Here is a 57,671-nt window from a genome sequence, read left to right as displayed (position 1 = left end):
GGCTCGCCGAGCTTCATGAAGTCGTCTTTGGACTGCCAGTTCGGCTGCGCAATGATCCCGACGCGAAAGCCCTGAGACTCCAGCAGCCGGCCAATGATTGCCATGCCAAACGACGGGTGATCGACGTAGGCATCTCCCGTAACAATGATGATGTCGCACGAATCCCAGCCAAGCTGATCCATCTCCTCCCTGCTCATTGGCAGGAATGGCGCTGGCCCGAAACATTCGGCCCAATATTTTGGATAGTCAAATAACGGCTTGGCTGCTTGCATGTCGACGACCGGTGTTGAGATGAAAAATCGCGGGCGCGGAATATAGCACAAAATTTGACCAATTCCGACGGCAATGGTCGGTTGTTAATCTCAGCCCCCTCTTCTGTGCTTCAAGCAGAAAAGGCTACGGCGGCTTTCGACCCGCCAGACACTGGCAATGATGCCAAACGCCAGTCAGGCGCCCATGGATGGGTGCTGCCGACAGCTCCACCGCCACCTGCGCAATCATGCAAACCGGCACGATGCCAAATAAAACAAGCCCTTGCGCGAAAGCCGGAGGGCATTTTTCAAGGATGAAAAACATGGCAGGAAAACCACCTCGTAATGGCCCCCACTTGAATGTGGATGTCCATATCAGACCGAATCGACGAACGGACATCGACGCACCGCATCCTGACGCTGCGGGCCGCAAAGTCTTCGATCCATGGATCGCTGTCGACCCTGCGAAGCCGCCGGCCAGACTGCCGGGCGATACAGACCTTGACGCAATACTACCGGCCCCTGCCGTCATGATTCATCTGACGCCGTCTCCCATTGCAGCGCCTTCCGTCATCCATCAGCCGCTGAAGAACTACTGGCTCAAAGCCGTGAAAGGGTTACCGGCTGCCAACAGCGAAGGTTTCAGGGTTTACAACAAACGCCGGTATGTCGACGTGCCCGATGGCGGTACCGTTCTTGTCGCAGTGGATCCGGACACCGGACTGTATCGGGCGCGACTTTCGAGCGAATTGCTTCCCTCCGGTCCGGTATTGCTGCGCGACACCGACAGCGACCTCTGGCATCCGCTCAATGACGTTGACTCAAGCAGGCTCCCACTGACGCAGGCAAGGCTGAACGCTTTTCGCTCGGATCTGGATTTCAGCGGTGTCGAGCCTGGCAGTGACGGCCTGTTTCGCCACGACGGCAAGCTCTATGTGGTCATCGACAGCCACGCGTATCAGGTCATGCAGGACCTTGACGCGTCCACGCCGACTCAAAAGGTGTGGCGCATTGTTAACCCCAAGGATCCCGTTGCCTCCGATAGCGCGAACATCTACCGCGCCAGTCGCAGTGGCGAAACCCGGGCGATCATTCGGAGCGAGGAGAACACCTGGGTTTCCATCCTCACGGGTTTGAGGGGCGGCATGCGCCGCAATGAGGGCCTGCAAGCCAACCTGGCGCTTCTGATGCAACGTTACCAACCTTTCGCGGATGCTCACCGGGCTCTGACCGAATCATCTGAACATTACGACACACTTTGGGGCCAGGTCCGCGACTTGCCGGATGGCGCGGCCAAAACGGCGGGCCTGATCGCGCTTGAGGTACACCTGCTCAAGCACATCAAAAAACAGACGGACTTTATTCAGTCGCTCGTTGATAACAAGGATTGGCTCCCCCTCGTCAAAGCAAGCGGGGTGTTCAAGGAAGAGCTGCATACCTTCCGGATAGAACGCGTGGAATATCTCAACAGACTGATGGCCGTCATGGATCTCAGGGTCCGGCCTTCGGTGACAGATTTGAGTGCCGGAAACTGCAAGAAAACCATCAAACATCTGAACAAGAAACTGAAGTTTCTCGAAGAGCGCCAGGCGGTGATGGAGCAGATCAGAAAAGCCTCACCCGGAGCAGCCCCTCGACTCGCCGAACTACGCCTCCAGGTGCACGATACCGAGCGCATCAACTTCAACAAACTGACCCTTTACGTTCACCTGTTTGCGGACACTCCCGACCATGCGCCAAACACGACCATGCCCTCGCTCTCGGCCATCGATCTGATCACCGGAGATTTGCAAAACGCTCCGCAACGAGAGCATCCAATGGCACTGCTGTTGGCCCTTGATCAAATCAAGGGAGATAAAACCCGCTTTGAAACACTGCTGGCCGCGGAGCATCCCAACGCCGAATACATCAGGGAGATCGTTACCCTGATCGATCCCATCGAGAAAAAAATCGAAAACAAGTTGACCGAAATTCTTGACGCGTCCGAGCGAGCTCACGATCTGCCGAGCCTCGACCAAGACATTGATTTCGACTTTATCCCGCCGCAACCTATCAACGAGGCGTCAGCCCCTCCCGCGCGCGCCAGGAAAATATTCCGCACCCGTCAGCACGGCACTTACAGAGTGTTGGTCGGGGAAACGGAAACCGCACTGGACGGCACCATCACCATCAAGGTTCCCGACCTGCTGCGACCTGATTCGCCTCCCAGGCGCTACAAAAAAATAGAAGACGAATGGCTGCCCGTGCTTCCTCCGCTTATCCGAACGCCACGGCCACAACTCATTGGCGAGGCGAACCGGTTACTGGCCAGGGTCGAAGATCACGCGACCAACGCGAGAACACAAGAAGCCCAAAACACTAACCCGACAAAGATCGTCGAAGATCTGGGCAAGGAAACCGATCTGCTCAATCAACAGGCAAGGCAACTGGAAAACCACGATACAGATGTTGAAGATCGAGTGATCATCAACCTGGCCGGACAGTTGCGGGCCGCCGCCGTTTCGTTGACAGAACTAGGCCAGAAAACGCTGGTGCGGATGTACAAGAACAAAGACGTGCTGGACATCATGCGCCTGAACTATCTGCTGGATCGTAACGAGCTCAAGGCAAGCAAGATCGTTGATCGCAAACAATCGGGAAAAGGCCAGAAAAGGTCGTTTCTGGATGTTTATTCGATCAGCGACAGCGCCGATAACACGCCGTTGTGGCACGCGCATTTTCACTACGACGCCGAGAAGAGCCTGCCTCTGAGCTTCAAGGTCGATGGCGCTCATCTCAAGACGCTTGAACAAAGCAGACGAGGTATCGAGTCTCAGCGCCGAGATGAACGGGCCGGTTTGCCGCACGTCGGCATCTGGCGGCAAAGGTTCGATGGCAGAACAGCGAGCAAAATATTCGCCCTGGCAGACAGTCACGCCGCAGCCTCCGAGTAAATGCGCAAAGCCCGAACAGCAGGCTTTGATGTAGCCCCAGTACAAACAGGCAATGACGCCGAACGCTTATCAGCACGCCCTCGCGGGCGCGGATAAACACCCCATCAAGGAAGAAAGAATGTCACCAAAACCACCCGTCAGAGGCAACGCCACTGTCGATATACACCATCGCCCAGGCCCATCGCCGCAAGAAAATACGCCGCGCATCAACACTGGCGCGCCCCCCCTGCACCTGGGTGACAATCCGACGGTATCGGGCAGAAACACCGGCGGTGTCGATCTCGATGCAATCAGGCCGGCACCACAGATCACGGTTCACGAAACAACTGAAACAATGACGCTCGGTGCCACCCCCACACCCGCTGTGGAGTCGCTGGAGCATTACCGGATCAGCGCGCCGCCCACGTTGGCGGCCGCCGATGCCGAGGGTTTCAGGACATACAGGGGGCGCCGATACGTCGACGAGCCAGGGGGCGCCATCGTGCCGGTCAAGCAAGATCCGGACACGGGACTGTACCGGGCCGCCCTGGCGAAAGAGTCGAAACCAACAGGTCCGGTGATGCTGCGTGACACCGCCAGCGGCCTGTGGCACCCGCTGGAAGACTTCGAGCCCATTACCTTTGCGTTATCTTCCACACGCCTGGAGGCTTTCCGCACCGGGCTGGACTTGAGTGACGCAACACCCGATAGCAATGGCCTGCATCAGTTCGACGGCAAACTCTACGTGGTGATCGAGAATCACACGTACCAGGTACTGCACGATCCAGACGCATCAACCCCGCTGGCCACCGTAATGCGTATCGTGCGAGGCGAAGATCCTGTGTCCAGCGACAACGGCAATCTGTATGTCGCGACACGCCCGGGAAGGTCGGAGCCCATCGTTTTCGATGCCATACAAGGCTGGGTCGGGATTACGGTAGCCGGTGCCGGCGGGATGGTGCGCAGTGACGCCAACCCCACAGCATCCCTGAGCCTGCCGGAAAGACTCTCGCTGATGCTCACTCGACTGCGCAGCCCAGAGTCCCGTGCCCGAAAACTGTTCCCGGATCACACCGAGGATCAGATCAGAGACTTTATCCGCTCACTGGGCAGTGATGTCCGCGACGTCTTGACCCGTCGCGAAACCGACTACAAGACACTCAAGGCCGAACTGAAGATCTGGATCAGAAACACGTCCACCGCTTCGCCCCAGGCAACAGCAAAAGGCTGGGCGCAACAGGTCGCCAATGACATCAAGCGCTGCTGGCGCCAGCAGACAGGGGATACATTTCGACTTGAGCCGGGCGATGGAACGCTACCGGCATTAACAGCGGATTTCAGCCATATCCGGCGCCTGGATCTGGACGCCGTCACCTGGTCAGACACCGCCGATACATTCCTCAGTGGATTCTCCGGCCTGGAGCGTCTGACAGTGACCCACTCTTCGCTCGATACACTGCCCGCCGCCGTTACTCATATGCCCCACCTGAGCACACTGGATCTGAGTTCGAACCGTATTGTGCTCAATGCACAAACCGCGGCAAAACTGAGCGCACTCGGCCAACTCAAGAACCTTGATCTGTCGGACAACCCGTTGGGCAAGCCACCTGACTTCACCGGCATGAGCGAACTCAAGACCCTGAACCTGAGCAATACACAATTGGATCAGTGGCCTATCGGCTTGCAGCACCAGACCGGACTCGAACACGTCGACCTGCGCAGGAACCGGCTGACAGAAGTCCCATCGGCCATCCTTTCCCCCTCCCCTGATCAGTTCGAAGCGATCGCCCGGATCAACAGCGTCACGCTGTTTGAGGGCAACCCATTCCCTGCCGGCTACTGGAAAACGCTTGAATTGTATTGGCAACGTGTCACAGCCGATCATCCAGGGCTGGGCACCAACAGCCTGCCCGGTGCGTTCAGGCTTGACGGTGATATCCCGGAGGTCGCCAACGTACAGCGGCTGTACCCGGACAAGTCGGCACAAGAGGCCAGAGAGTTTTTTATCGGATTGGACCCTGAGACAGAAGCCAAACTGGGTCGACGCCTTCAGGAACTGGATGTACTGGAAAGCCAGCTCGATGCCTATGTCGCCGACAGTCAACCCGAGCCGTCCGCCGTCGACACGCCGGCCAAAATACAGGCGCAACGTGTCGCCCAAACCCTCAAGAACTGCTGGCTTCAGGACTCGGACGAAATACTCAAGCTGCCTTCCATCAACGCGCCACTCCCGGCCCTGAGCGTGGACTTCAGTCATGTAAAGCAACTCAGTCTCAGCGCTGTTATCTGGTCGGGCGATGCCGATACATTTCTGTCCGGTTTTCCCAATCTGGAGCGTTTGTCCATTACCCGATCCAGGATTGAAACGTTACCCGGGCAAATTGGCGCGATGGACAAATTGAACAATCTGAACCTGAGCAACAACTACCTTGCACTGGACGAGCAAAGCGCTGCAACGCTCAGCGCCATGAGTCATCTGGAGATCATCAATCTTTCTGACAACCCAACGCTCACGCTAACCCCTGACTTCAGCAAGATGTCCAAGCTGAAATACCTGATGCTGAATAACACGGGAATCAATCAATGGCCGACTGGATTGCAGGACAAGACCGGGCTGCTCATTTTTGATCTGCACAATAATCGCTTGAATGAAGTACCGCAGGCATTTATCAATCCTGCGCCTGAACAGTTGCTGACGATCGCCCGGATCAATAGAGCCGCGTCACTCGGTGGCAACCATTTCCCTGCCGATTACTGGAGAAAATTCGACGACTACTGGCGTCGAGTGAACGAGGAACACCCCGATCTGCTGACCTCTTACCATGGAGTGATATTTGATACCGACAACTCCCCGGCGCAGCGGTATCGGCGATTATTTCCAGGCAAGGACATCAAGAAGTGCAGGGAATACCTCTGGAGCTTTGAGAGTGAAACCGCGGCAGCAACGAAACTCCAAAGTCTTGAACGGGAACACCGCGTACTGAAAAGTCAGCTCGACGATTGGGTTTTTTCTGGAGGCGGCAACCGCGGGGGCTACATTCGGGCGAATCAGTTAGCGGTCAACGCGCGAACCCGTCCTGACCGTGTCGTGGCAAGTGAGCGGATTCTGAGTTGCTGGAGGGGGGAAACACCGCAAAAACATGCCAATGACGGTACACCCATCGGCCTGGAACTGAATCTCGGCGGCCTGCGCCTGCCGAGCCTGCCAGACATCGACGCGGACTTCAGTCACGTCGGCTCGCTCAAACTGAGCAACATGAATCTGAGCACCTCGCCAGAAGGTTTTCTGACCCATTTTCGCCATGTACGCTGGCTGGATCTTTCGCACAACCAATTGCGTGAATTGCCTCCAGCAGTTGGAGAAATGAATGGGCTGACTCGCCTGTTTCTGCAGAACAACCGGATTATCCTGACCGCCGACACTGCCCGCGTTCTGTCGCAGCGCACAACATTGCGAGCCTTGTGGCTACACGAAAATCCGCAACTCGGTATCACCCCGGACTTCACCCTGATAACCGACATGCGCGAGATTGATCTGGCAAACACAGGCATCAACACCTTCCCTGCCGGGCTCGCCGATCAGCCACTGCTGGGCATTGTGAATCTGAACAACAACCGGATCGAGGAAATCCCCGATGCGGTCATAACCCCGCCGGCTGAACGACTCGCCAACAGTGCGCGGGTCAATAACGTGACCAGCATCACTAACAATCCATTGTCAGCGGCCACCCGCACGCGGCTGGAACAATACAACAACCGTCTTATCGAAGCCCAGATACCGATGACTAGCCAGCGCGATCTGGTCGCTACGGCGCGCGGCCATGTCCGGGCAGTCATCCGGATTGCGGCAAATGATCCAATGACGCGCTGGACAATAGGGCTATCGGAAGATCAGGTATCAGCCAGAAGAGTCCAATGGCAAACACTGCGTGATGAACAACGCTCGGATGGTCTGTTCAATACGCTTGCACGCTTGCTCGAGGTTCCCGACGGCCACAATGAGCTTCAGCGCCGGGTCTGGAAGCTGATCGACAGCATTACCGAAAACAATCCGGCGTCCGAACGCCTGCGCAAGGAGGTATTTGATCGGGCCGGCGAAGCGGCCTGCTGTGATCGGGCAGCCTTCACGTTCGCTAATCTGGAAACCCGGGCAATGGCGCACGATGCGCGTGCCCAGGCTCAAGACGAAGCACGGGGCCCGCAATTGTCTGCGCTTTCCAAAGCGTTGTTCCGCTTGCATGAAGTCGACAAAATCGCATCGGCGGACATTGCGCAGCGTGAGGCAAGAATCATCGAAGCGAGGGGGCCTCAGAGGGGCGCGGCCGCTCCAGCGCCACACGTGTCAGAGGAAGTCGAAATCAGACTCGCCTATCGATACTTCCTGAAAGACCGGCTGCAACTGCCGGGACAACCCGAACAAATGGGATTTGCCCGGCTGGCCAATGTGTCAAAAGCGCAATTGAATGCCGCTTACAAAAAAGTCATCGCTATGGATAACTCCCCTGAAGAATTCAAGGCGTTGGTGTCGAGGGAGTTCTGGCAGGAATTCATCACTCATAAGTACCGGGCACAATTCGAAGCGCACCGCCAGACGTTCCAGGATCGACAAGCCACCCTCGACGACGCGCACGTAGCCAACACCCTTGGGTTTAACGATTACGACGCACAATCCAGGGCGCTGCAAAAATCACTGGCGACCGAGGAAGAGGCACTGATCGAGTCGTTGTCCCGACAGGAACTGAGCGAGCATCCAGCCACCAACACTGACGAGGAGGCAGACGGCACAACTGAATAACACGCAAAAAGAGGAGCGCTGGCCGAATGATTTCGGCCAGCCATCACTCGTCGTCGTCGAAGTTGTAACTGCCCGGCGCGAGGTTTTCGAAACGCGTGTATTTACCGATGAACGCCAGGCGGATAAAGCCGATAGGGCCGTTCCGCTGCTTGCCGATGATGATTTCGGCGATGCCCTTGTGCTCGGTTTCCGGGTGATACACCTCGTCCCGGTACACAAACATGATCACGTCGGCGTCCTGCTCGATCGCTCCGGATTCGCGCAAGTCGGAGTTTACCGGGCGCTTGTTGGGGCGTTGTTCCAGGGAACGGTTGAGCTGCGACAGAGCCACTACCGGGCAGTTGAATTCCTTGGCGAGGGCTTTCAGGGATCGCGAGATTTCGGAAATCTCGTTGGTCCGGTTGTCACCGCTGGAGCCGGGGATCTGCATCAGTTGCAAGTAGTCGATCATGATCAGGCCGACATCGCCGTGCTCACGCACCAGACGTCGAGTACGCGCGCGCATTTCCGACGGGCTGATACCGGCGGTGTCATCGATGAACAGCTTGCGATCGTTGAGCAGGTTCACCGCTGAAGTCAGGCGTGGCCAATCATCGTCTTCCAGTTGGCCGGAACGCACCTTGGTCTGGTCGATACGGCCGAGCGAGGACAGCATACGCATGATCAGCGATTCGCCTGGCATCTCGAGGGAATACACCAGCACGGCCTTCTCACTGCGCAACACGGCGTTTTCCACCAGGTTCATCGCAAAGGTGGTTTTACCCATCGACGGACGACCGGCGACGATGATCAGGTCGGACGGTTGCAGACCGCTGGTTTTCTCGTCGAGGTCGGTATAACCAGTGGACAGGCCGGTGATGGCGTTGTCGGTGTTGAACAACGTATCGATGCGGTCGATGGCTTTGGTCAGCAAATCGTTTACGCCGACCGGGCCACCGGTTTTAGGCCGGGCCTCGGCGATCTGGAAGATCTGGCGTTCGGCTTCGTCGAGAATCTCGGCGGCCGTACGGCCTTCCGGGTTGAAGGCGCTGTCGGCAATTTCAGTGCTGATGCCGATTAACTGGCGCAAGGTCGCTCGCTCTCGAACGATCTGCGCATAGGCTTTGATGTTGGCGACGGACGGTGTGTTTTTCGCCAGTTCGCCGAGATAACCGAGGCCACCGACTTGCGACGTCTGACCTTCCTTGTCCAATTGCTCGGCAAGGGTCACGACATCGATCGGCATGTTCTGATCGGCCAGTTTGGCGATCGCACGGAAAATCAAACGGTGGTCATGTCGATAGAAATCGCCATCGGAGACTTGATCGAGCACGCGTTCCCAGGCGTTGTTGTCCAGCATCAGACCACCGAGTACAGCCTGTTCGGCTTCGATGGAATGCGGCGGCACCTTCAGGGCGGCGGTTTGCAGATCGTATTGCTCAGGAGCGGAGATTTCGTTCATGGCCACTTGGAGTCAGGGTTGAAAACGGGAGTACCAGAAAGACAAAGGGCACGACCTGTAAACAGGATCGTGCCCGATGTTAACCGTCTGACGGGCAAGCCGCCAGCCGATCAGGTGTTACTTAAGCTGCGACCACGACAACGCGTACGGTGGCTTCAACTTCGGCGTGCAGGTGCACGGCTACGTCGAATTCGCCTACGTTGCGGATGGTGCCGTTCGGCAGACGAACTTCGCTTTTCGCAACTTCAACGCCGGAGGCGGTCAGTGCGTCAGCGATGTCGTGAGTACCAATCGAACCGAACAGCTTGCCTTCGTCGCCAGCGGTGGCAGTGATGGTCACTTCCAGCTCGGCCAGTTGGGCAGCACGGCTTTCAGCCGATGCTTTACGGTCTGCGGCAGCTTTTTCCAGCTCGGCACGACGCTCTTCGAACGCAGCCAGGTTGGCAGCAGTCGCAGCGGTCGCTTTGCCGAAAGGCAGCAGGTAGTTACGGCCGTAACCGGCCTTAACGTTTACTTTGTCGCCCAGGTTGCCCAGGTTGGCGATTTTTTCCAGAAGGATCAGTTGCATGTGGAAATCCTCTTAACTTTTAACCTTCACCGTTCGCGCTGTCGGTGTCTTTCGACACGTGACGACCGCGAAAATCAATCAGGCTGTCGACAATGGCCAGAACCACGAGCAACGGATAGATCAGCTGCATGAACAGCAACAGCGTGACGTACAACCCCACCAGCCAGAAACCGGCCAGTCGCTTCTGCCCGACCAGCCCGTGAATCAGGGCAAGTCCGGCGAACACCAGCGGTACACTGCACAACGGCGTCAACATGGCCATCTGTGCACCGAGATTCGGGCCCAGAAGCATCAACGCCAGCAGTAACATCGCCGGCCCCAGCGGGATTCGGATGGCGCGAAACTCGCGACCAAAACCACCCGGGTTGTACAACAACGCCTGCCAATGACGCCCGACAATCAGGCTCAGCACGCTGACGATCTGCAACAAAGCCGCAATCAGCCCGGTCAGGACCGGTGCAATCAGGGACGCGAAACGCGCTTGCTCATCGACCGACAATTGCTTGTAGGTCTCACCGAGAAGCGCTGGCATGACCTTTATAAGGGCCTGCGCGAGCATCTCGATCTGGGCTGCAAACGCCGCCCCGAGCACCACTGAAAACACCACTCCAATGGCTACGCTGACCAGCAGCGTGCGAACCCAGGACTCACTTGCGCGCAAAACCAACGCAAGCCCCGAAGACCCCAGCAGCACTAAAAGTGCGCGTGGATCATCGGCATACAACCACCAGACCAATGCCGGCAGCAGCCCCAGGGACAGAACGCCGAGGGCGTCCGTCAATCCGCGCCGCAGAAGCACAAGGCTCCCGGCGGCAGCACCCAACCAATACAACAACGGCAATGTTGCACATCCGGCCACCACGAGAGTGGCCTGCATACGGCCTCGCATGATGAACTCAGCTAAGGCACGCATGCATTCAATCCTTTGCTACTTGTCGACTGCCCGGTCTCAGCGGCCGTGGCTGTCGGTGTAGGCCAGCAGGGCCAGGAAGCGGGCGCGCTTGATAGCGGTAGCCAGCTGACGCTGATAACGAGCTTTGGTACCGGTGATGCGGCTTGGAACGATTTTGCCGGTCTCGGATACGTAGGCTTTCAGAGTGTTGAGATCTTTGTAATCGATCTCTTTCACGTCTTCAGCGGTGAAGCGGCAGAATTTACGACGACGGAAGAAACGTGCCATTTGATAGGCTCCTTAAAAGGTCCGTGGATTACTCGTCAGCGTTATCGCTGTTGTCGCTGTCATCACTATCAGCGCTATCAGCGCCTTCGTGCTCAGGACGGTCGCGACGCTCACGGCGCTCACTGCGGTTTTCTTCAGCCTTGAGCATCTCGGATTGGCCGGTAACGGCTTCTTCGCGACGGATGACCAGGTTACGGATCACTGCATCGTTGTAGCGGAAGTTGTCTTCCAGCTCGGCCAGGGCCTTGCCAGTGCACTCAACGTTCAGCATCACGTAGTGAGCCTTGTGAACATTGTTGATTGCGTAGGCCAGTTGACGACGGCCCCAATCTTCCAGACGGTGGATTTTGCCGCCGTCTTCTTCGATCAGCTTGGTGTAACGCTCAACCATGCCGCCGACTTGCTCGCTTTGATCCGGGTGGACCAAAAAGATGATTTCGTAATGACGCATGAATGCTCCTTACGGGTTGTAGCCTGCCGCTCAAAAACGGTCAGACAAGGAGTGAATGACACTTATGGACTTGCCGGTGCGGGGCACATGCGTGCCTGCCGTGACAGCAAGGGGCGCAATTGTAGAGAAGGGACTGAAGAGGTGCAAGGCAATTGGTGATTATTTGAACAATCACCAATCCTGCCTTCACCACAAACCAATGTGGGAGCGGGCTTGCTCGCGAATGCGATACATCAGGCAACATTGTTGTCGACTGACACTGCGCCTTCGCGAGCAAGCCCGCTCCCACAATTGATTGCATACAACTTTATTTCTTGGCGGAGGCCTTGGCTTTGACGCCACGCTGGCGCTGCGCTTCGAACAGGCATACCCCCGTCGCCACGGACACGTTGAGACTGCTGACGCTACCGGCCATCGGCAGATTCACCAGATAGTCGCAATGTTCGCGAGTCAGGCGACGCATGCCTTTGCCTTCGGCGCCCATGATCAGGATGGTCGGGCCGGTCAGGTCCTGGTCATAAATGCTGACCTCGGCCTCGCCCGCCGTACCGACAACCCACAAACCGCGCTGCTGCAGCTTTTCCAGCGTGCGCGCAAGGTTGGTCACTGCCACCAGCGGAATTACTTCCGCCGCACCGCAGGCCACTTTACGCACGACGGGCGTCAGGGTCGCCGACTTGTCTTTGGGCACGATCACGGCGAGCGCACCAGCAGCATCCGCCGAACGCAGACAGGCACCGAGGTTATGCGGATCGGTCACGCCGTCGAGCACCAGCAACAGCGGCGCGCCTTCGGTGCGATCAAGCAACTCGTCGAGCATCGCCTCGCCCCAGACCTGGCTAGGACTCACGTCCGCGACCACGCCCTGATGCACGCCTTCAACCCAAGCGTCCATTTCACGTCGCTCTGCCTGACCGACCTGGACACGATTTTCATTGGCCAGTTCGATCAGGGTCTGCACACGCGGATCGTTACGGCTTTCGGCCAGCCAGATCTGCTTGACGCGCTTGGGGTGGTGACGCAACAACGCTTCTACCGCGTGAACGCCGTAGATTTTTTCCAACTGACTCATGACTTCGCCTTCGGTTTACGTGCTCCGCCACTTTTGGCTGGAGCAGAACCCGCCTTCGGCGGGCCTTTACGGTGCTTGCTCGGTTTGGCTGGCTTGCCGCCGGTCGCCTTTTCAGGCGCCGACCGCCCGGTCTTTCCCCCGGACGCCGCTTTACCACCGTTTTTGGCGTCGGAAAGCAGCGCTTTCTTCATTTCACGGCTTTTACGCAGCTCGGCATTTTTCGCCACGGCATCGCTTGGGCGATAGGCTTCGACAGCTTTTTCCTTGGCCGGACGGCGACTGGCGGTTTTTGCCGGCGCCTTTTCTTCCGAAGCCTTGGCGGCTGGAGCAGCCGTTTCGTGACCGCGTTTTTTGCGACCAATCGGTGCGCTGATGGTTTTTTCCGCCATCTCGAAGTCGATCTTGCGCTCGTCAAGATCGACGCGCATCACGCGCACTTCAACGGTGTCGCCGAGACGGAAGCTACGACCGGTGCGCTCGCCCGCCAGGCGGTGATGCACAGGATCGAAGTGGTAGTAATCACCCGGCAGCGCGGTGACATGCACCAGGCCTTCGACGTAGATATCGGTCAGTTCGACGAACAGGCCAAAACCGGTCACGGCGGTGATCACACCCGGGAACGATTCGCCCACGCGGTCTTTCATGAACTCGCACTTGAGCCAGTTCACTACGTCGCGGGTCGCTTCGTCGGCACGGCGCTCGCTCATCGAGCATTGCTCGCCGAGTTGCTCCAGTGCCGCTTCGTCGTACGGATAGATGCGCGCTTTCGGAATGGTCATCGCGCCGGCACGACGAACGTGCGGGGTGTCCTGTTTCGAATGGATCACGCTGCGGATCGCGCGGTGCGTAAGCAGATCCGGGTAACGACGGATCGGCGAAGTGAAGTGGGTATAGGCTTCGTAATTCAGGCCGAAGTGGCCCTGATTGTCAGCGCTGTACACCGCTTGGCTCAGCGAGCGCAGCATCACGGTCTGGATCAGATGGAAATCCGGACGGTCCTTGATGCTCGCCAGCAAGGCCTGATAGTCCTTCGGCGACGGGCCGTCCTTGCCTTTGTGCAGGGACAGGCCAAGTTCACCGAGGAAGGCGCGCAGTTTTTCCAGACGCTCCGGCGGCGGACCATCGTGGACACGATACAGCGCCGGGATTTCGTGTTTCTTCAGGAATTCGGCAGTGGCCACGTTGGCCGCCAGCATGCATTCCTCAATCAGCTTGTGCGCATCATTACGGGTGGTCGGGCGGATTTCGGCAATCTTGCGCTCGGAACCGAAGATGATCCGGGTTTCCTGAGTCTCGAAATCGATCGCGCCACGCACATGACGGGCGGCCAGCAACACTTTGTACAGCGAATAAAGCTGCTTGAGGTGCGGCACGACGTCGGTGTATTCGCCACGCAATTTACGCGCTTCGGCAACCTTCGGCGTTTCCAGCATCGCGCTGACCTTGTTGTAGGTCAGACGAGCGTGAGAATGAATCACCGCCTCATAGAAGCAGTAGTCAGTCATTTCGCCAGACTTGGAGATGGTCATCTCGCAAACCATGGCCAGACGATCGACATGCGGGTTCAGCGAGCAGAGGCCGTTGGACAACTGCTCTGGCAGCATCGGCACTACGCGCTCAGGGAAGTACACCGAGTTGCCGCGCACCTGGGCTTCGTTGTCCAGCGCCGAACCGATTTTCACGTAACTGGAAACGTCGGCAATCGCCACGTACAACTTCCAGCCACCGGAGAACAGTCGCAGCTTGCCAGGCTTGGCTTCGCAATAGACCGCATCGTCGAAGTCGCGGGCATCTTCGCCGTCGATGGTGACGAACGGCAGATGGCGCAGGTCGACGCGCTTCTCTTTGTCTTTGTCTTCCACTTCCGGCTTGAGCTTGGCGGCTTCTTTGAGAACCGCTTCAGGCCAGACGTGCGGAATATCGTAGGTACGCAGGGCGACATCGATTTCCATGCCCGGCGCCATGTAGTTGCCGACCACTTCAACCACATCGCCTTGCGGCTGAAAGCGTGGTGTCGGCCAGTGAGTGATCTTCACCTCAACGAACTGGCCGATCTGGGCGTTGGCATTGCGACCCGGGGTCACCAGCACTTCTTGCTGGATCTTCGGGTTATCCGCAACGACGAAGCCGATGCCGCCCTCTTCAAAGTAGCGACCGACAATGCTTTCGTGAGCACGGGTCACCACTTCAACGATCACACCTTCGCGGCGACCGCGACGATCGAGGCCGGAAACACGGGCCAGCGCGCGATCACCGTCGAACACCAAGCGCATTTGCGCCGGGCTCATGAACAGGTCATCGCTACCGTCGTCCGGCACCAGGAAGCCAAAGCCGTCACGGTGACCGCTGATGCGACCGAGGATCAGGTCGAGCTTATCCACCGGCGCGTAAGTACCACGACGGGTGTAGATCAGTTGAGCGTCGCGCTCCATGGCGCGCAGACGGCGGCGCAGGGCTTCGACCTGGTCTTCTGTGGTCAGACCAAACTCTTCGACCAGTTGCTCGCGGGCAGCAGGCGAACCCCGATCGGCGAGATGCGCCAGGATCAGTTCGCGGCTAGGAATAGGGTTTTCATATTTTTCCGCTTCACGAGCGGCCTCGGGATCGAGGGACTGCCAATCGGCCATTAGATAGTTTTCACCTTGTCTATATACGGGTTAGTTTGGCATAGGCGCCATCAAACGGGAAATTTCCGACTCTATAAGGCCCTTCTGAAGCCCTGTATCGAAGCTGGAAAGCCGTTTTGAACACCGCCGGTAAAAAAAACCATTTTTTTTGCTGGCAGGGGTTTACAGTTAAAAAGACGCTCCGTATAGTGCGCGCCATCGACGACGCACATGCGCTGCCGATACTGCCCAGATGGTGAAATTGGTAGACACGCCAGCTTCAGGTGCTGGTGACCTTACGGTCGTGGAAGTTCGAGTCTTCTTCTGGGCACCAATTTAGAGCTTGAGACTAGATCAGTTTCAAGGCTCACACAAAACCCGCGAAAGCGGGTTTTTTGCATTCTAAGGAACGGTTTTCTTAAAACTGATTTATTAAAATTAAATCAGGGGTTTACAGATTAAAACGCGCTCCGTATAGTGCGCCACATCAACAGCGGCAACGCTAGCGATGATTGCCCAGATGGTGGAATTGGTAGACACGCCAGCTTCAGGTGCTGGTGACCTTACGGTCGTGGAAGTTCGAGTCTTCTTCTGGGCACCAATTCAAATTCAAGGTTAAGGCCTTGGATTTCACAGAAACCCGCGAAAGCGGGTTTTTGCGTTTCTGGCATTTGAAAATCCATTCCCCTCGCCTTAGCAAACCTGCTCGTACGCCACAAGGCGCATTTGAGAAACAATATCGTTTATCATTGTTGCAAGTTTTTGCAATGCGACAGTGAGGAACCCTGCGAATGACGTTTCGAAATACCCTGCGCCGAGGCTTTACCTTCACCCTCCTCGGCCTGGCACTCGCCACTCCCCTCGCCCAGGCTGCCGATGCGGTTTCCCTGACTCTCTACAACGGCCAACACAAGGAAGTCGGCGACGCGATCGCCAAAGCCTTTGAAGCCAAGACCGGCATTCACGTCAATGTCCGCAAAGGCAGCAGCAATCAGCTTGCCAGCCAGATCATCGAAGAAGGCGACCGCTCCCCCGCCGACGTGATCTACACCGAAGAATCCCCTCCACTGAATAACCTCGGCGAACAAGGCCTGCTGGCCAAGACCGATGACGCCACACTGGCCGTACTGCCGAAAAAATACGTCGCTGGCAACGGCACCTGGATCGGCGTCACCGCTCGCGTTCGCGTGGCGGCGTTCAACCCGACACTGATCGACGAAAAAGACCTGCCGAAGTCGGTAATGGAATTCTCCGAGCCGAAATGGCAAGGCAAGATCGGCTTTGTGCCCACCAGCGGCGCCTTCCAGGAACAGGCCGTGGCCATCATCAAAATGCACGGTCGCGATGCCGCCGAAGAATGGCTGACCGGCCTGCGCGCTTTCGGCAAGACCTACAGCAACAACATGGTCGCGCTCAAAGCCGTCGAGAACGGTGAAGTCGCCGCCGTACTGGTGAACAACTACTACTGGTTCGCCCTGCAACGCGAGAAAGGCCAACTGGATTCCAAACTGCACTACTTCACCGGCGGCGATGTCGGCGGCTTGATTACCGTTTCCAGCGCTGCCGTGCTGAAATCCAGCAAACACCCAAAAGAAGCGCAGCAATTGCTCGCCTACATGGCCAGCGAAGAAGGCCAGCGCGTGATCACCCAAACCACCGCCGAATACCCGCTGCACAAAGGCATGGAATCGGATCGCGGCCTCAAGCCGTTCAGCGAACTGGAAGCGCCGAACGTCACACCGGCCGATTTGGGCAATGCTGAACAAGCACTGGAGCTGGAACGTGAAGTTGGCTTGAACTGATGACCGCATCGTTATCCGCCCCCGCCGCGCGCGGGGGGTACGTGCCACGGCGCAAGCGACCATCGATCTGGCTGGTACTGCCGGTATTGCTATTGGTGGTCTTGAGCCTGTTGCCGCTGGCCTACGTTGGGATAAAGACCTGGCAGGCCGGCTGGGCCGAGGCGCTGCATTTGTTGTGGCGCCCCTATGTCTTCGGTCTACTGCGCAATACGCTGGCCTTGATGGTCGGCGTGACTATCACCTGCGGCGTGATCGGTCTGTCGCTGGCCTGGCTGCTGGAGCGCAGCAATCTGCCGGGGCGGCGTTTGTGGGGTGTGATCCTGTGCCTGCCGTTCGCGGTTCCGGCGTTTGTCAGCAGCTTCACCTGGGTTTCGCTGAGCGCACAGTTCGAAGGCCTCGGCGGCGCGATTCTGGTGATGAGCCTGTCGAAATACCCGCTGATCTTTCTCCCAGTGGCGGCAACCCTGCGCAATCTCGATCCTTCTCTCGAAGAGTCAGCCCGCACCTTGGGGCAGAATCGCTGGGGCGTTTTTTTCCGGGTCACCCTGCCCCTGCTCTGGCCATCGCTGCTAGCGGGCTCGCTGCTGATCGCCTTACACATGCTGGTGGAGTTTGGCGCACTGTCGATCATTGGCCTGCAAACCTTTACCACGGCGATCTACCAACAATTCGAACTGGCATTCAGCAACGCCAATGCAGCAATGCTGTCCGCCGTGCTGCTCGCGCTGTGCCTGGTGCTGCTGTGGCTGGAACTGCGAGTACGCGGCAAGGGTCGGCATGTGCGCACCGGGCAAGGTGCGGCGCGTCAGGCTGAACAGGTTCAGCTGGGGCCTTGGGCGGCGGTCGGCCAGTTGTATTGCCTGATCCTGGCAATCATTGGCAGCGCGATTCCACTGGGCATGCTGGCGTACTGGCTGGCTGCAGGCTCTTCGGCTGCATTCCCGGTTGCGGCCATTACCGAGGCGCTGCTGTCATCGCTGGCGTTATCGCTAGGTGGCGCGGCACTGTGCCTGTTGCTGGCAGTGCCGGTCGGGCTGCTGGTGGTGCGCTATAAAGGCCAACTGGCGATCTGGGCCGAACGCTTGCCGTATCTGCTGCATGCGTTGCCGGGTTTGGTGATTGCGCTGACGCTGGTGTATTTCGCCCTGCACTACGTGCCTGTGCTGTATCAAACGTCCGGCCTGTTGCTGATCGCTTATGCGCTGTTGTTCCTGCCGCTGGCTCAGGCTCCGATCCGCACGGCACTGAACAAGGCAGCGCCGCAACTGGAAGAGGCTGCACGCACACTGGGCGCATCGTCGTTTACGGCGTTTTGCCGGGTGACACTGCCGATCATCTTCCCGGCATTGGGCGCAGCGTTTGCGTTGGTGTTTCTGGATGCGATGAAGGAATTGACCGCGACGTTGCTGCTGAGTCCGACCGGTCTCAATACGTTGGCAACCGAGGTGTGGGCGCATACGGCGAATGTCGAGTTTGCGGCCGCAGCGCCTTATGCGGCGCTGTTGATTGTGGTTTCTGGATTGCCGGTTTATCTGCTGACAACCCGGATGTACCTGAGCCGCTGAAACGGCCATCGCGAGCCGACTCACTCCCACAGTGGAATGCATCCCCTGTGGGAGCCAGCCTACTGGCAATCGGATCTGAATCACGCCCTGAACTGCCCCAGGCTCGCCTTGAGCTGGGCCGCCAAACCATCCAGCACCTTGCCACTGGCCGTGGTCTCCACCACCGCTTGAGCCGCTTTCTCGGCTTGAGCATGAATCGTCTCGACCCGCCCACGCACTGCCTGTGCACCTTGCGCCTGATGCGCCGCCGCCTGCGTGGCCAAACCAATTGCCGCGTGCACCTGCTCGACCGACACCTGCACAGATTGCTGTAAGCGCGCACTGTCACGCAGCACCAGCAAACCTTCGCTGGCCTGACGCCCAGCCTGACCAATCGCCTCCACCGCCTCACGCGCGCCCTGCTGCAAAGCCACAATGTGCGCTTGAATGTCGCCGGTAGAACTCTGGGTTTTACTCGCCAGTGCACGAACCTCGTCCGCCACCACGGCGAAACCGCGCCCGGTCTCGCCCGCCCGCGCCGCTTCGATAGCCGCGTTCAGCGCCAGCAAATTGGTTTGCTCGGCAATCCCGTGAATCACTGTCAGCACGACTTCAATCTGCTCGCTCTGCTGCGCCAGTCGCTCGATGACTTTTGCCCCGGTATCGACCTGTCCGGCGAGCGCCTCGATCAGGCTGCCGACCTTGGCCGACGTGCGGGTGTTTTCATCGGTGGCCTGTCGAATGTCGACCACCTGCTTCAACGCCGCCTGCATGGCATGGCTTTCCGATTGCGCCTCATCAGCCATTTGCGACAGTGCGCGCAGACTTTCCGCCACTTCGTCGCGCTGCATCCCGGCCGCAGCATCCGCGCCGGCATTGCGCAGGGTCATCGCACCGATTTCCACACCCGTGCGCTGAGCCACGTCGCCCGCCTCGCGCACGATCGGCTGCAACTTATCCACAAAGCGATTGACCGCCGAGGCCATGTCGCCGATCTCATCCTTGCTGTTGATTTGCACACGCTTGGTCAGATCGCCCTCACCCGCTGCGAGATCATCCATCGCCACGTTGAGCATCTTCAGGCGATTGACCACACGATGACCCAAAACCACGGCCAACAACAGCAGCACACCCGCACCGACCAGCGCCAGGCCCATGCCGATCCGCCAGCGCAGAGTCGCGGCGGCGTCCTGCACGGTACTGGCAGTATTGGCTTTCATTTCTACCGCAGTCGATTGCGCCGATTGCAGGCGCGCGCGCATCGCGGTCGCACTGTCGGCTGCCGCGCCTTTGAGGCTGTCGCCAACCAACTGATCACTGCTGGCGATCAACGCCGAGAAGCGCTTATCCAGCGCCGCCAGATCGGTCTCTACGGACGCCGTGGAGACCCCCATCAACACCTTGCCGATTTCCACGCCATTGGGATTGATCGACGCCTCCAGGTAATAGACCGACGGATCGTGCTTCGCCGCATCCAGCACTTTATCCAGTGCACGCTCACCCTGGCCCTTTTCCAGCAAGGCCTTGTTGATCGGGTTTTCGCGATTGAGATAACGGGTCAGGTGCTGACCGGTCGCATCGTCGTACACAACGAACAGCACGCTGGGGTTGCGCTGGGCGCGCCGGGCGAATTCAGACAAGGTCGGTACATCGCTATCCCACATGGCGCGAGGTGCAACGGAAGCCAGCAATTGGGCCATGTCATTGGCCGAATCCTGCAGATCCTTTTCCAGTGTCGCGCGAAGTTGCGCCTGCTCTTCCTTCAAACGCGACGACAGACCCGCGGTCAGCCGCTGACGAGTGTTGGCGGACAAAGCATCAAGACTCGACGTGACTTCACGCCCTGCCTGCTCCAGTTCGCCGGAAAGTTTCTGGCTGTCAGCACCGAGCCGCACCGCCAGATCAGCTTCCAGCGCGGTGACCGTGCTCCGTGTCAGGGCGACGGCCACCAACACCTGCACCAAAAGGGCGATACCAAGGGTAACGAATACAGGCCGCAATAAACGGCTTTGTAACAGTGAGAGAACGGCCGACACTGTGAATACCTCTACGTCTGACGCCATTAATTTGATGGCACTCTTGTAGACAGAATCACAGCAAAGGTCATGCCGTCCAACAGGCATAAACGACAAAGGCCCCAATTAAGGGGCCTTTGTTTTTTACATCAACGACTTATCAAGCAAACGGATGGCGCAGAACGATGGTTTCGTTGCGATCCGGGCCCGTCGAAATAATGTCGATCGGCGCGCCGACCAGCTCTTCGATGCGTTTGATGTAGTTACGCGCAGCCTGTGGCAGCTCTTCCAGGGTCTTGGCACCCAGGGTCGATTCGCTCCAGCCCGGCATTTGCTCGTACACCGGCTCAAGGCCAATGTAGCTATCAGCGTCAGTTGGTGCGTCGATCACTGCACCATCAGCGTTCTTGTAGCCAACGCAGATGTTGATGGTTTCCAGACCGTCCAGTACGTCCAGCTTGGTCAGGCACAGGCCCGAGATGCTGTTCACATCGATAGCGCGACGCAGGATGACGGCGTCGAACCAGCCGCAACGACGGGCACGACCGGTGGTTGCACCGAACTCGTGGCCACGCTTGGCCAGGAATGCGCCAACGTCGTCGAACAGTTCAGTCGGGAAAGGCCCCGAACCTACACGAGTGGTGTAAGCCTTGGTGATGCCGAGGATGTAGTCCAGGAACATCGGACCAACGCCCGAACCGGTGGCGATGCCGCCGGCCGTGGTGTTGGAGCTGGTGACGTACGGGTAGGTACCGTGGTCGATGTCCAGCAGCGAGCCTTGGGCGCCTTCGAACATGATGTCTTTGCCTGCGCGACGCAGGTCGTGCAGTTCGGCAGTGACGTCGAGCATCATCGGCTTGAGCAGCTCAGCGTATTCCATGCACTCGTCGAGAGTCTTCTGGAAGTCGATGGCCGGCTCTTTGTAGTAATTGACCAGTACGAAGTTGTGGTAATCCAGCAACTCGCCCAGCTTGGCGGCGAAACGCTCGCGGTGGAACAGGTCACCGATGCGCAGACCGCGACGTGCAACCTTGTCTTCGTAAGCCGGGCCGATGCCGCGACCGGTCGTACCGATCTTCAGCTCGCCACGGGCCTTCTCACGGGCCTGATCCAGCGCAACGTGGTAGGACAGGATCAGCGGGCAAGACGGGCTGATACGCAGGCGCTCGCGCACCGGCACGCCTTTCTCCTCCAGCTTGTTGATTTCCCGCATCAGAGCGTCAGGTGCAACCACCACGCCGTTACCGATCAGGCACTGCACGCCTTCGCGCAATACGCCCGACGGGATCAGGTGCAAGACGGTTTTTTCGCCGTCGATCACCAAGGTGTGACCAGCGTTGTGGCCACCCTGGTAGCGCACTACGGCGGCAGCATGTTCGGTCAGCAGATCAACGATCTTGCCTTTGCCCTCATCACCCCACTGGGTGCCCAGGACTACGACATTCTTACCCATAACACTTGTCCTCATTCGCGCAAACTTGGTGCCGGCGATGGCCGGCAGGAAAACTCAAGAAGCCAGTGGCGATACTTGCCAAAGCCCGTTCTGCTGAATCAATTGCCGGTCGCAGTCCGCATCACGGGCGGCGGCCAAAGGTTGTCCAGGCAACGCCTGAACAACACGCTGACCCTCACTGCGCAACTGGCAAACCTGCTGCCAGAGTGCCGCATCCGTACTGTCAGGCATCCAGATACCGCCAGACGGTAGCTCGATTTCAGCACGCCCCAGGGTCACCAGGGTTTTCAAATCGGTAGAGAAGCCGGTCGCCGGACGGGCGCGACCGAAGTCGGCGCCGATGTCGTCGTAACGACCGCCTTGAGCGATGGACTGGCCAACGCCCGGCACGAACACCGCGAACACCACACCAGTGTGGTAGTGGTAGCCGCGCAGCTCGCCCAGATCAAAGTACAGCGGCAACTGCGGGAATCGCGCCGACAGACGCTCGGCGATTGCCAGCAAATCTTCCAGTGCCGCCAGCACCGGCGCCGGCGCATTGGCCAAACGCTCACGTGCGGCGACCAGCACCTCGCGGCCACCACACAGGTCGACCAGCGCACGCAGCATGCCGGACAGATCGGCCGGCAAGCCTTCGGTCAACGTAATGACCTCGTCGATCGCCTTGCGTTGCAGCGCATCGAACAACTGCTGCTCAACTTCACCGGACAGGCCGGCGGCGCGCGCCAGACCACGGTAAATGCCGACATGGCCAAGGTCCATGTGCACATCCGGCACATCGGCCAGGTGCAGCATGGCCAGCATCAGGCTGATCACTTCAACGTCGCTGCTCGGGCTGGCGTCGCCGTACAACTCGGCACCCAACTGGATCGGGCTGCGAGAAGACGACAGTGCACGCGGCTGGGCATGCAGCACGCTACCGGCGTAGCACAGACGACTCGGGCCTTCGCGACGCAGGGTGTGTGCGTCGATGCGCGCCACTTGCGGCGTGATGTCGGCACGGAACCCCATCTGCCGGCCCGATTGCGGGTCGATGACCTTGAAGGTACGCAGATCCAGATCCTGGCCCGCGCCGGTCAGCAGGGATTCCAGGTACTCGATATGGGGGGTCACGACAAACTCGTAACCCCAGCTCTGGAACAGATCCAACACCTGACGACGCGCCACTTCAATGCGCGCAGCTTCCGGTGGCAGTACTTCTTCGATGCCATCTGGCAGCAGCCAGCGGTCTACCGTTGCCATTACGCCTTCCCCTTTGATCCGGGCGGCCAGCACTAGGGCGAGCCTTGAGTGAAGCAGAAAATGATCGGGCCATTCAAAACGCACGCGCATGAACGACGCAGCGAAAGGCCTGATACCGGCCTCGCCCATCACTTTCCTCGAAAAACTGTCGAGCTATTCAGCCCGATGTTCTGCAGCAAAAACAGCAATCAAACGTGCAGACGCAAAAAAGCCGGGAATTTCCCGGCTGCCGCATCATACACACGTTTTCCCAAAGGATCACCCCGCCCGAGGTTTTAGCCGCCGGGCGGAATGATTCAGGTCAACGTCGTATCAAGGCTTGGACTTTTCCAGGTAACGGAAAAAGTCGCTGCTTGGGTCGAGGACCATGACGTCGGATTTGTTCGCGAAGCTTTCACGGTAGGCACGCAGGCTACGATAGAAAGCGTAGAACTCCTGATCCTGACCGTAGGCCTTGGAGTAGATCGCAGCAGCCTGGGCATCACCGTCACCACGAACCTCTTCGGATTCACGATAGGCTTCAGCCAGCAGAACGCGGCGTTGACGATCGGCGTCGGCACGGATGCCTTCAGCCAGCTCGTTACCCTTGGCGCGGTGCTCGCGAGCTTCACGCTCACGCTCGGTGCTCATACGCTCGAACACGCTGCGGTTAACTTCTTTCGGCAGATCGATACCCTTGACCCGGACATCGACCACCTCGATACCCAGCTCTTTCTCGGCCATCGTGTTCAACGAAGCAGTGATATCAGCCATCAGCGCGTCGCGCTCACCGGATACCACTTCATGCAGGGTGCGTTTACCGAACTGGTCACGCAGGCCGGATTCCAGACGACGGGACAAACGCTCGTCGGCGATCTGCTTGAGGCCGGAAGTCGCGGTGTAGAAGCGCTCGGCATCTTTCACACGCCACTTGGCGTAAGCATCGACCATCACGGCTTTCTTTTCCAGGGTCAGGAAGCGCTGCGTCGGTGCATCCAGCGTCATCAGACGTGCGTCGAATTTACGCACCTGGTTAACGTAAGGCACTTTCACATGCAGACCTGGCTGAACATCGGCCTCTACCACACGACCGAATTGCAGCATAACCGCGCGCTCGGTCTGAGACACGATGTAGAAGCAGTTCCAGCCAACCAATACCACAACGACGCCAACGATCAGGGCGATCAGCGATTTATTGCTCATCAGCGGGTCTCCCTTGTACGCGACTGCGGCAGGTCAGTGACATGCGGCGTGACATCCGAGTTTTTACTGGCAGCAGCCGAACCGGCGACCGGCGCATTGCTACCCGAACCGCTCTGAATCATCTTGTCCAGCGGCAAATACAGCAGGTTGCTCTGGCCGTTCTTGTTACCAGTCACAAGCACCTTGCTGGTATTGCTGAAGATTTCCTGCATGGTGTCCAGGTACAGACGCTCACGGGTAACTTCAGGTGCCTTGCGGTATTCGGCGACCAGTTTAGTGAAGCGATCTGCCTCACCCTTGGCGCGAGAGACCGTTTCGTCGCGGTAACCGTTGGCATCCTCAAGGATACGCTGGGCCTGACCACGCGCCTCAGGCACGACGCCGTTGGCGTAGGTTTCCGCCTGGTTGCGCGAACGCTGTTCGTCTTCACGCGCGCGGATCACGTCATCGAAGGCTTCCTGCACTTCACGCGGGGCTGCCGCGTTCTGTACGTTCACCTGAGTCACGGTGATACCGGTGCGATAGGTATCGAGGAAGCGTTGCAGACGCTCCTTGATTTCGCTGGCCATCAACTCACGACCTTCGGTCAGCACCTGGTCCATGGCGGTCGAACCCACCACATGGCGCAGGGCGCTGTCGGTTGCATGCTGCAAGCTGATTTCAGGTTGATCGACGTTCAGCACGAAGTCCTGAAGGTTGCTGATCTTGTACTGCACGGTCAGCGGCACTTCGACGATGTTCTCGTCTTCGGTGAGCATTTGACCCTGCTTGGTATAGGCACGCTCACGCGTAACGTTTTCCATGTACTTTTTATCGATCGGCGGGAAATAGATGTTCAGACCCGGGCCAACGGTTTCGTAGTATTTGCCGAAGCGCAGCACGACGGCTTGCTCCTGCTCGTCGACTACGTAGACCGCGCTGTACAGCCAGACAGCCGCCAGCACGACCAGTCCGATGCCGAGCAGACCGCCGAAGCCGCCTCCACTCTTGCCCGAACCACCGCCGTCATCACCACGTTTCTTACCACCACCGAACAACCCGTTCAGGCTTTCCTGCAGCTTACGGAAGGCCTCGTCGAGATCTGGTGGCCCCTTGCGGTCGCCATTATTGCGGCGCTTGCCACCCCAAGGATCCTGATTGTTCGAGTTGCCACCCGGCTCATTCCAAGCCATAGCGCTCTCCATCTGATAAAGCAAAGACGCACCCACGGCGCGCCGACCAATGCTACAGAATGCCTGCCTTCACGGCACAACCGCTTTTTCAGGCTTTTATTGCAAAGTGTGTTGCTCGATGAACTCCATCGGCTGCAATCCTTCGCGGCTTACCAGTCGATTCAACTCGACCCGGGGCAAACGAACGGCCAGCAGACAGATGCCTTCTTCGTCGTGTTCTTCTTTCTGCACCGCACCGAGCTCAAAGAACTGCGCACGCAGTCGAGCGAATCGCTGCGGCAAGCGCAAGGTTCCCACAAACAAATCACTGCCGAGCAACTCGGCAATGGCTTGCTCAAGCAACTCCAGACCACTACCGTCCCGCGCCGACAACCAGACCCGCTGCGGTTTGCCATCGGCATCGCGCTGGATCTGCGGCTCAACACCCTCAAGCAGATCGAGTTTGTTGTATACCTCAAGGATCGGCAAGTCTTGCGCCCCGATCTCACCCAGCACCACCATCACCTGCTCGATCTGCAACATGCGATCCGGCTCGGCCGCATCGATCACATGCAACAGCAAATCAGAGTTGCTGGACTCTTCGAGCGTAGACCGAAATGCTTCGACCAGCTTGTGGGGCAAGTGACGTATGAAACCCACAGTGTCGGCCAGAACGATCGGCCCCAGGTCGTCCAGTTCCAGACGGCGCAAGGTCGGGTCCAGCGTGGCAAACAACTGATCAGCCGCGTACACGTCGGATTTCGTCACGTTATTGAAGAGCGTCGATTTACCGGCGTTGGTATACCCCACCAATGAGACGGTAGGAATATCCGCACGCGATCGGCCGCGTCGCGATTGCTCGCGCTGGCTGCGTACTTTTTCCAGGCGGCCCTTGATCTGTCGCAGGCGAACCCGCAGCAGACGGCGGTCGGTTTCCAGTTGGGTTTCACCCGGACCACGCATGCCGATACCACCACCTTGACGCTCAAGGTGAGTCCAGCCACGAACCAGCCGGGTGCTCATGTGGTCAAGCTGGGCCAGTTCGACCTGAAGCTTGCCCTCATGGGTACGGGCGCGTTGGGCGAAAATATCGAGAATCAAACCGGTGCGGTCGATCACGCGACACTCGAAAACACGTTCGAGGTTACGTTCCTGACTGGGCGTGAGAATGTGATTGAAAATCACCAGATCGGCCTTCTCGGCATGGACCAGGTCGCGTAGCTCCTCGACCTTGCCGCTGCCAATCAGGAATTTGGCGGTTGGCCGATGACGCGGCACGTTAAAAAACGCAACGGTCTCGGCGCCCGCCGAATTAGCCAGTTCCTGAAACTCCTGCGGATCTTCGCGCGCCTCAGGGTCCTGTCCATCCAAGTGAACGAGGATGACTCGCTCACCACCACCGTGGCGCTCAAAGAACAAAGGAGACTCCTATCAGGCGTTACCCGGAGCTGGATCAGCGTCGCCTTGTTCGTTTTCGGCTGCGCTAGGCAGACGAATTGGACGAACCGGCACTACTGTCGAGATAGCGTGTTTGTAGACCATCTGGCTGACGGTGTTTTTCAGCAGGATCACGAACTGGTCGAACGACTCGATCGTGCCTTGCAGTTTGATACCGTTGACCAGGTAGATGGAAACCCCAACTTTCTCTTTACGTAAAGTATTCAGGTAAGGGTCTTGTAGCGAATGCCCTTTTGACATGTGCCGCACTCCTTTAAGGATTCAATAATAAAAAATAGGTAATTCAGATGGCTTTGGCCGCCACACCCCCAAGGATAGACGGCAATTGCAAGGACTCAGCTCAATATGGAGATGGTCCCAAGGTATTTCAAGGCGCGTGGCAGATTGTCGCAATCAAGACTGTCCAGCCAGTGTAAATCTTCCCAACTGCGCAGCCAGGTGAACTGGCGCTTGGCCAATTGGCGCGTGGCGATGACACCGCGCTCCTGCATTTCGGCCAACGTCAGCTTGCCATCCAGATAATCCCAGACTTGGCGATAGCCTACCGCACGTATAGACGGCAACCCTGAATGCAGGTCACTTCTTTTACGCAGGGCTACGACCTCGTCGATGAACCCCTGTTCCAGCATATTTGTGAATCTTTGTTTAATACGCTCATGCAATACCTGGCGATTTGCCGGGGCAATGGCCAAGTTTGCGACAGTATAGGGCAATTGTTGCTGGCCAGAAGCTGATGCTTCAGTACTTTGCACAGATTGTTGCTGGCGAAGGGCAGTCATGCTCTGACCGCTGACCCGATAAACTTCCAGCGCCCGACTCAAGCGTTGCGGATCGTTCGGATGAATACGCGCTGCAGACACCGGATCGATGACCGCCAATTGATCGTGCAGGGCTTGCCAGCCAAGGCGTGCAGCCTCTTCTTCGATTTGCGCACGCACCTCGGGATCGGCGGCCGGCATATCGGCCAGACCTTCGACCAAAGCCTTGTAATAGAGCATTGTGCCGCCGACCAGCAGCGGAATTTTCCCGCGGGAGGTGATCTCTGCCATCGCTTGCAGGGCATCGCGACGGAAATCCGCAGCCGAATAGGCTTCAGCCGGGTCGAGAATGTCGATCAAACGATGCGGAAATTCAGCCAGCTGCTCTTTCGAGGGTTTGGCCGTGCCAATGTCCATGCCTCGATAGACCAGCGCGGAATCGACGCTGATCAGCTCGCACGGCAGCACTTTGGTCAGTTCGATGGCCAGGTCGGTCTTGCCCGCAGCGGTCGGGCCCATCAGGAAAATCGCTGGAGGAAGCTGCTTCATCAACGACCGCGCAAGAACAGTTTGTCCAGATCGTCCAGACCCAATTGGGTCCAGGTCGGCCGGCCATGATTACATTGACCGCTGCGCTCAGTGTTTTCCATGTCACGCAGCAGGCCGTTCATTTCGGGCAAGGCCAGGCGCCGGTTGGCGCGGATCGCGCCGTGGCAGGCCATGGTGCCGAGCAGTTCGTTCAGGTGCGCCTGAATCCGGTCGCTTGTGCCGTATTCCATCAGGTCCGACAGCACATCGCCGACCAAACGGTTGGCTTCAGCCTGCTTCAGCAAGGCCGGAATCTGCCGAATCGCCAGCGTCTCCGGGCCCAGGCGCTGCAATTCAAAACCCAAACGCTGGAACCACGCTGCGTGCTCTTCGGCGCAGTCGGCCTCGCGCTGACTGACCGCCAGCGACTCCGGCACCAGCAACGGCTGGCCGCTGAGGCCTTCGCTGGCCATGGCGATCTTAAGGCGCTCGTACATGATCCGCTCGTGAGCGGCATGCATGTCCACCAGTACCAGGCCTTGGGCGTTCTCGGACAAGATATAGATACCCTTGAGCTGCGCCAGCGCGTAACCGAGCGGTGGAATGTCTTCCTGTCCAGCGGGTAGCGCGTTGGCATTCGCTTCAGGCAGCGGCGCAAAAAACTCCCGGTAGGCGGCCTGAGCCTCGGCGGCCGGCGGCATCGCAGATTGCGGACGTGGCGTGTATTGATACTGATAAGCGCCGCCAGCGCTGGCGCCAGAGGAGGCATTGAGCGTCGGTTGCGCCTGCGGTTGCTCAAGCAGCGCATTGGCCGCCAGGCGCATTTCGCCCTGAGGTCCGAATTCACCGGCATCAAGGCCGCTTGGCCTGACGATGGCAGTGGTGACGGCGCCGGCAAGTTGGTCTTCCGGGCGCACATCGCCCAAAGCACGGTGCAGCGTGCCGTAGAGGAAGTCATGCACCATGCGTCCATCACGGAAACGCACTTCGTGCTTGGTCGGGTGCACGTTGACGTCCACTGCCGCCGGATCGACCTCGAAAAACAGCGCAAAGGTCGGATGACGGCCGTTGAACAGCACATCGCGATACGCCTGACGCACCGCGTGGGCCACCAGTTTGTCGCGCACCGCGCGACCATTCACGAAGAAATACTGCAAATCTGCCTGACTACGGTTGAAGGTCGGCAAACCGACCCAGCCCCACAGGTGCAAACCGTTGCGTTCGATCTCGATCGGCAACGCCTGTTCAAGGAAACCAGAACCACAGATGGCCGCCACACGTCGTGCGCGGGCCGCGTCATCATGGGCTTCGTGCAGGCTGAGAATGGTCTTGCCGTTGTGGCGCAGATGGAAAGCCACGTCGAAACGCGCCAGCGCCAGGCGCTTGATCACCTCTTGCAGATGATCGAATTCGGTTTTTTCGGTCTTGAGAAATTTACGCCGCGCAGGGGTATTGAAGAACAGGTCACGCACTTCCACCGACGTACCGACCGGGTGTGCCGCCGGCTGAACCCGAGGCGCCATGTCCCGGCCTTCGGTTTCGACCTGCCAGGCCTGATCGGCATCACGGGTGCGCGAGGTCAGGGTCAGACGCGCGACAGAGCTGATCGATGCCAGTGCCTCACCGCGAAAACCCAGACTCATGACCTGTTCGAGGTCTTCGAGATTACGGATCTTGCTGGTGGCGTGACGGGCCAGAGCCAACGGCAGATCATCGGCAGAAATACCGTTGCCATCATCACGCACTCGCAGCAGTTTGACGCCGCCCTGCTCGACATCGACGTCGATGCGTTTGGCACCAGAATCGAGGCTGTTTTCCAACAGCTCCTTAATGACCGAAGCCGGACGCTCAACCACCTCACCGGCGGCGATCTGGTTCGCCAGCCGTGGACTGAGCAGTTCGATGCGGGCTGCGCTCAGCTCCTGATTCATTCTTTGGACGCCAGTTCGGTGCCAGGAATGGTCAAGTGCTGACCAACCTTCAGTTCATCGCTTTTCAAATTGTTGACATTGCGCAACGTGACTGGCGACACCTGATAACGCACGGCGATCATGGAGAGCGTTTCACCCGGGCTTACCCGGTGATCCCGAGGTCCCTTGGCGATTTTCCCCGAATCACGCAGCCAGGCAATGTAAGTTCCCGGCGGTGGATTCTGCTGGAAGAACTGGCGCACGCCACTGCTGATCGACCGTGCCAGCGCCTGCTGGTGGCTCGATGCAGCAAGCTTCGAGGCTTCCTTGGCATTGGAGATGAAGCCGGTTTCAACCAAAATCGACGGAATGTCCGGCGACTTCAACACCATAAAACCGGCCTGCTCGACGCGCTGTTTGTGCAACGGCGTAACCCGGCCGATGTTGGTCAGGACTTTCTGGCCGACGTTGAGGCTGGAGGTCAGCGACGCGGTCATCGACAGATCGAGCAGCACGCCTGCCAGCATGCGGTCCTTGTCGTCGAGGCTGACGTTACCGGCACCACCGATCAGGTCGGAACGGTTTTCGCTGTCGGCCAGCCAACGGGCGGTCTCCGACGTAGCACCGCGATCAGACAGGGCAAACACCGAAGCACCAAAGGCTGCCGCGGAAGGCGCAGCGTCGGCATGAATCGAAACGAACAGGTCGGCGCCCTTCTTGCGGGCGATTTCGGTACGACCACGTAACGGGATGAAATAGTCACCGGTACGGGTCAATTCGGCACGGAAGCCTTTCATCCCGTTGACCTGACGCTGCAATTCGCGAGCAATCTGCAACACCACGTCTTTCTCACGCTGACCGCGCGAGCCGGATGCTCCCGGGTCTTCGCCGCCATGGCCGGCATCGATCACCACAATGATGTCGCGCTTGCCAGCCGGGGCTGGCGGCAACTTGATTTCGGGCTTTGTCGGGGTGACTGGCACCGCCGGTACGGTGGCCACCGATGGCGTTGGCGCAGGCGGCGGCGCGGCGTCGGCCGGGTTATCGAACAAGTCGACCACCAGACGGTTGCCATACTGCGCATTCGGCGCCAGCGAGAAGCTTTTCGGGGTGACGGCTTTCTTCAGGTCGACGACCACTCGCAGGTCGGTCGGCGTACGCTGGGCCGAGCGTATCGCCGTGATCGGCGTGTTTGCAGTCTGTACATTCAAAGGCGCCCCCAAGGTGGCGCCATTGATGTCGATTACCAACCGGTCCGGAGCGGTCAGGGTGAAGACACTGTGCTGCACCGGGCCGCTCAGGTCGAAAACCAATCGCGTGTTGTCCGGCGCCCGCCACAGGCGCACGCTGTTGACCTTTGAGTCGGCCAAAGCGTTGACGGTTACTGCCATCAACAACAGTCCAGCGGCAGCCACCAACGCGCGAAAGCGCATACCTAACCCCATCATTTAATTGGATTCCAATGCCAAAGCGGCACACCAGGCCTCGCCACGCGAGCCTTGGGATGAAATTTTCAGCGAACGCCCGCTGTCTTGCGGGCTAATGGTAATGGTCAGGTCCGGCTTTGGCAAAAAGCCTGCACCTTTATCGGGCCACTCGATCAGGCACAGGGCATCGTCCTCGAAGTAATCACGAATACCGAGGAACTCCAGCTCTTCCGGATCGACCAGTCGATACAAGTCGAAGTGGAAGGCGCGGATTTCGCCCATCTCATAAGGCTCGACCAACGTGAAGGTCGGACTTTTTACCGCCCCGACATGCCCCAACCCACGAATAATCCCCCGGGACAGGGTCGTTTTGCCCATGCCCAGGTTGCCCTCAAGAAAAATCAGGCCATGGCCTTGGGTAACGCGGGCGATCCGTGCGCCAAAGTCGCTCATGGCCTGTTCATCGGCCAGGTACAGGGTTACTTCAGACACGGTGCAAGCTCCTCCAACAACTGACGAATGGCTGGAATCAGATCACTGGCCGCCAGCCCACGGCCGCATTTTCCTTGTTGCGCCCCGGCGTTGGCGTGCAGCCAGACCGCCAGGCACGCGGCATCGAAACCGTCCATGCCTTGTGCCAGCAACGCGCCGGTCAAACCTGCCAGCACATCGCCGAGCCCGGCAGTGGCCATGGCCGGATGCCCCTGGTGACACAACGCCAGACGACCATCGGGGTGCGCGATCAGGCTGCCAGCACCTTTGAGCACCACCACTGCGGTGTATTTTTTGCTCAATGCCAGCGCTGCGGCGGGGCGGTCGGCCTGCACCTGGGCGGTGCTGATCCCCAGCAAACGTGCCGCTTCGCCGGGATGCGGAGTGATCACGCAATCCTTGGGCAGACTGACGAAACCGCTCGCCAGCAGATTCAGCGCGTCCGCATCCCATACTTGCGGTAACGGCGCATTGGCGGCGGCTGACAATAACGCCCGGCCCCAACTCGCCTGTCCAAGCCCCGGCCCTACGACCAGCGTCGACACCTTCTCCAGCAAGCCCATCAACTGGTTGGCCGAAGAAACGCCGAGCGCCATGACTTCAGGAACGCGGGTCAGCGCCGCCGGCACATGCTCAGGGCGCGTTGCCAACGACACCATACCCGTACCGCTGCGCAGAGCGCTTTCACTGCTGAGCAGAATCGCCCCGCCAAAGCCATGATCGCCGCCAACCAACAGCAAATGACCGAAGCAACCCTTATGAGATGTCGGCTCGCGAGGGCCCAATAGCGCAAGATTAGCTACGTTGAGGCGCCGGGCACGGACAGCAATGTCACTGTAGATTTCAGCCGGGGCCTGCAGATCATTGAACACCCACTTGCCGACATGATCCGCCGCGTCGCCCGTGAACACCCCCACTTTCAAGCCTATAAACGTCACCGTGAGATCGGCACGCACGGCAACACCCAGCACTCGCCCGGTATCCGCGCACAATCCCGAAGGAATATCGACCGCCGTTACAGGCAAGCCGCTGGCGTTGATCGCATTGATGGCAGAGGCATAAGGCTCACGCACTTCGCCACTCAACCCCGTGCCCAGCAAGGCATCGACAACCACACCGCGCAACTCGGACCGGGCACTCCAGCCCTGCACAACGACACTCTCGGCCAAAGCCTCGGCGTGCGCCTGTGCTGCGTCACCCTGCAAGCGTTGCGGGTCGCCGACCGCCAACACCTGCACCGTCCAACCGGCCCGACGCGCCAAGGCAGCGACCAGATAACCGTCGCCGGCGTTGTTGCCATGGCCGCAAAGCACGGTCAGCTCGCTGGCGGTGGGCCACTGCCGAACCAGCGAACGCCAGGTCGCCTGCGCCGCGCGCTGCATCAATTCGAAGCCCGGTGTGCCGGCAGCCATGAGCCGTGCATCGAGTTCGCGCACCTGTGCGGCGCCGTACAGCGCGTCGGGTAATTCATCTTTCGTGTGCGGCATGCGTCTTCGGGCTCCGATGTCTGGCAGAATTATACGCACCTCAGCTCCGGTTTCTCTCGCCTCATGTCCGCCATTACTACAGACCTGCCCGCCCTCGCCCGATCCATCAAGGAATGGGGCCGCGAGCTGGGCTTCCAGCAAGTCGGCATCAGCGGCCTGAACCTGGCCGAGCATGAGCAGCACCTGCAGCGCTGGCTCGAAGCCGGCTACCACGGCGAAATGGACTACATGGGCGCCCATGGCAGCAAACGCTCGCACCCCGAAGAGCTGGTGCCGGGCACATTGCGCGTGGTGTCACTGCGCATGGACTATCTGCCCGGCGACACAAAAATGGCGCAAATGCTGGCGCAACCGGAAAAAGCCTACGTGTCGCGTTATGCCTTGGGCCGCGATTACCACAAATTGATCCGTAAACGCGTGCAACAATTGGCCGACAAGATTCAATCCGAGATTGGCCCGTTCGGTTTCCGCGCGTTTGTCGACAGTGCCCCGGTGCTGGAGAAAGCCATCGCCGAACAGGCCGGGCTGGGCTGGATCGGTAAAAACACCCTGGTGCTGAATCGCAAGGCCGGCAGCTTTTTCTTCTTGAGCGAACTGTTCGTCGATCTGCCATTACCGGTAGATGAACCGCACAGCACCGAACACTGCGGGCGCTGCACCGCGTGCCTCGATATCTGTCCGACCAATGCCTTCGTCGGCCCCTACGTGCTGGACGCGCGACGTTGTATTTCCTACCTGACCATCGAACTGAAAAGCGCCATCCCCGAAGACCTGCGCCCGCTGATCGGCAATCGCGTATTTGGCTGTGATGACTGCCAGATCGTTTGCCCGTGGAACCGTTTCGCCAAGCCCTCCGGGGAAAGCGATTTCAAGCCAAGGCACAACCTCGACAACGCCGAATTGGCCGAGCTGTTTTTGTGGGATGAAGAGAAGTTCTTGAGCAGCACTGAAGGTTCGCCGTTGCGGCGAGCGGGCTATGAGCGCTGGTTGCGGAATCTGGCCGTGGGGCTGGGCAATGCGCCCTCAACGATTGCGGTGCTGGAAGCGTTGAAGGCGCGACGGGATTATCCGTCAGAGTTGGTCAGAGAGCATGTGGCGTGGGCGCTGGAACAGCATGCCCGACCTGTGCACGCAGAACCGGCCAGTAAAGTGCTCAAATCCTGGCCGGGACATTGAGGCTCTCGGCTCATGCTGAACACTGCCTCGCCGCGTTATTTATGTTTATTTTTTTTCTTTGTAGTGCCCACCCATCTGTTTGATGATGACAATCCTGTCCTTCGCATTTTCAGTGAGATACACGCGATCACCCTTTGACAAATAAAGATGCATCAACCTGGACGATGAACTGGATGGCCCCTTCAATGGCGTGTATTCGGCGTGAAGGAGCGCGGCAGCGGAGGTCGGAGAGTTACCCTCCTCAATGAGCTGAATGAATAACTTAACCCTGGTCTCAGAGGCATTCCGCGCCTCTATATTAAGAAAATTCATCTTGTCTTTAGGCCTGACCACTGTCCATTTCTGTTCGACCTCGTCCTCAACCCGTGCGGTGGCTTTCGCAGACTGGGCTTTTGCCGCAGCCTTGGCGCCTTTTCCTTTGGCAAACGCTTTGGCCGCTTTACCCGCGCCTCGTGAACTAAGCCCTGACTGAAAGGCTGAAGCCAGCTTCCTGCCCGCGTTGACAGCAGCCTTGGCTCCGGCCGCCAGACCGGTACCCAGCGAAGCCAAGCCTAGCCCAGCACTGATCCAGCCCAATGCCTCTCCTGCCGAAGAATCCGGTGCATAGTGATTGACCAATTCGCTGGCAATACCCGCCAAGCCTGAAGCAACGGCCAGCCCCAATGCCGCCGCCGCCCATGGCGTCGCGGCCCCCATCGTCAGCACACTGGCAACAATCCCGAGCACACTGAGTCCGATGCCCAGAATCGATTGCCAGGAGATATGCCCGGTAGGATCAACACGATTGACGGGGTCGCCCAGGCAATAAGCGTAGGCATTCAATCCGCCCTCACCGAATGGACTCATGTTGTCGGGGGCGAGGAACCGCATCAATGTCGGGCTATAAGCCCTGTAGCCATTGCCCAATAGATACAGCCCGGTTACCGGATCCAACTGCTCGCCGTTGAACCCCGCCAGACTGAACAAACCACCCTCGGCGGGACGATGCCCGTAAGGGCTGTAAGTGCAATCAGTCAGTTGTTCTTCACCCAGTGCTGCCAACACACTTTGCTGCTGATCGGTGCCGAACAACTGCGCGCCGGCCTTCAATCCGAGTTGTTGCTGGCCCACGAGCAATCCACCGTGACGCAGGACACTGGATGAATTTTCACCGCTGACTTCATTGGCGACCCGGCCTTCGTGGTAATAACGCTGGGCAGTGGTGGTATTGGGTTGCGACAGTTCAACCAGGTGGTCAAAACCGTCGTAATGGTAGCCGCGAATAACCGAACCTGCGGCGCTGGTCAGTTGTTCCAGACGCCCGAACGCGTCATAGGCCAGGGTTCGCGCCTGATCATCCTTGATCATCCTGCCGTTGGCGTCGTATTCCAGGGTCACGGCCGATGGATAGTCGACATGAGAATGTTTGACTGCGCTGAGTTGTACTGGGTCCGGATTGTCGTAACTGAAGGTGGTCAGGTTCACACCCAGAGGGAACCGCGTCTGTACGGTGAGAAGATTATCAAGCGCATCGAATGTGAACGTCTGCTGAGCAATTTCTTTGCCGTACGGGTCCCGGGGCTTTAGGGGGCCGGCACAGTCGTACTGGATCAGGCGCCCACGCACATCGTAGACAAATTGCTCATCGCGCAACACTTGCGTGCCACGCCTGGACACTTTCTGCGCCAGTTTGCCGGCGAGCGTATAAGTAGACGCCAGCGTCTGGTCGGGCTGGCCCTTCACCTGGAAAGTACGGCAGATTTCACGACCGATATCATCATAGGTAAACCGAGTGATCATTTGACGTTTGATCGACGTCTCTTCGGTCTTCGTCCATTCCAGCATCCCCGTCTGGATGTTGTAGTGGAATTCGGTTTTCAGCGAACCCTGCAAGGTTGATAACAAGCGGCCATGGTCATCGTATTCGGATCTGCGTTCGGATCCGAGTACATCGATGCAGGTGATCGGTCGCCCCTCCAGGGAATAGGTAAAGGAGGTTGCTTTGCTGATAGCGCCGTAGGTCGTCGTTTCGGATTTGACGCGCCCGGAAGGGTAATACGTAAAACGACGCTCTCTGCCATTTTCGATACAGGTCAAGGGATGGCCGTTGACGGGGTCGTAAGTCAGGGTCGTGAGCAATGCCCCCGCCTTGCGCTCAGTCAGTAAACCGCCCCTATGGCGCAAATACGTGAATTCGATTTTCTTGCCGTCAGCGCTCTTGTACCACTGCGGCTGGCTGAAACCTGCTTCATAACCGGCCTCGGACTTGCGGCCGCCTACTGTACTTTGCGTCAGGCGATTCAATCCGTCATAGGTTTGCCGGCCCAACACTTTGCCATCGACCTGAATGCCGACCGGCAGCGCTTCGTCACTGTGATCGGCGTAGTCGGTGACCACCTCGCTGGCGTCGGGCAGGACACTGCGAATCATCCGGTCAAAAACGTCGTACTCATATCGAGTGGTATTGCCGGCCGGATCGGTCTGGCTGGTTGTACGCCCGAATCCGTCATAGGTGTAATCGGTTTTGCCAAGACTCTTGTGCTTCAGATTGAAGCTCTCGACCCTCAGGGGTTTACCAAACTCGTTGATGAGGGTAACGGTCTTGCCCATCCCCTGAAGCCAATTCGTTTGCTGGCGAAGGACCGGATCGGCCTCGCTATGTTCGACACGCCCATCGGCATGGAACGTCTTGCAGACCTGGCCCCAGTTATCGAATTCGTAGCGGGTGATCAACGGATAAGGCTTGCCATCGCGCCAATCGGTCAGCGTCACTTCTACCTTGTGACCCGCCGAATCATGACGGGCGCAATAAAGAGTACGAGACGCAATGAGCCCATCCTCGTCCGGACGGTCGCAGTCCTTTTCCTGAACGGCGATCACTCGTTCCAGGCCATCATAGGTCACTCTTTGTTCGCCGCCGGCGGGATCCGTGGTGACCATCGTGGCCGGTTGTTGTTTGCTGGCGGCCAAAAAGGCCCACCTGGTAGCGGCCGCGTACGGGGTGCCGGGGGCAACCGTTTTGCACACTGCTCGGCCGATCGCGTCGTACTCATGTTCGATACGCTCGCCATCGATACCGACTTCTGACACCTGTAGCCCAGTGAGCGTCGAGAGCACGGCCTCACTGGTCTGCAGCGAGCCATCGAAGCCCTGCGTGCTGGACGTCACCCGCAGCCTGATACCTTCAAGCTCATAGGAGAATTGCGTGCAGGTCTTTTTATCGTTACGGGTAATGCTTTGCTGTTTCATGGCCCCGTGCTTGAGCGGGTCCTTTGGCGTATTCAGGTAACTCCTTTGGGTTTTCGAACGCAGGATCTCAACCCCCTCCACGCGCTCGAAATAACGCTCTTCAACCGGAAAGACAGATGCCAGTTCTGCGCCTTCCAGCGCAGGATGCAACGCATAGTCGTAGTACGTGACAGACGAGGCGCCACTCGCGGCCGCAGCGCTGACCGTTCTCTTTTTCTGGAACCTGGTGAAACCCAGCGGATCCTCCGGGCAGTTGTCCCCACCGCTTGCAGGATAATACTCCGACAAAGTCGTCACCCCACTCGGCTCGACATGTTTGAGCAGGTTGCCTTCGCCGTCGAACTCGGTGACGGTGGTTTCCTCGCGCTTCTGTTGGGTGCGCCGATCGAAATAAGTCACCGTCTGAACTTTCGGCATGCGGAACTGAGCCGGTTGCTCATTGAACAGTTTGGTAACCGAACAGTGATACTCGGTGGCGATTGTGGTCTGGGCATTGCCACATGTCGTGACCTCTGCGACCAGCAAATGGAATTTGTTGTAGGTGCGGTTAATCCGGGTGTGCACCTTGCCATTGACCACTAATTTCTCGTCCGAGGTATAGACGTAGTGGTCGGGCGCCAGGTAGAGAGGATCTATGTCATTGTCCCTGGCCGGGATGAGGCCCTGCCCGAGAAAGTTATGGTTGGAATACGTATATACCTTGCAAAGCCTGGGTTGGCGCCGGCCTGGGTAAATATCGTGAGCGATGACAAACGGAAGTGTTCGCTGCACGCCACTTACGAAGCGGTGACCTTGACGCTTGTAGCGAATGATTTCTACGCCGCGCAATGGATTGACGACGCGGCACAGATAGCTGGCCTCATCAATGACTTCATATTCCAGATCCCAACCTTTGCCGAGCGGAAGTTCGATTGCCGTTACCCGACTATTTTTCAGGATCAGGTTGTAGTCGGAACTGGACGAGGTATCGGGATGCCGGGTCAATGTCACCTGACCGGCCTTGCGCGTAACTCTCAACAGGCATCTCTTGGCGTCACAGACTTCGGTCAACATGGCAAACTGATTGAACGTCTCATGCTTGAGCGTGATGCTCACACCGTTCGCCGCGACAATTTTTTCTGCTACCGCGATATGAGTGCCGGCCTGAACTTTAAGCAGTTCACGCCGACCATCGCGGTATCGAACTTCATAGCGCCCTGCCCCGGTCACCAGTACCCTTGCAGTTTGCAGTTTCATTTCCTTGAACTTCAGGCCCGCAGATGTCTCGACAGCCTTGTAGCGCTCGCCGTTGGACAGCGTCATGACTTTGCTGCGCACGTCATACTGAGTCATGGTCAACGACCAGCCGAGGCCGAAACCGGCATCCACCTGATTGAGCGGGTTGAAACCCAGTGAAAGTGCAACCTCAGGGCCATTGAGATCCGCCGAACACAACTTGCCTAACGAAAAGGCGCACGTATACATGCCCGTGCGGGGGTCAACGCCTCCGGAAACAAACTCACCAAAGTTGAAAGCATTCGAGTGAACGGCGGAGGATGAATTACTTTTCATTGAAAACGTCCTTTATTTCCAGATTCAGATATTGGCCAGTCAGGTTGGCCAGCGAAAACTCGCTGGCCATGTATCGAAATCAGACAAGCTGTTTCATTGACCGCTTGGACTCACCCAGAACAAAAGTACGTTGTTCTTTATCACCATCAATACTAAGCCTGTGCTCCGAACCGAACTCATCGACCACTGCAAACTCGAATGCGCTTTCATTCTCCCGCGCCACTTGCAGGTCCGCGGAAACATACTGAACAAGCGTCAATTGTCCAGGCACTTTGTTAATCGGGACGGTTATGTAGCCGAGCGGGCTGCGAAACGTTGTTTTCAGCCCATAAATCGGCGCCATGTAACCATAAAAACATCTGCGACCATCCTGTGTGTCGGGAATATTGCCGGACACATAAACCTGCACCGCATTTTCGGAATCATAAGGGTCAAGTTTCACCTCACTGCTATACCAGTCAAGGAGGTGAATCTGCCGGCCCTCTGCTTGCAGAGCAATATGATAATGCTGGACCCAGTCATATTGGGCACGCTGCTGTTTCTCATCATATTTACTCAATGAAAAACTACTCAGCGGATACTCTTTAGGCGGAATCGCCTCCAGCGTCACACTGCTGTCAAAGCCGACTCCATTGCTTCGCAATACCACTGAGTCCATGACGATTTCGGCAGCGACTTCCATGATTCCAGGCCTGGAGGCGGAAACCCAAAACTCAAGAATTTGTACAGGATCAGAAACGTCACTTTTGCGATTGTCATTAACACGCGGAACTTCTATAGCCCGCGGTGCCCCACCCGACATTTCATGGGCATACCGATTTTCCTGCACGGATACGCTCCAGTCACCTTCAAGAGGTCGAGCGCCGTTATAGGCAATCAGCCGCAGTGTTTGTAATGCAGGATGCCCATACAGTGACGCGCCGTCTCCATTGTTATCGACACCGTGTAAAAGCACCAATACGCGTACTTGCATGCGACCGTTGGCGTAAAGAATCTTATGTTGACCAGACCTTGTGGAGTCGGTTTTCACCTCGATACGGGAAATATTAAGCTGCTCATCAAACATTCAATAACACCTTGGCTAATTAATAAGTTTCGCCTCCATCAGGACGCGCCGAGGCATTGAGACACGGCACTAAAAACAATAAAAGACAGGACATTCGACAAATTAAAACCACGGAAACACCTGAACATAGAAACCAACAACACACATAAACTCTAAAACATTCTAAAAATCCGGATCTCCTGTCACCCGATTTGAAATCAGTCCTGCCAACCCTTTAATTCCGGCCTTGCCAGAGGTTCCTCCCCTCCTGACCACGGCAAAATCAAAAGCAGAAGGGGAGCCAGCGCGTTATTTATATTTATCAGGCTATGTTAGACCGGCAAGAAAACAGTTACTTCCCCCCACATTCAGTCACTCTCTGAGCCCGTCGAAAATCCACTCTCTGAGGATTCACTGTCAGACTCTACATCCGACAGTGGCTCTTCCATTTCAATTTCAATTTTCCGGTCCATGCTGGCGTTTTCCAGATACTCGGTAATCCGCTGCCTCGACGCGTCACTCAAGGGATTATTCACCAGACCAACGAATAAATTCTGTGTATCCGGGATATCGAACAGCTCATCCCCCACCTCTGAAATATTATTATTCTGCAACGCCAACACCTCGAGTTCTTTCAGCGAATCTATTCCTGAAGGAACGCTGGAAAGATTGGCGTCATACAGCATCAATTCCGTTAAATCCGGCATGAAGCCTACAGGTGGAGCAACTGTCAGAGGATTGCGTGCCAGGTTCAACAATGTAAGCGTTTCCATTCTTGCCAGCCCTTCAGCCGTCATATCAGAAAGTCTAAGCGAGCAACTATCCAACGTGAGTTGCAGCAGTTCACGCATTTGAAAGATCCCTGACGGGAATTCCTGCATCTCTACACCAGTCACCTTCAAGTATTTAACATTGGGAAAACTGTCAAGAAACGCGCCTATCCGTGCGCCTGGTTTTTCTGCGGTCAATATTAACTCTGTTACATATTCAAACCTGGCAGACAGCCTTGGTAGCTCACCGGAAAAATCGACGCTGGAAGAAAAATGATAGTCACCGTACCCCCATCTCGAAACGGACTTGCGCCGCCAGATATCTTGCAGCTTTGCGCTGAATTGCTCGCGAGCCTGACGTTGCTCCGCGGGGGTTGGCGCTCTCCCCTGTCCCGACGAATCCGCATGAGGTGACGGCTTATCGGCACTCCATATCGACAATTCACTGCACAACGTCGCGAACTCTTTTTCCAGCCTCATCATTACGCCGGCCAGATCACTCTTTAAACGCTCGTTGATAAACGTCGTCACCTCCTCACCCGAAAGCTGCGGATAAAGATCATGTACGCGGTCAACAACGGTCTTTGCCGATGTCGGATTGTTATCGGCGCCGCCTCGCAGCTTCCACGCTTGCCTGTATTGCGCGGTGGCAGAGTCGACCGTCATTGGAATCGGCGCCAGCCCCAGCAGTTCGCTCACAGCCTGGCGCGATGGCAACGGCTGTGCACGAATCAATCGCTGCAGCGTTTGCCCTCCTCCCTCCGCCACACCGAAGGCCTGACGCTGTACGGGCAGTAACAGGAACCAGACAGCCGAATACAGATCGCTCATGCCTTTGGACGATGAACCCTCGGGGCTGCTGATGACATACCCGGCGTCCTGCTGGACCAGAACGTGATGGAACGAAGTCAGCACATCGCCGATAGCCGTCAAGACCTTCCCGTCAAACACATCCTGACGAATCTCGATACGGACATCTCGCGGCCACTGCGCAAGGCGTCCGATCATATGCAACGCCAGTCGGTCACTGTCCGGACTGGATACCGAATCCAGATAAATCCCTTCACAGGCTCTTGCGAGACGAACATCGCGCAGCACCAACAGCGCCTCTTCTGCCATTTGCCGTGGCATTCCCGGTTGGTTATGCATATGCAGACGCTCGGCGGCACTTGCATCGCGCCACAAGGCCTCGGCTGCCGCTTTGGGCAAGTCAGGAAAAATCCGCCGCATCTGCAACGTGTTTTCATCACAGTCAAGTTCGAACGCACGCTCATGATTCTGAAAGAGCGCGGCGCGGTCGCGCTGGGCAATGCTTGCGCCAGGCTCGCCTTCGCGCAACTGCAGCAGAGCCTGCAACTGCGGATCGACCTGGGCGCGCACTAGCGGATCGGGATGTTGCATTTGTGTGATGAACGTGTGGATTTTCTGATCGAGGCTCAAGCGCCTGAGAGCGTCCTGCAGCAAGACGAGGGACCGAGCGTAAGCGGGGGAATCGCGTGCCAGCGTTTCATCCATCCCACTAACGGCAAGAATGCGTGTAATCGTGACCTCGGAAAAGCCGTCCACTGAATACCCGACGCGGTGAAACAGTTCTGCCGTTCGCCTCCTTAACGAATTGAGTCTTGCAGGGTGATTACGCGAATCACTGCTTTGCAGAGGGACCCAGAACCTGCCCTCGCTATCCGGCTTCAGAAGCGGGCCGGAAGGGTTGAGTTCTCTGGCTAGCGTGGCGCGAAACAGGCCACTCTCGGCGTCCAGGACAACTTGCACGAAATGGTTGTCGGCTACGGCCACATACTGACGCTGCCTGAACCTCCGGATGCCCTGCGCATCGGGCTCGCCGAGGCTTTTGTCGGTGTGTATCCAGTAATCTGCCAGCGAGGGCGTCGCGGCAAGCTTCGAAAAATCGTCGAACGCGAAAGACAACGGGCTCACACTCAAACTGCTCGCCTGCGTCACCGCGACCAAGTCTGGCCGGTAGGACGGGTGCAAGTGTTCCGGGCGAGGGGGGAGAGGTAAATGCGGCATTGCTGGAGAGGGGTACGCTGGGCGATGTGGTTCATTCGCGCTGAAATCGGGTGTTTTGGCAGGGGCAGGAACAGGTTTGATCTTTGGCGGTTTACCAGCCATGAATGCTCATCCTTGAGGTTTGGTTAGTTGGGCCCCGTAACACTGCAGGGCCGTCAGTACAATCAGTTTATCGGCTTATCCGGTGTAAACCGGTATATAGGTGTACTACATTTATCGCATTAATAAACAACGACGCCAATTAGTTCTCGATGTGTGACTCGCGAAGCTTGTTGACGTAGACGAAAGCGCAGTCACTAACAACTAGCTTATTCGACCTGTTTGTTTTTAGCCCCTCAGGTGCTGGCCCAGGTATAAGTGCCCGACACGAATACCGGTAATTCACATCCGCGCCAGACCACAAACTGCGCAGCCACTTAATGGAATAATTTTGAAGTTGCTGTAATGCCGGCTAGACAAAGCATTGCCACTGCTACGGACAACCTACCCGTTGAACTTGATGGCGACACCGATCTGGAAGGTTTTCCCGCTTTGGCTGGAAACCCGGAACGCACGTATACAAGGCAGGACCGGACCCTCCTCGTTTTCATCATCCACACGATCTATTACAGCGACAGTGTTCAGTACCGCCAGAGTGAAACGTCCCTTTTCATTACTGGCTCGCCAACCATTTCGCAATGGTTCTCCCAGTCTCATATTGAATCAGCGGCAAGACTCAGAAATAACATGCCCCTACTAATTCCGCTTGAGCAGAAAGGCAAGAAACCTCAACAACCGGTAAAAACAGATAAAAACCCGCCGCCACCGTCAATTCGCAAAACCCGGCAGAACTGTATTTTTTATTCGATAGCAGGCGGAATCAATGCTCATCGTTATAAACGAACTTGGGCATTTCCCAATGAAAACGAATGGCCAGCAGACGTAACAAAAACCCGCCGAACAGGGTAATCAGAATGGCTTGTTCACCTGGCACGTTCAGATACAGGCACAACATGTAACACCAGGCGGCGGCGAACGACACGCTGGCATACAGTTCTCGGCGGAAGATCAACGGGATGTCATTACAGAAGATATCGCGCAGGATGCCGCCGAAGACACCGGTGATCACACCGCTGACCGAAGCCACCAGCATGCCGTGGCCCATTTCCAGAGCGGTCATGCAGCCGATCAGGGTAAACGCCACCAGACCGACGGCATCGAGCACCAGAAACAACGAACGCAGATGCCGCATCCAACGTGCAGTGAACACGGTCAACATTGCCGCAGCGGAGGTCAGCACCAGGTATTCCGGGTGTTTGACCCATGTCAGCGGGTAGTGCCCGAGCAGCACGTCACGCACCGAACCGCCGCCCAGCGCCGTGACACACGCAATCAGCACCACGCCGAACCAGTCCATGCCGCGACGGCCCGCAGACAGCGCGCCCGTCATGGCTTCAGCGGTAATGGCGATCAAATAGAGCATTAGCAACATGGTGGCGATCCTGGCAGGAAGGCGCGCAGTCTAGCCATTTCGGTGCAGCACCAAAAGAGGGCGAGAACACCCGCCACAAAAAGCCGCCAACCCGGTATCAGAACTTGATGAAGTGCTTGCGGTAATGCTGCAGTTCGGCGATCGATTCACGGATGTCGTCCAGCGCCAGGTGCGTGCTGCCCTTCTTGAAGCTGTCGCGTACGTCCGGCGCCCAGCGTGCGGCCAGCTCTTTGAGTGTGGAGACGTCAAGGTTGCGGTAGTGGAAGTAGCTTTCCAGCGCCTTCATGTGGGTATAGAGGAAGCGGCGATCCTGGCAGATGCTGTTGCCACAGATTGGCGACTTGCCCTTGGGCACCCACTTCTCCAGAAACGCGATGGTTTCGGCTTCGGCTTCGGCCATGCTGACGCGGCTGTCGCGAACGCGTTGGGTCAGGCCGGAGTTACCGTGGGTACGGGTGTTCCACTCGTCCATGCGTGCCAGCACTTCGTCGCTGTGGTGAATGGCGATCACCGGTCCTTCGGCCAGCGTGTTGAGGTCACTGTCGGTGACGATGGTGGCCATTTCGATGATGACGTCGTTGTCCGGATCAAGACCGGTCATTTCCAGGTCGATCCAGATCAGATTCTGTGGGTTCTGCATATTTCGGCTCCTAGGCAATGCTGCGCAGTTTAGCCTAGGCCGGTGCCCCGGCGTGCTAAACTCGCGGCCGTTTTACCTAATCGCTGCATTCTTCAGACGGAACACCCATGGCCAAACGCCAACTCAATCGTCGTCAAAACTGGCGCATCGAAAAGATTCAGGGCGAGCGCGCCGCACGCGCCGCCAAACGTGAGTCCTCGGCAGTCGAGGCGCTCGAAGGTGGCGATCTCGGCCCTGAGCAACACGGCCTGGTGATCGCTCACTTCGGTGTGCAGGTCGAGGTCGAGGCCAAGGACGGCGAACTCGCAGGCCAGGTGTTCCGTTGCCACTTACGCGCCAACCTGCCAGCGCTGGTGACCGGCGATCAGGTCGTCTGGCGTGCCGGCAACCAGGGCATCGGTGTGATCGTCGCGCAATTGCCGCGTACCACCGAACTGTGCCGTCCGGACAGCCGTGGCCAGCTCAAGCCTGTAGCGGCCAACGTCGACATGATCGTCATCGTCTTCGCCCCGCTGCCCGAGCCCCACGCCAACCTGATCGACCGCTACCTCGTAGCGGCCGAACACGCTGGCATCCGTCCGCTGTTGCTGCTGAACAAGTTCGACCTGATCGACGAGCAGAATGCCCCGGCACTCAACGCCCTGCTGGCGGTTTACCGCACGCTCGGTTATCCGGTGCTGGAAGTGTCCGCGCACCACGGCAACGGCATGGAACAACTGCAAAAGCAGCTCGACGGGCGCATCAGCGTGTTCGTCGGCCAGTCCGGCGTCGGCAAGTCGTCGCTGGTCAACAGCTTGCTGCCTGAAGTTGAAACCCGTGTCGGGCCGTTGTCCGAGCTGTCCGGCCAAGGCACGCACACGACGACCACCGCGCGCCTGTTCCATTTTCCGGGCGGTGGTGAACTGATCGACTCCCCGGGCATCCGCGAATTTGGCCTGGGCCACGTCAGTCGTGCCGACGTCGAAGCCGGCTTCATCGAGTTCAATGACCTGCTCGGCACCTGCCGCTTCCGCGATTGCAAGCATGATCGTGAACCGGGTTGTGCACTGCTCAAGGCTCTGGAAGATGGCCGCGTGCAGCAACAACGAATGAACAGCTACCGCTCGATCATCGCCAGCCTGCCTGAAAACGGCTATTAAACAGGCGCACCGGCAGCCCTGAAACACAGGGCTGCCGGCTGTAGGATCACGCCTGACAAATCCTCAGAACGCCTAAACGTCAGACCTTTCTGTAGGGCTTTAGCACGCCTGTTTGCAGGACATTTCTCTTTTACCGCCAGCACCTTGTAGGCCTCACGCAGATGCCTACATTCAGTTCCTCCTTCGCACTGTCGCGACCTCCGAGGAACCCCATGCAAACCTATCATTTGTTCATCAGCCATTCGTGGAACTATTCCCACGCCCACGACAACCTCGTACGCCTGCTCAGCGCGCAACCCGGTTTCACCTTCAAGAATTTCTCCGTGCCACCGCACAACCCGATCATGGGCGCGCAAACCGACAAGCAACTGGAAGAGGCTATCGAGAACAAGATCCGCCCTTGCTCGGCAGTGCTGATCATGGCCGGCATGTACTCGACGTACAGCAAGTGGATCAACAAGGAAATCGAAATCGCCAAGCGCATGGGCAAAGTGATCATCGCGATCAAGCCGTTCGGGGCCGAGCGGATTTCCACCGTCGTACGCAACGCCGCTGATGCCGAGTGCGCGTGGAGCACCAAAAGCATCGTCGCCGCCATTCGCCTGCATACGGCGGTGTAATCATGCGCAAGGGACTGTTTATCGGCATCAACCACTACGCCCACGTCACGCCACTGAGCGGCTGCAACAACGATGCAATGGCCATGGCTTCGGTGCTGGAGCGTCACGCCAGCGGGCGCCCGAACTTCAGCAGCAAAGTGCTGACCTCATCCGAGGAGAACCTGACGCTCACGGCCATGAAACAGCACATTCAAAGTCTGTTCTCGGGCGACTGCGATGTGGCGCTGCTGTACTTTGCCGGCCACGGCCAGTTCGACACCAGCATCGACGAAGGGCTGCTGATTCCACAGGACTTCAAACACGGCGGGGAAGGCATTCGCATCAGCGACATTCTGGAGTGGGCGGACAAGGCCCCGCACATCAAGAACAAAATCATCATTCTCGATTGCTGTCAGGCAGGCGCAGCCGGCGCCATGCGCAATTTGCGCGGTGGCAGCAGTGTGATCGGCGAAGGCATGACCATTCTCACCGCGTGCAAAAAAGAACAGTCCGCCCTCGAAAGTCGCGGCCACGGCGTATTCACCGACCTGCTGTTACAGGCGCTGCACGGTGGCGCCGCGAACGTGCTCGGCAAGGTCACGCCGGGTAGCGTTTACTCGTTTGTCGACAATGCCTTGGGTGCCTGGGAGCAGCGCCCGGTGTTCAAGACCAACGTGTCGCAGTTCGTGCCGTTGCGCGAGGTAGCACCGCTGATTGCCGAACAAACCCTGCGCAAACTCAAGGACTGGTTCCCCGAGCCGAGTTTCGTCTTCAGGCTCGATCCCAGCTACGAGCCCACCGAAGCAACGTTCGACCCCGATCACGGCGCCGTCTTCAAGCAACTGCAAATGTGCAACCGCCACAGCCTGGTCGAACCGGTCGATGCCGAGCACATGTATTACGCCGCCCTCAACTCCACCGGTTGTCGCCTCACCGCCCTCGGCGCCTACTACCGCGAACTCGCCCTCAAAGGACACTTCTGATGCCCGTCTTCATCAGCTACCGCCACATGGATCGCGCCCACGCCATCGCCATCAACACCCGACTGATGCAGGCCAACATCAAAACCTACCTCGACGTACTGGATCCGGAATCCCAGACCACCGAAGACATCACCGGGGTCATCACCCGCAACATCACCGAATGCACGCACCTGTTGGCGGTGGTTTCGGAAAAAACCGCGCTGTCGTGGTGGGTGCCGTTTGAAATCGGTGAGGCGACGATCAGCAACCGGCGGATCTGTTCGTTCAAGACCGGGCCGACGGAATTGCCGTTGTACCTGGATAAGTGGCCGAAGCTGAGCACAGAGAGTGATCTGAATTTCTTTATCGATGCGTATCGTGAGGAAGTGTCGAGCAAGCGTTCAATGACGCTGGACTCGAGCAACGAATCGTTCAGCGGCACCTATAAACGCAACGCCGAGATTTTCCATGAACAACTGAAAAACCGGATTCGGCGGGGGTTCTGACCGACGTAAAAAAGCCGCGACACCATCGCGGCTTTTTAACTTTCAAAGGCTGGGTGCGACTCTATCCAGCTTCCAGCCCAACGCATCCAGTGCGTCACAGCCGTTCTGAAGCAGGATATGCGCGGCGCTGGCGAAGTGTTCCAGATCATGACCTTCGGCATCGTTGACGCACAGGCAACTGACGCTGTTGAGCATATTGCGCAGGATGTTCAAGCGATGCTTTGAGGTTTCGAGAAGGGTCGAGGCCTTGGCTTCGGTGTCGATGTAGAGCGTGGGGGTGGTGCTTATGTTGCCTTGCAGCGGACGATAAATAGCCATGGTCTGATCCTGGCTCGGCGTCATGAGTTGTACGAGCAAGCTCGGGAGAAATGCCCGGAACGCTGGTCTGGCCAGACAAGAAACTGGGAGCCGATGGGCACTGTGATGTTGAACCCGGATCGGCAGCAGCAGACCGAGAAAAGCGCGGCATAGTTAGACGGCGACGCGACAACAACCTTGAAAAACGCCGGAAGCTTGAACACCAAGGAGCCTGAAATGCTTCATTTTCTGGACGCCGTTCCCATTCTGTTTGGGGCGCAATCTGTCAAGTGAACCGGCAAGAGCGCCAATTGGGTCTACACAAGTAGAGAGCTAAAGGGGGCGAAAGTATTTTCCGGAAATCCCCCCTTTTTACCTGTCCTCTTTCTTCTCGGGGCAATAGCCGTTCCGGACGAATTTCTACTCTTGGCCGATTGCGGCTGCTGGTTGGGGACGCCTGACCGGGTTTTTGGAAATAGCCTATTTTTGGCGACTCATGAAAGAAGTGTTCTAAGTCGTGACGGAATGGCGACAACCTCTTTGGTTTCTGGCGAGACGCAGACATGAGTGATATTCGCTACGAAAGATAATGTTCCATTGCTGATAAACCCCTCGACCAGAAAAGTGAAAGAGTGAATCCCTACTTTTGCCACGCTGACCTTGATGTTTAACTCATCATCCCACGTCAGAGGTGCCAGTAACTCCAATGACATGGCGCGTACCGGCGGCAATATATCAAAGCCCATCAGATTTCTAAGTCCTGGTGCGCCCAGCCACTTGTCAAGTGCAGCATATACAGCTTCTACCGAAAAATATGAAAAACGGGGAGTGTAAACTAATCCTGCGGGATCACAGTCTCCAAACAAAATGGTTCTGCTGACAAAAACTGCATTGGGCATTGGTCTGTTTTCCTTGATTTATCCGATGCCGGAAGTTATCCGCGCGCTGGTGCTCTTTATTGCCGCTCAAGAATGATGCTCGTCATGTTGATGCGGCAAGTCCATAACATAGCATTACCCTCGACGGGTATCCGCAGCGTTCATCAGATCAAGCAGCCGCTGACATACCTAAGTGAGACGGGTGTTCCAATTCCTATCGGTATATTTAGTCATTTCTGTTTTGCATATCATGATTGTGGTGGTTAAGCAATTAGCTAAAGGTCTTATGATTGGCCTTTAATTAGCTCATTTTTTTGGATCCAACGTCTATATACTCGCCTCGCCGTGACCACTGGGTGGTTTTCGGTCTACAAGCTGACCCTGTGGTCATGGTGCTGGTGCGGCATGCTCAAGTGCCGATATGGAGATGTAAACATTGCAAAGGGCTTCTATGAATATCTTTTACCTTTATTCCGGTGAAGTTAACTCTTCCGCTATCTCGCTCGTTGATCGCAAGGGTAATGCTGTAGTCGAAAAAGCCATTCATGAGTTTGTAGTTGATGTGGATTCGCAGAATTCCAACTGCTCGGTCATTCTCATTGCTTCTGACAAGTTGCATGAAGTTGAACAAGTTTTGGAGGCTATCAAGAAGCCGGGGCTGTTGGTCAGTACCCGGGTTATATTAGTCAGCGATGATCCGAAAGTGTGCGCTCTCGGAGATTCGGTGAAATATGACATTCAAGATGTCGTTTCTGCCAAAACCGAAATATTGGATATTGAAAAAGTTATCGAGAAAGCGATTTTTGCTTTTACCACGCTTCAGTCAAAACACAACATCAAAGAGTTTTATCTAGACAATAAATTCAACGAGGTTTTTGACTGGTTTGAACAATCGCGATGGGAGTGGTCAGAAATTGGCGACCTTTCCGGTATCGACAGAAGCTTGTTGACCGACGAGGACATTCAACTTCTGCACGATGGTGCTGTTGTAGAACATACGACATTGCCGGGGTCGCACAACTTCCTCAACGAGTGGCGTGACGAATTCGGCTTTTCCACCTGGTCGTTGATGTGGGGAGCCGAAGAGGCTCGGCATGCCCTGGTGCAGGCCAAATACCTGAAGCAATTGGGTATTGAGGTTCGTTCAAAACACGCCATGTTTACGCGTAAACCGTATGAGGTGGGTGACTACCCGTCCGCCACGCTGATGATGAACGTGATTTCTGAATACCGTGCGGCCAACTACTACAACCTACGCGCCCACCGAACGAATGAGCCCACCCTGAAGAAAATCTGGCGTTTGCTCAGCAAGGACGAGTCTCGCCATGCCAAGGCGTTCTATGTCTTTTGCAAAGAGTTGTGCGACGAAAGCGACGTGAATATGTTGGAAGCACTGAAAATGGCTTACGTCTGGCTGATTGATGCCTCCTATGGCGTCAAACACCCTGCAGGTTTGTTCTTCCCGAATGCGGACTCACCCGACTCGGTCAAGACAATTGAACAGGATGTGGTGGGCGACGATGACAATGAACGTGGTGATGCCAATGTCTACCGCGCCTTGCGCAATCTCACCGGCAATAAAGCAATCGTCGATACACGCTCACTGAAAGCCGAGATCCGCGCCAGAATGTAGGTGATACATCATGAACGACACGCTTGTAGAAGAATCAGGTGTCACCTCGAATTGTTTTGGTTGCAGCGAACAAAATGATATCGGCTTGAAGTTAGTGTTTGACGACGGTGTGGATGAGGTCTCTGCGCGAGTATCACTGGATCGTCAGTATGAATCTTATCCAGGCATCGTCCACGGTGGAATTGTTTCGACCGTTCTGGATGAAGCCATGGGAAGAGCCATTATGGTCTTCACCGGAAAAATGGCAGTCACGATGGGACTCCGAGTGCGCTTCATCAGTATCTGCGAGTCATTTGCAGAGTACCGGGTGGAAGGAAAAATCGTCTCGATTACCGGCAGTATGATCAAAGCTGAGGCACGGCTCCTGACACAAACCGGCGATCTGGTTGCCTTGGGGGAGGCGTCGTGGATTGTGATTGAGCCCGAAGATGTTTTTAGTGGGCAGACTAAAGTCCCGCATAGAACGTTGTTGTATATAAACCATGAAGTTAGCCGCGAGGGAGCGATTTGTGAACGAAATTGAATTCGACATACTGGACATTCTTACTACGGTTGTTGGGCTGGAAGCCGGCACTGTGACCAAAAGCACCAGTATCAGAGACCTTGGTGTAACGTCGATGAAGATCGTTGAAATGATTTTGATGATTGAGAAAAAATACGATGTGGAAATGCCCGATGATGCAACTTACACGATCGAAACCGCGGAGCAGCTGATTGCCGCTGTTCAGCGGCTGATTAAAGCTAATCAGGAAGAGTCTCTCGCTATTAATTGACCGGCGACTGATGTGGCGCTTTGCAGTCAGTCAATAGACGGCAAGGCGCTTTTTGGTGGTTTGTAAAATCAGGGAATGATGTGAATACAATACTGACTGCACTTACACGTACAGCCGAACTGTCACCAGAGCGTGGATTTCACGTCATCAAGAATGGCAAGGTTTCGTCGTTTTTGAGTTATGCCAGCCTTCATGGGCGCGCACAGGCCCGCGCCAGTGCAATGCAGGAATGCGTGACGTTCAACGAACGAGTGGGATTGATATTTTTCAACGAACTCAGCTTTATCGAAAGCTTCTTTGCAGTCTTGTTTGCCGGCGGTGTGCCGGTCCCCATCGCACCACCGCAACCTTTTTCGCCGTTGCAGAGCTTCTATAGGCGCGTGGGTCTTATTGCCAGGCAGTCAACGATCCACAGGTTTCTGGTTTCTGAATCGCTCAGTGAAGAGGTCAAAGAATCTCTAGGTGCTCAAACCGCCTCGATCGTACAGACGCTTGATGAGTTCAGCGCTCTGGGTGAAAGCGATCCAGTGGCACCCCGTCAGCGCCCAAATGCAGTCAGTGACACCGCGCTGATCCAGTACACCTCGGGCAGTACTTCGGACCCAAAAGGGGTCGTGGTTTCTCAAGAAAATCTGATTTTGAATGTTGCCGCAATGTGCGAATCATTTGAAATGAACGCAGAGTCTGCCGGTGTTACCTGGTTGCCGTTCTTTCATGACATGGGCTTGATCGGTGGGTTGCTACTGCCTGTGTTTGCTGGCTCGGACTCTTACATAATGCGAACCGCAGATTTTGTAAAAGCACCGTTAAGCTGGTTAAAGGCCATCTCCGACTTTTCCCTGGAGATTTCACCAGCACCCAATTTTGCCTACAAGTATTGTCTTGAACGCTTCAACGTTGATGCCTTGTCGGATCTGAATTTAACCTCCTGGCGCTCTGCCACGAGTGGGGCGGAACCCATCAACCCTAAAGTCATGCGCGCTTTTACCCAGACTTTTGCGCCTTACGGATTCTCCGCACGCTCGATCATGCCCCTTTATGGAATGGCCGAAGCGACGCTGGGTGCAACGTTCACCACGGTGGGTGAGGGCATGCAAAGTGTATTTGTCGATCGTGAGGCATTGAACAACGGCAGGGTCGTGCTCGCGGACCGCGATGCACCGGGGAACAAAGAGATCGTTTCGTGCGGAAAACCCATTCGTCATGTAGACGTCAGTATTCATGTCGACAACCTGGATTTCGTGGATACCTCACTGCTGTTGGGTGAGATTGCGCTGAAAGGGAATTCGGTGTGCTGCGCCTATGACAATGACCAGAAAAATACCGCTGCAATGCTTGAAAACGGCTGGTTCTTGACCGGTGATATAGGCTTCCTGTTTGAGGGGAACCTGTATGTCGTCGGTCGAAGCAAGGAAGTCATCATTATCAATGGCGCCAATTACTTCGCCAATGACATTGAAAGTTACGCCGCTGAAGTCGAAGGTGTCCGGGGTGTTGCAGCAGTTCCACTGACTGAGTCGGACACTGAAGAATGCGCGTTACTGATCGTCCCAGCCAAAGGCCATGACACATCAAGCCTGACCCAAATCGTGCGCAGAAAGATCAGTGACGAACTGGGAATCCAGATAACCACTATCGACATCATTGCGGCGAGTCAGCTGTCCAAGACGACCAGTGGGAAAATCGACCGAGCCAAAATCAGATCTCTTTACAACAACCTCTCACGATCCGCCGAGGCCGTTAGCCAATGAACCTGTTTTTCAGATTATTTGTCATGTCGTTGGTAGGTTTTATCAAGAGATGGCGCAAGCCTGGCCACTTCAGGAGCGCGACGACGATTGGATTCACCGCCACACCGCTTGATATCGATTTGAACATGCACATCAATAACGGTCGTTTTCTATCGCTCGCTGATTTGGGCAGGCTGCATTTCCTGTGGTCTGTCGGCACGCTTGGAGGGATTCTGAAAAACGGCTGGATGCCTCTGGTAGGCAATGTTGACATTGAATACAAAAAGTCCATAAAGCTGTTTCAGCGGTTTGAAATTAAAACCGAACTGCTTTACTGGGATGAAAAGTGGTTTTACTTCCAGCATGTTTTCATGGTTGGGTCGAAAGTGTCGGCAGTGGCCAACGTCAAGGCACTCTTGGTAGACCGTTCACGCAAAGTCGTAGAGCCTGCCCGAATATTTGCTTTGATTGGTGAATCCCCTGAACCCCCGGAAGTGCCGGAATCCATTGCTGATTGGGTTGTACGTCCACGCGCACAACCACAAACGGCTGCACTCTGACATTCAAGAATGAGCGGATAGCAGATCGGGTGGCGGGTACAGCTTCTTCCTTTGCAGGTAGGTGGCGAGAGGAGCATTGAAGATGAATACGCCAAAGACACCTTCCCACAACAGGGTCAAAAACCAGCCACGTTCTTTGGCTATATCCTTCATGTAATCGATGTAGTAACGCAGGTTTGCCCCTGAATTAAGCGCTGCGGCATCCGGTGCCGCCTCTGGCCCGATCTCCATATAACTGCGCATGCATTCCCACAACGCCATTGCCGTAGTGCCGCCGCCACAGTTGAAGCCCAGCGAAAAGTGCTTGTTGTCTTCCGTGGCTTGCGAGTCGGTGTTTTCGAAAGCGATGACCAGTAGACCCATTGTGGCTTTGCCGGCCTGACTGACTGATGAATGCTGGGTGGCGGCGGCTGTCACGGTTTCCCAAGGGACGATCCAATACTCGCCGTTTTCGCGGGGGACGCAGACTTCGCGGCGTTGGCGGTTGAAGCGTACGGGTAAGGGGACTTCGCGGAAGAGGCCCTGAATCAAGAAGAAAGTTGGCACGCCAATAATGAACGTCGTCATGACCGCAAAAATATGCATGTCATCGTGATCATTTCGGAACAGATACCCCATGAAAGCAAACAACACCACCATTGGCCAAAGCACCATCACCGCCGAACCGATGCTGTAGTTACCCACATCGAGAAACGCCTCGTTTTTACGCCAGATGATATTCAGCACATCAGAGGGTTTTCTACCGGTTGGAATCGGCAATGGCGCCAAGTAATCATTGCGCGAAAACATTCTTTTTTTCGTAGTGCCCGCCGGTGGCGTACTCATGACTGCGCCTCCACTCGCCCGGCCAACTCGGCTTCGCGCTTGACGATGGCTTCTTCCAACTCCGGGGAGCGTTTGGTCCATTGCTCCGGGAGGAGTGGTTTTGACCATTCGATGATGTCGGGATTAGAAAGCTCGGGCGGTGGCGATAACTTCCACTCTTGCAACATCATCGCCAGTGGTGCCCCCAAGAGCACTGCAGCAATGATCAGCCACGCTGCCTTGCCAACCTCTTGCGCGACCAAATGATGTCTGATGCCATCCACATATTCACAACAAATGCCCCAAAAGACGCCTCTGCCCCGCAGCTTTTCTCGTCCGCCCTCGAAGTCATTTGTCTGTGGCAAAACTTGCGGGCCAATTTCCATATAACTGCGCATGCATTCCCACAACGCCATTGCCGTGGTGCCGCCACCGCAGTTGAAGCCCAGCGAAAAATGCTTGTTGTCTTCCGTAGCGTGCGGGTCGGGGTTTTCGAAACCGATGACCAGTAGACCCATCGTGGCTTTGCCGGCCTGACTGACTGATGAATGCTGGGTGGCGGCGGCTGTCACGGTTTCCCAAGGGACGATCCAGAATTCGCCATCGTTGCGGGGGACGCAGACTTCGCGGCGTTGGCGGTTGAAGCGTATAGGTAAGGGAACTTCGCGGAAGAGGCCCTGAATCAACCAAAAAATAGGGAGCGCCATGATGCAAGCTCCCAATATCAACGCATCAGGATCCTTGAAGACATATGCCAGCCCCAAAAACAACATGACTCCGGGCCACATCACCATCACCGCCGAGCCGATGCTGTAGTTACTTATATCGAGAAACACCTCGTTCTTGCGCCAGATGGTGTTGAGCACATCGCAAGGCTTTTCACCCGTAGGAATGGGCAATGGAGCCAGATAATCATTACGCGAGAAAATCCTTTTTTCCGTTGTGCCTGCCGGTGGCGTACTCATCGCTTGTCCTTGGGTTGCAGATAAATCGCGCCGGGATGATCCTCGCCGAGCGGATAATTCGGCACTCGATCAAGTTCAGGTGTTGGGTCGGCTCGTAGCGCAATGACGCCCGTGGAGTTATTCAAGGTAAATGCCAAACCACGCTCCCCGCCGATAAAACTCCGTGCGCCGAGTATCCCGGTCAATGGCGTGCGATAACGCAACCTTAGCGACAACGTGCTGGGTGGTGTGCGCAGTATGTCTTTCACCTCTTTGAAAGGGCCGCTTATACGCAGACCCTGACCTTCCTCGATCGGTATCCACTGGCAACTGCTGCCGGACAACCAGAAGGGCGTCATATCGCGCCACGGACGGGGTGGCCTGAAGTAGTCGGTCGGACTGTTTTTGATCAGGTACCGGTTTTCGAGGGTATCCACCGGGTCACCGACCATGCTCAGTTCCAGGTAGACACTGTTTGGCTCGGCGCCTGGCAAATCGATGGTCAGAGAATCAATGGCGCTGACGAACGCCAGACCGGAACGACCGTTATCAGTTGCCTGATTAGAACTGCTTTGCATGGTGACCCGAGGCGTATAGAGGATGAGATACAAACGGTCGAGTTCGTCGTGTTGGGCTTTAGGCGCGATGGGGTCCAGATCGATTGCACGCGCCTTCGACCAACAGCAGTTGTTCAGGAAATTTTGCAACGGCGTTTTTTCGAAAAGCCAGGCTGTCAGGTACAGTGCGCCGAACCCCAAAATGATCCAGTTCAACGGCCCCATGTACAGCGTGTAACGCAAGATGGCGACATCCACTGTGATTGACCCTGCTAAGGCACGAGCGGTGTAGCCAAACCCTAATATCGCTTGGGCGCCGAAGGTCGCTACTTGCCCTCCGACCGCGAACTGACGCAGTTGCAGCCAAGGATCGACTCGTTTTTGGGCATCCTCTAGCTGTTGTTTCAAGGATTTGAACTCTGCCAAGGCTGCATAGGCCGACAACCCACCAATCACCCCACCAAACAACGTCAGCATTGGTGCGCTTCCCATCCTGCCGCCCGGAAGCTTGACGGACATTTCCTTAACCCCCAACCCCATCCGCACCTGACTATCCACCACCGCCACCAACGCCGCCGCCCCATACAAACTCGCCGACACCGTGTCATTCACTCGCCGGGCATCCATTCCCTCCAGCACCCCGGCCTCGCTCAAA

Annotated in this window: 42 protein-coding genes, 2 tRNA genes and 2 pseudogenes (1 of these 46 running past the window's edge); 16 read left to right on the top strand and 30 right to left on the bottom strand. The window is 56.9% G+C overall.

The features are described 5' to 3' along the window. Positions 1-272: the 5' portion of a YgiQ family radical SAM protein gene (locus AACY02_RS21485; protein WP_339433670.1), read on the bottom strand. The gene continues 2,041 nt to the left of window position 1, outside the view; 272 of the gene's 2,313 nt are visible here — the first part of the coding sequence; the start codon lies at positions 270-272; its stop codon lies beyond the left edge, outside the window. Positions 273-460: 188 nt separating this feature from the next. Between AACY02_RS21485 and AACY02_RS21480 the strand changes: the two genes are divergently transcribed. Then, positions 461-3,184: a hypothetical protein gene (locus AACY02_RS21480; RefSeq protein ID WP_339433669.1), complete on the top strand. Its 2,724-nt coding sequence runs from the start codon at positions 461-463 to the stop codon at positions 3,182-3,184. A gap of 52 nt (positions 3,185-3,236) precedes the next feature. Next, on the top strand, positions 3,237-7,958 hold the full coding sequence (locus AACY02_RS21475; protein ID WP_339433668.1) for an NEL-type E3 ubiquitin ligase domain-containing protein: 4,722 nt from the start codon (positions 3,237-3,239) through the stop codon (positions 7,956-7,958). Between the two features lie 43 nt (positions 7,959-8,001). On the opposite strand, the gene dnaB is transcribed toward AACY02_RS21475, so the two are convergent. The 7 genes from dnaB to rnr all read right to left on the bottom strand — a co-directional run bounded on the left by dnaB (position 8,002) and on the right by rnr (position 15,297). Further along, on the bottom strand, positions 8,002-9,399 hold the full coding sequence (gene dnaB / locus AACY02_RS21470) for a replicative DNA helicase (RefSeq protein ID WP_339433667.1): 1,398 nt from the start codon (positions 9,397-9,399) through the stop codon (positions 8,002-8,004). Positions 9,400-9,520: 121 nt separating this feature from the next. After that, positions 9,521-9,967, bottom strand: a complete 447-nt coding sequence (gene rplI / locus AACY02_RS21465) for a 50S ribosomal protein L9 (protein WP_003186385.1) — start codon at positions 9,965-9,967, stop codon at positions 9,521-9,523. Positions 9,968-9,986: 19 nt separating this feature from the next. Continuing rightward, entirely contained in the window at positions 9,987-10,880 is an 894-nt protein-coding gene (locus AACY02_RS21460) for a hypothetical protein (RefSeq protein ID WP_339433666.1), read from the bottom strand. Between the two features lie 36 nt (positions 10,881-10,916). Continuing rightward, on the bottom strand, positions 10,917-11,147 hold the full coding sequence (gene rpsR, locus AACY02_RS21455; protein WP_002551829.1) for a 30S ribosomal protein S18: 231 nt from the start codon (positions 11,145-11,147) through the stop codon (positions 10,917-10,919). Between the two features lie 28 nt (positions 11,148-11,175). Next, on the bottom strand, positions 11,176-11,598 hold the full coding sequence (gene rpsF, locus AACY02_RS21450; protein WP_003236224.1) for a 30S ribosomal protein S6: 423 nt from the start codon (positions 11,596-11,598) through the stop codon (positions 11,176-11,178). Between the two features lie 307 nt (positions 11,599-11,905). Next, entirely contained in the window at positions 11,906-12,670 is a 765-nt protein-coding gene (rlmB, locus tag AACY02_RS21445) for a 23S rRNA (guanosine(2251)-2'-O)-methyltransferase RlmB (protein ID WP_221733085.1), read from the bottom strand. Continuing rightward, positions 12,667-15,297, bottom strand: coding sequence for a ribonuclease R (gene rnr / locus AACY02_RS21440; protein ID WP_339433665.1), 2,631 nt, complete (start codon positions 15,295-15,297; stop codon positions 12,667-12,669). Before rnr ends, rlmB begins: the two co-directional genes overlap by 4 nt. Positions 15,298-15,523: 226 nt before the next feature. On the opposite strand from rnr, the gene AACY02_RS21435 reads away from it, so the two are divergent. From AACY02_RS21435 to AACY02_RS21420, 4 genes are all read left to right on the top strand, one after another. Next, positions 15,524-15,610, top strand: a tRNA-Leu gene (locus AACY02_RS21435). A 180-nt stretch (positions 15,611-15,790) separates the two neighbouring features. Further along, positions 15,791-15,877, top strand: a tRNA-Leu gene (locus AACY02_RS21430). Between the two features lie 190 nt (positions 15,878-16,067). Then, the gene (locus tag AACY02_RS21425) at positions 16,068-17,078 is read left to right on the top strand and encodes an extracellular solute-binding protein (protein ID WP_339433664.1); all 1,011 of its coding nucleotides are present in this window, start codon (positions 16,068-16,070) and stop codon (positions 17,076-17,078) included. Then, the gene (locus tag AACY02_RS21420; RefSeq protein ID WP_339433663.1) at positions 17,078-18,643 is read left to right on the top strand and encodes an ABC transporter permease; all 1,566 of its coding nucleotides are present in this window, start codon (positions 17,078-17,080) and stop codon (positions 18,641-18,643) included. Before AACY02_RS21425 ends, AACY02_RS21420 begins: the two co-directional genes overlap by 1 nt. 80 nt (positions 18,644-18,723) lie before the next feature. On the opposite strand, the gene AACY02_RS21415 is transcribed toward AACY02_RS21420, so the two are convergent. From AACY02_RS21415 to AACY02_RS21360, 12 genes are all read right to left on the bottom strand, one after another. Continuing rightward, positions 18,724-20,658, bottom strand: a complete 1,935-nt coding sequence (locus AACY02_RS21415; RefSeq protein ID WP_339433662.1) for a methyl-accepting chemotaxis protein — start codon at positions 20,656-20,658, stop codon at positions 18,724-18,726. Positions 20,659-20,797: 139 nt separating this feature from the next. Next, a complete protein-coding gene (locus AACY02_RS21410) occupies positions 20,798-22,090 on the bottom strand; it encodes an adenylosuccinate synthase (protein WP_221733090.1) in 1,293 nt (430 codons plus the stop codon). A 54-nt stretch (positions 22,091-22,144) separates the two neighbouring features. Continuing rightward, positions 22,145-23,332, bottom strand: a complete 1,188-nt coding sequence (locus tag AACY02_RS21405; RefSeq protein ID WP_221733091.1) for an ATP phosphoribosyltransferase regulatory subunit — start codon at positions 23,330-23,332, stop codon at positions 22,145-22,147. A 312-nt stretch (positions 23,333-23,644) separates the two neighbouring features. Beyond that, on the bottom strand, positions 23,645-24,514 hold the full coding sequence (gene hflC / locus AACY02_RS21400) for a protease modulator HflC (RefSeq protein ID WP_221733092.1): 870 nt from the start codon (positions 24,512-24,514) through the stop codon (positions 23,645-23,647). Next, positions 24,514-25,686: an FtsH protease activity modulator HflK gene (gene hflK, locus AACY02_RS21395; protein WP_339433661.1), complete on the bottom strand. Its 1,173-nt coding sequence runs from the start codon at positions 25,684-25,686 to the stop codon at positions 24,514-24,516. The genes hflC and hflK overlap by 1 nt, the downstream gene beginning before the upstream one ends. Positions 25,687-25,782: 96 nt before the next feature. Next, positions 25,783-27,084 carry a ribosome rescue GTPase HflX gene (gene hflX / locus AACY02_RS21390; protein ID WP_339433660.1) on the bottom strand — a complete coding sequence of 434 codons (1,302 nt, stop codon included), beginning with the start codon at positions 27,082-27,084 and terminating at the stop codon, positions 25,783-25,785. 12 nt (positions 27,085-27,096) lie between these two features. Continuing rightward, a complete protein-coding gene (gene hfq / locus AACY02_RS21385) occupies positions 27,097-27,363 on the bottom strand; it encodes an RNA chaperone Hfq (protein ID WP_339433659.1) in 267 nt (88 codons plus the stop codon). A gap of 95 nt (positions 27,364-27,458) precedes the next feature. Further along, positions 27,459-28,430 (bottom strand): tRNA (adenosine(37)-N6)-dimethylallyltransferase MiaA, encoded by a 972-nt coding sequence (miaA, locus tag AACY02_RS21380; protein WP_339433658.1) that lies wholly within the window; start codon positions 28,428-28,430, stop codon positions 27,459-27,461. Next, complete coding sequence (gene mutL / locus AACY02_RS21375) at positions 28,430-30,340, bottom strand: DNA mismatch repair endonuclease MutL (protein ID WP_339433657.1); 1,911 nt, start codon at positions 30,338-30,340, stop codon at positions 28,430-28,432. The genes miaA and mutL overlap by 1 nt, the downstream gene beginning before the upstream one ends. Then, positions 30,337-31,710 carry an N-acetylmuramoyl-L-alanine amidase gene (locus AACY02_RS21370; protein ID WP_445261467.1) on the bottom strand — a complete coding sequence of 458 codons (1,374 nt, stop codon included), beginning with the start codon at positions 31,708-31,710 and terminating at the stop codon, positions 30,337-30,339. Before AACY02_RS21370 ends, mutL begins: the two co-directional genes overlap by 4 nt. Positions 31,711-31,767: 57 nt before the next feature. Next, positions 31,768-32,238, bottom strand: a complete 471-nt coding sequence (gene tsaE, locus AACY02_RS21365) for a tRNA (adenosine(37)-N6)-threonylcarbamoyltransferase complex ATPase subunit type 1 TsaE (protein ID WP_339433656.1) — start codon at positions 32,236-32,238, stop codon at positions 31,768-31,770. Continuing rightward, a complete protein-coding gene (locus tag AACY02_RS21360) occupies positions 32,226-33,725 on the bottom strand; it encodes an NAD(P)H-hydrate dehydratase (RefSeq protein ID WP_339433655.1) in 1,500 nt (499 codons plus the stop codon). The genes tsaE and AACY02_RS21360 overlap by 13 nt, the downstream gene beginning before the upstream one ends. Positions 33,726-33,788: 63 nt before the next feature. Between AACY02_RS21360 and queG the strand changes: the two genes are divergently transcribed. Continuing rightward, the gene (queG, locus tag AACY02_RS21355; RefSeq protein ID WP_339433654.1) at positions 33,789-34,901 is read left to right on the top strand and encodes a tRNA epoxyqueuosine(34) reductase QueG; all 1,113 of its coding nucleotides are present in this window, start codon (positions 33,789-33,791) and stop codon (positions 34,899-34,901) included. Between the two features lie 45 nt (positions 34,902-34,946). Here queG and AACY02_RS21350 read toward each other — a convergent pair whose 3' ends face one another. The 5 genes from AACY02_RS21350 to orn form a co-directional block, all read right to left on the bottom strand. Continuing rightward, positions 34,947-39,680, bottom strand: a complete 4,734-nt coding sequence (locus AACY02_RS21350) for an RHS repeat domain-containing protein (RefSeq protein ID WP_339433653.1) — start codon at positions 39,678-39,680, stop codon at positions 34,947-34,949. Positions 39,681-39,759: 79 nt separating this feature from the next. Further along, complete coding sequence (locus tag AACY02_RS21345) at positions 39,760-40,746, bottom strand: hypothetical protein (protein WP_339433652.1); 987 nt, start codon at positions 40,744-40,746, stop codon at positions 39,760-39,762. Positions 40,747-41,093: 347 nt separating this feature from the next. Beyond that, positions 41,094-43,625, bottom strand: coding sequence for a hypothetical protein (locus AACY02_RS21340; protein ID WP_339433651.1), 2,532 nt, complete (start codon positions 43,623-43,625; stop codon positions 41,094-41,096). A 757-nt stretch (positions 43,626-44,382) separates the two neighbouring features. Continuing rightward, entirely contained in the window at positions 44,383-44,994 is a 612-nt protein-coding gene (locus AACY02_RS21335) for a trimeric intracellular cation channel family protein (RefSeq protein WP_221733102.1), read from the bottom strand. A 97-nt stretch (positions 44,995-45,091) separates the two neighbouring features. Further along, the gene (gene orn, locus AACY02_RS21330; protein ID WP_123530761.1) at positions 45,092-45,634 is read right to left on the bottom strand and encodes an oligoribonuclease; all 543 of its coding nucleotides are present in this window, start codon (positions 45,632-45,634) and stop codon (positions 45,092-45,094) included. A gap of 107 nt (positions 45,635-45,741) precedes the next feature. Here orn and rsgA point away from each other — a divergent pair, with 107 nt between their 5' ends. From rsgA to AACY02_RS21310, 4 genes are all read left to right on the top strand, one after another. Beyond that, positions 45,742-46,773, top strand: coding sequence for a small ribosomal subunit biogenesis GTPase RsgA (gene rsgA / locus AACY02_RS21325; RefSeq protein ID WP_339433650.1), 1,032 nt, complete (start codon positions 45,742-45,744; stop codon positions 46,771-46,773). A 212-nt stretch (positions 46,774-46,985) separates the two neighbouring features. Next, positions 46,986-47,393 carry a TIR domain-containing protein gene (locus tag AACY02_RS21320; RefSeq protein WP_339433649.1) on the top strand — a complete coding sequence of 136 codons (408 nt, stop codon included), beginning with the start codon at positions 46,986-46,988 and terminating at the stop codon, positions 47,391-47,393. Between the two features lie 2 nt (positions 47,394-47,395). After that, positions 47,396-48,355: a caspase family protein gene (locus AACY02_RS21315; protein WP_339433648.1), complete on the top strand. Its 960-nt coding sequence runs from the start codon at positions 47,396-47,398 to the stop codon at positions 48,353-48,355. Then, a complete protein-coding gene (locus AACY02_RS21310; protein WP_339433647.1) occupies positions 48,355-48,840 on the top strand; it encodes a toll/interleukin-1 receptor domain-containing protein in 486 nt (161 codons plus the stop codon). The genes AACY02_RS21315 and AACY02_RS21310 overlap by 1 nt, the downstream gene beginning before the upstream one ends. A gap of 42 nt (positions 48,841-48,882) precedes the next feature. Here AACY02_RS21310 and AACY02_RS21305 read toward each other — a convergent pair whose 3' ends face one another. Both AACY02_RS21305 and AACY02_RS21300 read right to left on the bottom strand, forming a co-directional pair. Next, complete coding sequence (locus tag AACY02_RS21305; RefSeq protein ID WP_339433646.1) at positions 48,883-49,158, bottom strand: hypothetical protein; 276 nt, start codon at positions 49,156-49,158, stop codon at positions 48,883-48,885. Between the two features lie 473 nt (positions 49,159-49,631). Further along, positions 49,632-50,036: an acyl-CoA thioesterase gene (locus tag AACY02_RS21300; protein WP_339433645.1), complete on the bottom strand. Its 405-nt coding sequence runs from the start codon at positions 50,034-50,036 to the stop codon at positions 49,632-49,634. A 430-nt stretch (positions 50,037-50,466) separates the two neighbouring features. On the opposite strand from AACY02_RS21300, the gene AACY02_RS21295 reads away from it, so the two are divergent. The 5 genes from AACY02_RS21295 to AACY02_RS21275 all read left to right on the top strand — a co-directional run bounded on the left by AACY02_RS21295 (position 50,467) and on the right by AACY02_RS21275 (position 54,711). Beyond that, positions 50,467-51,648: a ferritin-like domain-containing protein gene (locus AACY02_RS21295; protein ID WP_339433644.1), complete on the top strand. Its 1,182-nt coding sequence runs from the start codon at positions 50,467-50,469 to the stop codon at positions 51,646-51,648. Positions 51,649-51,658: 10 nt separating this feature from the next. Continuing rightward, positions 51,659-52,171 (top strand): PaaI family thioesterase, encoded by a 513-nt coding sequence (locus tag AACY02_RS21290; RefSeq protein WP_339433643.1) that lies wholly within the window; start codon positions 51,659-51,661, stop codon positions 52,169-52,171. After that, complete coding sequence (locus AACY02_RS21285) at positions 52,158-52,421, top strand: acyl carrier protein (RefSeq protein WP_339433642.1); 264 nt, start codon at positions 52,158-52,160, stop codon at positions 52,419-52,421. Before AACY02_RS21290 ends, AACY02_RS21285 begins: the two co-directional genes overlap by 14 nt. A gap of 80 nt (positions 52,422-52,501) precedes the next feature. Further along, on the top strand, positions 52,502-54,172 hold the full coding sequence (locus AACY02_RS21280) for an AMP-binding protein (protein WP_339433641.1): 1,671 nt from the start codon (positions 52,502-52,504) through the stop codon (positions 54,170-54,172). Then, a complete protein-coding gene (locus AACY02_RS21275) occupies positions 54,169-54,711 on the top strand; it encodes an acyl-CoA thioesterase (RefSeq protein WP_175554138.1) in 543 nt (180 codons plus the stop codon). The genes AACY02_RS21280 and AACY02_RS21275 overlap by 4 nt, the downstream gene beginning before the upstream one ends. A gap of 21 nt (positions 54,712-54,732) precedes the next feature. Here AACY02_RS21275 and AACY02_RS21270 read toward each other — a convergent pair. From AACY02_RS21270 to AACY02_RS21260, 3 genes and pseudogenes are all read right to left on the bottom strand, one after another. Beyond that, positions 54,733-55,536, bottom strand: a pseudogene (locus AACY02_RS21270) (DUF6708 domain-containing protein); the annotation flags it as partial. Then, the gene (locus tag AACY02_RS21265) at positions 55,533-56,480 is read right to left on the bottom strand and encodes a DUF6708 domain-containing protein (protein ID WP_339433639.1); all 948 of its coding nucleotides are present in this window, start codon (positions 56,478-56,480) and stop codon (positions 55,533-55,535) included. The pseudogene AACY02_RS21270 and the gene AACY02_RS21265, both read right to left, overlap by 4 nt. Beyond that, positions 56,477-57,671, bottom strand: a pseudogene (locus tag AACY02_RS21260) (toxin VasX); the annotation flags it as partial. The pseudogene AACY02_RS21260 and the gene AACY02_RS21265, both read right to left, overlap by 4 nt.

The organism is Pseudomonas sp. EA_65y_Pfl2_P78, assembly GCF_963970495.1.
Classification (GTDB): Bacteria; Pseudomonadota; Gammaproteobacteria; order Pseudomonadales; family Pseudomonadaceae; genus Aquipseudomonas; species Aquipseudomonas baetica_A.
Note: the sequence above shows the minus strand (reverse complement) of the source record. Positions and strands in the feature narration are given on the sequence as shown.

Bases quoted from the DNA above. Each gene is read 5' to 3' on its own strand.
- AACY02_RS21480 (WP_339433669.1), top strand. From the start codon at position 461: ATGGGTGCTGCCGACAGCTCCACCGCCACCTGCGCAATCATGCAAACC.
- AACY02_RS21475 (WP_339433668.1), top strand. From the start codon at position 3,237: ATGACGCCGAACGCTTATCAGCACGCCCTCGCGGGCGCGGATAAACAC.
- dnaB (WP_339433667.1), bottom strand. From the start codon at position 9,399: ATGAACGAAATCTCCGCTCCTGAGCAATACGATCTGCAAACCGCCGCC.
- rplI (WP_003186385.1), bottom strand. From the start codon at position 9,967: ATGCAACTGATCCTTCTGGAAAAAATCGCCAACCTGGGCAACCTGGGC.
- AACY02_RS21460 (WP_339433666.1), bottom strand. From the start codon at position 10,880: ATGCGTGCCTTAGCTGAGTTCATCATGCGAGGCCGTATGCAGGCCACT.
- rpsR (WP_002551829.1), bottom strand. From the start codon at position 11,147: ATGGCACGTTTCTTCCGTCGTCGTAAATTCTGCCGCTTCACCGCTGAA.
- rpsF (WP_003236224.1), bottom strand. From the start codon at position 11,598: ATGCGTCATTACGAAATCATCTTTTTGGTCCACCCGGATCAAAGCGAG.
- rlmB (WP_221733085.1), bottom strand. From the start codon at position 12,670: ATGAGTCAGTTGGAAAAAATCTACGGCGTTCACGCGGTAGAAGCGTTG.
- rnr (WP_339433665.1), bottom strand. From the start codon at position 15,297: ATGGCCGATTGGCAGTCCCTCGATCCCGAGGCCGCTCGTGAAGCGGAA.
- AACY02_RS21425 (WP_339433664.1), top strand. From the start codon at position 16,068: ATGACGTTTCGAAATACCCTGCGCCGAGGCTTTACCTTCACCCTCCTC.
- AACY02_RS21420 (WP_339433663.1), top strand. From the start codon at position 17,078: ATGACCGCATCGTTATCCGCCCCCGCCGCGCGCGGGGGGTACGTGCCA.
- AACY02_RS21410 (WP_221733090.1), bottom strand. From the start codon at position 22,090: ATGGGTAAGAATGTCGTAGTCCTGGGCACCCAGTGGGGTGATGAGGGC.
- AACY02_RS21405 (WP_221733091.1), bottom strand. From the start codon at position 23,332: ATGGCAACGGTAGACCGCTGGCTGCTGCCAGATGGCATCGAAGAAGTA.
- hflC (WP_221733092.1), bottom strand. From the start codon at position 24,514: ATGAGCAATAAATCGCTGATCGCCCTGATCGTTGGCGTCGTTGTGGTA.
- hflK (WP_339433661.1), bottom strand. From the start codon at position 25,686: ATGGCTTGGAATGAGCCGGGTGGCAACTCGAACAATCAGGATCCTTGG.
- hfq (WP_339433659.1), bottom strand. From the start codon at position 27,363: ATGTCAAAAGGGCATTCGCTACAAGACCCTTACCTGAATACTTTACGT.
- miaA (WP_339433658.1), bottom strand. From the start codon at position 28,430: ATGAAGCAGCTTCCTCCAGCGATTTTCCTGATGGGCCCGACCGCTGCG.
- mutL (WP_339433657.1), bottom strand. From the start codon at position 30,340: ATGAATCAGGAGCTGAGCGCAGCCCGCATCGAACTGCTCAGTCCACGG.
- AACY02_RS21370 (WP_445261467.1), bottom strand. From the start codon at position 31,710: ATGGCAGTAACCGTCAACGCTTTGGCCGACTCAAAGGTCAACAGCGTG.
- AACY02_RS21360 (WP_339433655.1), bottom strand. From the start codon at position 33,725: ATGCCGCACACGAAAGATGAATTACCCGACGCGCTGTACGGCGCCGCA.
- queG (WP_339433654.1), top strand. From the start codon at position 33,789: ATGTCCGCCATTACTACAGACCTGCCCGCCCTCGCCCGATCCATCAAG.
- AACY02_RS21350 (WP_339433653.1), bottom strand. From the start codon at position 39,680: ATGAAAAGTAATTCATCCTCCGCCGTTCACTCGAATGCTTTCAACTTT.
- AACY02_RS21345 (WP_339433652.1), bottom strand. From the start codon at position 40,746: ATGTTTGATGAGCAGCTTAATATTTCCCGTATCGAGGTGAAAACCGAC.
- AACY02_RS21340 (WP_339433651.1), bottom strand. From the start codon at position 43,625: ATGGCTGGTAAACCGCCAAAGATCAAACCTGTTCCTGCCCCTGCCAAA.
- AACY02_RS21335 (WP_221733102.1), bottom strand. From the start codon at position 44,994: ATGTTGCTAATGCTCTATTTGATCGCCATTACCGCTGAAGCCATGACG.
- orn (WP_123530761.1), bottom strand. From the start codon at position 45,634: ATGCAGAACCCACAGAATCTGATCTGGATCGACCTGGAAATGACCGGT.
- rsgA (WP_339433650.1), top strand. From the start codon at position 45,742: ATGGCCAAACGCCAACTCAATCGTCGTCAAAACTGGCGCATCGAAAAG.
- AACY02_RS21320 (WP_339433649.1), top strand. From the start codon at position 46,986: ATGCAAACCTATCATTTGTTCATCAGCCATTCGTGGAACTATTCCCAC.
- AACY02_RS21315 (WP_339433648.1), top strand. From the start codon at position 47,396: ATGCGCAAGGGACTGTTTATCGGCATCAACCACTACGCCCACGTCACG.
- AACY02_RS21310 (WP_339433647.1), top strand. From the start codon at position 48,355: ATGCCCGTCTTCATCAGCTACCGCCACATGGATCGCGCCCACGCCATC.
- AACY02_RS21305 (WP_339433646.1), bottom strand. From the start codon at position 49,158: ATGGCTATTTATCGTCCGCTGCAAGGCAACATAAGCACCACCCCCACG.
- AACY02_RS21300 (WP_339433645.1), bottom strand. From the start codon at position 50,036: ATGCCCAATGCAGTTTTTGTCAGCAGAACCATTTTGTTTGGAGACTGT.
- AACY02_RS21295 (WP_339433644.1), top strand. From the start codon at position 50,467: ATGAATATCTTTTACCTTTATTCCGGTGAAGTTAACTCTTCCGCTATC.
- AACY02_RS21290 (WP_339433643.1), top strand. From the start codon at position 51,659: ATGAACGACACGCTTGTAGAAGAATCAGGTGTCACCTCGAATTGTTTT.
- AACY02_RS21275 (WP_175554138.1), top strand. From the start codon at position 54,169: ATGAACCTGTTTTTCAGATTATTTGTCATGTCGTTGGTAGGTTTTATC.
- AACY02_RS21265 (WP_339433639.1), bottom strand. From the start codon at position 56,480: ATGAGTACGCCACCGGCAGGCACAACGGAAAAAAGGATTTTCTCGCGT.